The sequence below is a fragment of the Enterobacter cloacae complex sp. P18RS genome (assembly GCF_014982105.1).
Classification (GTDB): domain Bacteria; phylum Pseudomonadota; class Gammaproteobacteria; order Enterobacterales; family Enterobacteriaceae; genus Enterobacter; species Enterobacter hormaechei_C.
Window position 1 is genome coordinate 1 of the sequence record NZ_JADCKV010000010.1, and the last position, 57,671, is coordinate 57,671.

The 57,671-nt window shown below is 56.3% G+C and carries 54 protein-coding genes (1 of these 54 running past the window's edge); 41 read left to right on the forward strand and 13 right to left on the reverse strand.

Annotation, left to right across the window (positions count from 1 at the left end; genetic code table 11):
- Positions 1–181: 181 nt before the first annotated feature.
- Positions 182–685 carry a non-heme ferritin-like protein gene (locus tag INF61_RS07060; protein ID WP_017384424.1) on the reverse strand — a complete coding sequence of 168 codons (504 nt, stop codon included), beginning with the start codon at positions 683–685 and terminating at the stop codon, positions 182–184.
- A 503-nt stretch (positions 686–1,188) separates the two neighbouring features.
- Here INF61_RS07060 and INF61_RS07065 point away from each other — a divergent pair.
- From INF61_RS07065 to otsA, 6 genes are all read left to right on the forward strand, one after another.
- Positions 1,189–1,746: a DJ-1/PfpI family protein gene (locus tag INF61_RS07065; RefSeq protein WP_045907564.1), complete on the forward strand. Its 558-nt coding sequence runs from the start codon at positions 1,189–1,191 to the stop codon at positions 1,744–1,746.
- A gap of 316 nt (positions 1,747–2,062) precedes the next feature.
- Positions 2,063–3,052, forward strand: a complete 990-nt coding sequence (gene araF / locus INF61_RS07070; RefSeq protein WP_017384422.1) for an arabinose ABC transporter substrate-binding protein AraF — start codon at positions 2,063–2,065, stop codon at positions 3,050–3,052.
- Between the two features lie 71 nt (positions 3,053–3,123).
- Positions 3,124–4,638: an L-arabinose ABC transporter ATP-binding protein AraG gene (gene araG, locus INF61_RS07075; RefSeq protein WP_003859688.1), complete on the forward strand. Its 1,515-nt coding sequence runs from the start codon at positions 3,124–3,126 to the stop codon at positions 4,636–4,638.
- A 14-nt stretch (positions 4,639–4,652) separates the two neighbouring features.
- Positions 4,653–5,633, forward strand: a complete 981-nt coding sequence (araH, locus tag INF61_RS07080; protein ID WP_003859689.1) for an arabinose ABC transporter permease AraH — start codon at positions 4,653–4,655, stop codon at positions 5,631–5,633.
- A 153-nt stretch (positions 5,634–5,786) separates the two neighbouring features.
- Positions 5,787–6,590 (forward strand): trehalose-phosphatase, encoded by an 804-nt coding sequence (otsB, locus tag INF61_RS07085; RefSeq protein ID WP_048974175.1) that lies wholly within the window; start codon positions 5,787–5,789, stop codon positions 6,588–6,590.
- Positions 6,565–7,989, forward strand: a complete 1,425-nt coding sequence (otsA, locus tag INF61_RS07090; RefSeq protein ID WP_015570257.1) for an alpha,alpha-trehalose-phosphate synthase — start codon at positions 6,565–6,567, stop codon at positions 7,987–7,989. Before otsB ends, otsA begins: the two co-directional genes overlap by 26 nt.
- Before the next feature lie 15 nt (positions 7,990–8,004).
- Here the strand turns inward: otsA and uspC are convergent, their stop codons facing one another.
- A complete protein-coding gene (gene uspC, locus INF61_RS07095) occupies positions 8,005–8,433 on the reverse strand; it encodes a universal stress protein UspC (RefSeq protein WP_017384418.1) in 429 nt (142 codons plus the stop codon).
- A 796-nt stretch (positions 8,434–9,229) separates the two neighbouring features.
- On the opposite strand from uspC, the gene flhD reads away from it, so the two are divergent.
- The 6 genes from flhD to cheW all read left to right on the forward strand — a co-directional run bounded on the left by flhD (position 9,230) and on the right by cheW (position 14,635).
- A complete protein-coding gene (flhD, locus tag INF61_RS07100; RefSeq protein ID WP_003859693.1) occupies positions 9,230–9,580 on the forward strand; it encodes a flagellar transcriptional regulator FlhD in 351 nt (116 codons plus the stop codon).
- Positions 9,581–9,582: 2 nt separating this feature from the next.
- Entirely contained in the window at positions 9,583–10,161 is a 579-nt protein-coding gene (gene flhC / locus INF61_RS07105; RefSeq protein WP_003859695.1) for a flagellar transcriptional regulator FlhC, read from the forward strand.
- A gap of 123 nt (positions 10,162–10,284) precedes the next feature.
- Complete coding sequence (gene motA / locus INF61_RS07110; RefSeq protein ID WP_003859696.1) at positions 10,285–11,172, forward strand: flagellar motor stator protein MotA; 888 nt, start codon at positions 10,285–10,287, stop codon at positions 11,170–11,172.
- The gene (motB, locus tag INF61_RS07115) at positions 11,169–12,098 is read left to right on the forward strand and encodes a flagellar motor protein MotB (RefSeq protein WP_003859697.1); all 930 of its coding nucleotides are present in this window, start codon (positions 11,169–11,171) and stop codon (positions 12,096–12,098) included. Before motA ends, motB begins: the two co-directional genes overlap by 4 nt.
- A 4-nt stretch (positions 12,099–12,102) precedes the next feature.
- Complete coding sequence (gene cheA / locus INF61_RS07120; RefSeq protein ID WP_017384416.1) at positions 12,103–14,112, forward strand: chemotaxis protein CheA; 2,010 nt, start codon at positions 12,103–12,105, stop codon at positions 14,110–14,112.
- 19 nt (positions 14,113–14,131) lie between these two features.
- Positions 14,132–14,635 (forward strand): chemotaxis protein CheW, encoded by a 504-nt coding sequence (cheW, locus tag INF61_RS07125; protein ID WP_003859699.1) that lies wholly within the window; start codon positions 14,132–14,134, stop codon positions 14,633–14,635.
- Between the two features lie 96 nt (positions 14,636–14,731).
- Here cheW and INF61_RS07130 read toward each other — a convergent pair whose 3' ends face one another.
- Entirely contained in the window at positions 14,732–15,991 is a 1,260-nt protein-coding gene (locus INF61_RS07130) for a dicarboxylate/amino acid:cation symporter (protein WP_017384415.1), read from the reverse strand.
- A gap of 427 nt (positions 15,992–16,418) precedes the next feature.
- On the opposite strand from INF61_RS07130, the gene INF61_RS07135 reads away from it, so the two are divergent.
- From INF61_RS07135 to INF61_RS07210, 16 genes are all read left to right on the forward strand, one after another.
- Complete coding sequence (locus tag INF61_RS07135) at positions 16,419–16,991, forward strand: spore coat protein U domain-containing protein (protein ID WP_193547643.1); 573 nt, start codon at positions 16,419–16,421, stop codon at positions 16,989–16,991.
- Positions 16,992–16,998: 7 nt separating this feature from the next.
- The gene (locus tag INF61_RS07140) at positions 16,999–17,547 is read left to right on the forward strand and encodes a spore coat U domain-containing protein (protein WP_032669620.1); all 549 of its coding nucleotides are present in this window, start codon (positions 16,999–17,001) and stop codon (positions 17,545–17,547) included.
- A gap of 16 nt (positions 17,548–17,563) precedes the next feature.
- Positions 17,564–18,325 carry a molecular chaperone gene (locus INF61_RS07145; RefSeq protein ID WP_032671661.1) on the forward strand — a complete coding sequence of 254 codons (762 nt, stop codon included), beginning with the start codon at positions 17,564–17,566 and terminating at the stop codon, positions 18,323–18,325.
- Complete coding sequence (locus INF61_RS07150; RefSeq protein WP_193547644.1) at positions 18,301–20,685, forward strand: fimbria/pilus outer membrane usher protein; 2,385 nt, start codon at positions 18,301–18,303, stop codon at positions 20,683–20,685. Before INF61_RS07145 ends, INF61_RS07150 begins: the two co-directional genes overlap by 25 nt.
- Positions 20,682–21,644 (forward strand): spore coat U domain-containing protein, encoded by a 963-nt coding sequence (locus INF61_RS07155; RefSeq protein WP_017384412.1) that lies wholly within the window; start codon positions 20,682–20,684, stop codon positions 21,642–21,644. Before INF61_RS07150 ends, INF61_RS07155 begins: the two co-directional genes overlap by 4 nt.
- Before the next feature lie 85 nt (positions 21,645–21,729).
- Positions 21,730–23,397, forward strand: a complete 1,668-nt coding sequence (gene tar, locus INF61_RS07160; protein ID WP_069595858.1) for a methyl-accepting chemotaxis protein II — start codon at positions 21,730–21,732, stop codon at positions 23,395–23,397.
- Between the two features lie 44 nt (positions 23,398–23,441).
- The gene (tap, locus tag INF61_RS07165; RefSeq protein ID WP_193547645.1) at positions 23,442–25,043 is read left to right on the forward strand and encodes a methyl-accepting chemotaxis protein IV; all 1,602 of its coding nucleotides are present in this window, start codon (positions 23,442–23,444) and stop codon (positions 25,041–25,043) included.
- A 19-nt stretch (positions 25,044–25,062) separates the two neighbouring features.
- A complete protein-coding gene (gene cheR, locus INF61_RS07170; protein ID WP_017384409.1) occupies positions 25,063–25,929 on the forward strand; it encodes a protein-glutamate O-methyltransferase CheR in 867 nt (288 codons plus the stop codon).
- Positions 25,926–26,975, forward strand: coding sequence for a chemotaxis response regulator protein-glutamate methylesterase (locus INF61_RS07175; protein ID WP_193547646.1), 1,050 nt, complete (start codon positions 25,926–25,928; stop codon positions 26,973–26,975). The genes cheR and INF61_RS07175 overlap by 4 nt, the downstream gene beginning before the upstream one ends.
- Before the next feature lie 17 nt (positions 26,976–26,992).
- Positions 26,993–27,382: a chemotaxis response regulator CheY gene (cheY, locus tag INF61_RS07180; protein ID WP_000763862.1), complete on the forward strand. Its 390-nt coding sequence runs from the start codon at positions 26,993–26,995 to the stop codon at positions 27,380–27,382.
- 10 nt (positions 27,383–27,392) lie between these two features.
- Positions 27,393–28,037: a protein phosphatase CheZ gene (gene cheZ, locus INF61_RS07185; protein ID WP_003859718.1), complete on the forward strand. Its 645-nt coding sequence runs from the start codon at positions 27,393–27,395 to the stop codon at positions 28,035–28,037.
- 150 nt (positions 28,038–28,187) lie between these two features.
- Complete coding sequence (flhB, locus tag INF61_RS07190; protein WP_193547647.1) at positions 28,188–29,336, forward strand: flagellar biosynthesis protein FlhB; 1,149 nt, start codon at positions 28,188–28,190, stop codon at positions 29,334–29,336.
- A complete protein-coding gene (flhA, locus tag INF61_RS07195) occupies positions 29,329–31,407 on the forward strand; it encodes a flagellar biosynthesis protein FlhA (protein WP_193547648.1) in 2,079 nt (692 codons plus the stop codon). Before flhB ends, flhA begins: the two co-directional genes overlap by 8 nt.
- The gene (locus tag INF61_RS07200) at positions 31,407–31,799 is read left to right on the forward strand and encodes a flagellar protein FlhE (protein WP_023303901.1); all 393 of its coding nucleotides are present in this window, start codon (positions 31,407–31,409) and stop codon (positions 31,797–31,799) included. Before flhA ends, INF61_RS07200 begins: the two co-directional genes overlap by 1 nt.
- Before the next feature lie 260 nt (positions 31,800–32,059).
- The gene (locus INF61_RS07205; protein ID WP_193547649.1) at positions 32,060–33,643 is read left to right on the forward strand and encodes an MFS transporter; all 1,584 of its coding nucleotides are present in this window, start codon (positions 32,060–32,062) and stop codon (positions 33,641–33,643) included.
- 4 nt (positions 33,644–33,647) lie between these two features.
- On the forward strand, positions 33,648–34,787 hold the full coding sequence (locus INF61_RS07210; protein WP_032672077.1) for a glycoside hydrolase family 105 protein: 1,140 nt from the start codon (positions 33,648–33,650) through the stop codon (positions 34,785–34,787).
- 34 nt (positions 34,788–34,821) lie between these two features.
- Here INF61_RS07210 and argS read toward each other — a convergent pair whose 3' ends face one another.
- Positions 34,822–36,555: an arginine--tRNA ligase gene (gene argS / locus INF61_RS07215; protein ID WP_017693239.1), complete on the reverse strand. Its 1,734-nt coding sequence runs from the start codon at positions 36,553–36,555 to the stop codon at positions 34,822–34,824.
- 238 nt (positions 36,556–36,793) lie between these two features.
- On the opposite strand from argS, the gene INF61_RS07220 reads away from it, so the two are divergent.
- Positions 36,794–37,354, forward strand: coding sequence for a VOC family protein (locus INF61_RS07220; RefSeq protein WP_015570274.1), 561 nt, complete (start codon positions 36,794–36,796; stop codon positions 37,352–37,354).
- A 78-nt stretch (positions 37,355–37,432) separates the two neighbouring features.
- Entirely contained in the window at positions 37,433–38,176 is a 744-nt protein-coding gene (gene cutC / locus INF61_RS07225; protein ID WP_193547650.1) for a copper homeostasis protein CutC, read from the forward strand.
- Positions 38,177–38,350: 174 nt separating this feature from the next.
- Here cutC and cmoB read toward each other — a convergent pair whose 3' ends face one another.
- From cmoB to INF61_RS07250, 5 genes are read right to left on the reverse strand one after another with little or no spacing between them, the layout of a single operon-like run.
- Positions 38,351–39,322 carry a tRNA 5-methoxyuridine(34)/uridine 5-oxyacetic acid(34) synthase CmoB gene (gene cmoB / locus INF61_RS07230; protein ID WP_015570275.1) on the reverse strand — a complete coding sequence of 324 codons (972 nt, stop codon included), beginning with the start codon at positions 39,320–39,322 and terminating at the stop codon, positions 38,351–38,353.
- Positions 39,319–40,062: a carboxy-S-adenosyl-L-methionine synthase CmoA gene (gene cmoA, locus INF61_RS07235; RefSeq protein ID WP_003859735.1), complete on the reverse strand. Its 744-nt coding sequence runs from the start codon at positions 40,060–40,062 to the stop codon at positions 39,319–39,321. The genes cmoB and cmoA overlap by 4 nt, the downstream gene beginning before the upstream one ends.
- Positions 40,063–40,102: 40 nt before the next feature.
- On the reverse strand, positions 40,103–40,498 hold the full coding sequence (locus INF61_RS07240) for an MAPEG family protein (RefSeq protein ID WP_003859737.1): 396 nt from the start codon (positions 40,496–40,498) through the stop codon (positions 40,103–40,105).
- Positions 40,499–40,549: 51 nt separating this feature from the next.
- On the reverse strand, positions 40,550–41,368 hold the full coding sequence (locus INF61_RS07245; RefSeq protein ID WP_023303897.1) for a DUF72 domain-containing protein: 819 nt from the start codon (positions 41,366–41,368) through the stop codon (positions 40,550–40,552).
- On the reverse strand, positions 41,365–41,931 hold the full coding sequence (locus INF61_RS07250; protein WP_015570278.1) for a hydrolase: 567 nt from the start codon (positions 41,929–41,931) through the stop codon (positions 41,365–41,367). The genes INF61_RS07245 and INF61_RS07250 overlap by 4 nt, the downstream gene beginning before the upstream one ends.
- Positions 41,932–42,193: 262 nt before the next feature.
- Between INF61_RS07250 and aspS the strand changes: the two genes are divergently transcribed.
- The 6 genes from aspS (at position 42,194) to ruvB (ending at position 47,449) form a co-directional block, all read left to right on the forward strand.
- Positions 42,194–43,966, forward strand: a complete 1,773-nt coding sequence (gene aspS, locus INF61_RS07255; RefSeq protein ID WP_017384352.1) for an aspartate--tRNA ligase — start codon at positions 42,194–42,196, stop codon at positions 43,964–43,966.
- A 1-nt stretch (position 43,967) separates the two neighbouring features.
- A complete protein-coding gene (nudB, locus tag INF61_RS07260; RefSeq protein ID WP_006811037.1) occupies positions 43,968–44,411 on the forward strand; it encodes a dihydroneopterin triphosphate diphosphatase in 444 nt (147 codons plus the stop codon).
- 27 nt (positions 44,412–44,438) lie between these two features.
- The gene (locus tag INF61_RS07265; RefSeq protein WP_003859747.1) at positions 44,439–45,179 is read left to right on the forward strand and encodes a YebC/PmpR family DNA-binding transcriptional regulator; all 741 of its coding nucleotides are present in this window, start codon (positions 44,439–44,441) and stop codon (positions 45,177–45,179) included.
- A 34-nt stretch (positions 45,180–45,213) separates the two neighbouring features.
- Positions 45,214–45,735: a crossover junction endodeoxyribonuclease RuvC gene (gene ruvC, locus INF61_RS07270; protein WP_003859749.1), complete on the forward strand. Its 522-nt coding sequence runs from the start codon at positions 45,214–45,216 to the stop codon at positions 45,733–45,735.
- Between the two features lie 80 nt (positions 45,736–45,815).
- Positions 45,816–46,430: a Holliday junction branch migration protein RuvA gene (ruvA, locus tag INF61_RS07275; protein ID WP_003859751.1), complete on the forward strand. Its 615-nt coding sequence runs from the start codon at positions 45,816–45,818 to the stop codon at positions 46,428–46,430.
- A gap of 8 nt (positions 46,431–46,438) precedes the next feature.
- The gene (gene ruvB / locus INF61_RS07280) at positions 46,439–47,449 is read left to right on the forward strand and encodes a Holliday junction branch migration DNA helicase RuvB (protein ID WP_193547651.1); all 1,011 of its coding nucleotides are present in this window, start codon (positions 46,439–46,441) and stop codon (positions 47,447–47,449) included.
- Positions 47,450–47,501: 52 nt separating this feature from the next.
- Here ruvB and znuB read toward each other — a convergent pair whose 3' ends face one another.
- Together znuB and znuC are read right to left on the reverse strand one after the other, a co-directional pair.
- Complete coding sequence (gene znuB / locus INF61_RS07285) at positions 47,502–48,287, reverse strand: zinc ABC transporter permease subunit ZnuB (protein ID WP_193547652.1); 786 nt, start codon at positions 48,285–48,287, stop codon at positions 47,502–47,504.
- Positions 48,284–49,039 (reverse strand): zinc ABC transporter ATP-binding protein ZnuC, encoded by a 756-nt coding sequence (gene znuC, locus INF61_RS07290; protein ID WP_017384350.1) that lies wholly within the window; start codon positions 49,037–49,039, stop codon positions 48,284–48,286. The genes znuB and znuC overlap by 4 nt, the downstream gene beginning before the upstream one ends.
- Before the next feature lie 77 nt (positions 49,040–49,116).
- On the opposite strand from znuC, the gene znuA reads away from it, so the two are divergent.
- The 3 genes from znuA to lpxM all read left to right on the forward strand — a co-directional run bounded on the left by znuA (position 49,117) and on the right by lpxM (position 52,485).
- Entirely contained in the window at positions 49,117–50,061 is a 945-nt protein-coding gene (znuA, locus tag INF61_RS07295; protein WP_026080689.1) for a zinc ABC transporter substrate-binding protein ZnuA, read from the forward strand.
- Between the two features lie 15 nt (positions 50,062–50,076).
- On the forward strand, positions 50,077–51,396 hold the full coding sequence (mepM, locus tag INF61_RS07300; protein WP_003859762.1) for a murein DD-endopeptidase MepM: 1,320 nt from the start codon (positions 50,077–50,079) through the stop codon (positions 51,394–51,396).
- 117 nt (positions 51,397–51,513) lie between these two features.
- Positions 51,514–52,485 (forward strand): lauroyl-Kdo(2)-lipid IV(A) myristoyltransferase, encoded by a 972-nt coding sequence (lpxM, locus tag INF61_RS07305; protein ID WP_015570283.1) that lies wholly within the window; start codon positions 51,514–51,516, stop codon positions 52,483–52,485.
- A 43-nt stretch (positions 52,486–52,528) separates the two neighbouring features.
- On the opposite strand, the gene pyk is transcribed toward lpxM, so the two are convergent.
- Positions 52,529–53,971, reverse strand: coding sequence for a pyruvate kinase (gene pyk, locus INF61_RS07310; protein WP_003859767.1), 1,443 nt, complete (start codon positions 53,969–53,971; stop codon positions 52,529–52,531).
- A 114-nt stretch (positions 53,972–54,085) separates the two neighbouring features.
- Entirely contained in the window at positions 54,086–54,955 is an 870-nt protein-coding gene (locus INF61_RS07315) for a MurR/RpiR family transcriptional regulator (RefSeq protein ID WP_003859769.1), read from the reverse strand.
- Positions 54,956–55,311: 356 nt separating this feature from the next.
- Between INF61_RS07315 and zwf the strand changes: the two genes are divergently transcribed.
- Positions 55,312–56,787: a glucose-6-phosphate dehydrogenase gene (gene zwf / locus INF61_RS07320; RefSeq protein ID WP_003859771.1), complete on the forward strand. Its 1,476-nt coding sequence runs from the start codon at positions 55,312–55,314 to the stop codon at positions 56,785–56,787.
- 233 nt (positions 56,788–57,020) lie between these two features.
- On the forward strand, positions 57,021–57,671 hold the start of the coding sequence (gene edd, locus INF61_RS07325; RefSeq protein WP_017384346.1) for a phosphogluconate dehydratase. It continues 1,161 nt past the right edge of the window; 651 of the gene's 1,812 nt are visible here — the first part of the coding sequence; its start codon is at positions 57,021–57,023; its stop codon lies off the right edge, out of view.

Consider the following 57,671-nt stretch of genomic DNA (forward strand, 5'->3'; position numbering starts at 1 on the left):
ACCCTGGCACGTTCACCGGTTATGCCGTGACAGAGTAGCAAGGAACATAAAGTGAACGGAATGACCACCAGAGCCGTATGTTCCCCCTCACCCCAGCCCTCTCCCTCAAGGGAGAGGGGGCCGTCTGTGCAGGCATTATTTTGTGGGGAACTCTCAGCCCTGACGGGAGCGGGTGAAGGACTTAGTGGTGTTGCACGGTAGCAATGTCGAGAAGATGGCGGTCCGTCTGCTCCAGACAAATCCCCGCGCGTTTCGCGTTGCGGATTTCATCTGCGAGCGTCTTCAGCAGCATGCCATCCTGCTGCTGCTCTCTGTCCATATCACGTAAAAACTTGAGGGTAATGATGTCCCGTTGCGCTTTGGCTTCATCAGCCAGTTTGCTCAGCTTCGCACAGCGTTGCTCATACTCTTCGAGCGTTTTCTGAAACAGTTCTTCCAGAGAAGTGTAATTATCTTCAATCGTTTCAAGCTCTTTGACGGTAGGGTTTGCCCCGACAGCTTTCAAAAAATTAAAGACGCGCATCATGTGCGTGACGTTACTTTGCGCCTGAGTACGAAAGAAGGTGGCAGTGCCGTTGAGGCTTTTTCTGGAACACCATGCGCTCAAATGCAGATGCAGATTTGAAGCATAAAACTCCAGGTTCATCTGGGCATTCAGTTTTTGCATCATCGTTTGGGTAGTCATTCTCATATCCTTATTGACTGTGGGACTTGATGTCCGCTACTTAACCTGACCCGGCAGGTATTGACGATTGAATGGCAGAAATAGATTTCTGCAAGGTAAAAAACTCGAAAATTCACTTCCTGTGTTCGATTTAAATAAGCATACGCTTCTCTTTGGCTTAAGAAAACTCTTAATCGGACTGTGTTTACCATACATTACAAATTTAAATATAGCCCAGAACAGAAAGAGGGGTGAGAGATTGGATTTAATATAACTTGTTGATTTTAATGGGTGTAAAATTAATATTGCTCATTTTTATCGTTTCAGGAAACGTTCTTTGGCGGGAAATTCTGTAAAAGTGTTAAATCAGAAATAATATCTGCAAATATATCCTGTCGTATCAAATTTGAGCTAAATAAATTTTCACTCAATATACGGTTCTGTGATCGCGTCGCAAGATTGTGATCTGATAAAGAGTGAAAATGAAACGCTGTTTTACATCGTTTCATTCGTTGAGGTTTATGATGGCTAACGTTGCGGTGCTGCTGGCACCCGGTTTTGAAGAAGCAGAAGCGATTATCACGATTGATATTCTGCGGCGTTTACAGATTGAGGTGGAGACGCTGGCCTGTGCGGAGTCCCGTGCGGTAGTGAGTTACCACAATATCCCCATGGTGACTGACAGTACGTTAACGGAGCGCATTAATACGCTGTATGACGCAGTCGTGTTGCCCGGTGGGCCGCAGGGGAGCGTCAATCTTGCGGCTAGCAAGCAGGTGCTCCGCTTTGTTTCCGCGCATGACGAGCAGGGCAAACTCATCTGCCCAATCTGCTCTGCGGCCGCGCGGGTGCTGGGCGGTAACGGGCTACTGAAGGGGCGTCGCTACGTCTGTTCCGGCGATCTCTGGCAGAGCGTTGATGAGGGTGTATATGTGGATGCGCCGGTCGTGGTGGATAATAACCTCATCAGCGGCAAGGGGCTGGGGCACGCTTTTGACTTTGCGCTGGCGCTCTCTGCTCGTCTGTTGGGTGACGACGCCCCCGTGCGCGATCATGCTGAACACATCTATTACCGCTGGTAATTTTTCTGCCGGGCGCTAAGGCGTCCGGGTTACAGGGATTTCTTAGCTGACCTTATGGATAATCCTGCTTAACTCCCTTCCATTTGTAGGACAATTACGTCCTTTTTTATGTCATTTTTCGCTGAATTTATGTACGCAATTACTGTAATTCTGCGGTGTGATGTCGCTCTCTTATGGATGATTAATTTCCCGCTAAAACTATCTCCAGCAATAACGCTTATGACGAGGTAAGCGCTAATGCCTTGTTTTAAGTCCGATTAAATAAGTCGTTCGCCATTATTCCCTACAGATAAGAATGCTAAAGCTGGAGTTTACCATGCACAAATTTACTAAAGCGCTGGCGGCCATCGGCCTGGCTGCCGTTATGTCACAATCCGCTATCGCTGAAAATTTAAAGCTCGGTTTTCTGGTTAAACAGCCGGAAGAGCCGTGGTTCCAGACCGAATGGAAATTTGCTGATAAAGCCGGAAAAGATTTGGGATTTGAGGTAATTAAAATCGCCGTACCTGACGGTGAGAAAACGCTGAACGCCATTGATAGCCTGGCGGCCAGCGGCGCGAAAGGTTTCGTTATCTGTACGCCGGATCCAAAACTGGGGTCAGCGATTGCCGCGAAAGCGCGCGGTTACGACATGAAAGTGATTGCGGTGGACGATCAGTTCGTGAACGCCAAAGGTAAACCGATGGATACCGTTCCGCTGGTAATGATGGCGGCCACTAAAATCGGTGAGCGTCAGGGCCAGGAGCTCTACAAAGAGATGCAAAAACGCGGCTGGGATGTCAAAGAGACCGCCGTGATGGCCATTACCGCTGACGAGCTGGACACCGCCCGTCGTCGTACCACCGGGTCCATGGACGCCCTGAAAGCGGCTGGCTTCCCGGAAAAACAGATCTACAAAGTTCCGACCAAATCCAACGATATTCCGGGCGCCTTTGATGCGGCGAACTCCATGCTCGTCCAGCATCCGGAAGTGAAGCACTGGCTGGTGGTGGGGATGAACGACAACACCGTACTGGGCGGCGTGCGTGCAACGGAAGGCCAGGGCTTTAAAGCACCGGACGTGATCGGGATCGGCATCAACGGCGTTGACGCCGTGAGCGAACTGTCTAAAGCGCAGGCGACCGGCTTCTATGGCTCTCTGCTGCCAAGCCCGGATGTCCACGGTTATAAATCCAGCGAAATGCTCTACAACTGGGTGACTAAAGGGGTTGAGCCGCCGAAATTCACCGAAGTGACCGATGTGGTGCTGATCACCCGCGATAACTTCAAAGAGGAGCTGGCGAAAAAAGGACTGGGCGGTAAGTAATACGCTGTGATTGCGCCCCTCACTCACCGTGAGGGGCCAGACGTACACACTACAGGAATCACGGAGTCGTTATGCAACAGTCTGATCCGTATCTCTCTTTCCGCGGCATCGGTAAAACGTTCCCCGGTGTAAACGCGCTGACCGATATCAGCTTCGACTGCTATGCCGGCCAGGTTCACGCCCTGATGGGGGAGAATGGCGCGGGAAAATCCACGCTGCTAAAAATTCTCAGCGGCAACTACACGCCCACCACCGGCACGCTGGCTATTCGCGGCGAAGAGGTGGCCTTTGCCGACACCACGGCAGCGTTAAATGCGGGCGTCGCTATCATCTATCAGGAGCTGCATCTCATTCCTGAAATGACCGTGGCGGAGAACATCTATCTGGGCCAGCTTCCGCATAAAAGCGGCGTGGTCAACCGCTCGCTGCTCAACTATGAAGCGGGCTTGCAGCTCAAGCACCTTGGGCTGGATGTCGATCCGCAAACGCCCCTTAAGTATCTCTCCATCGGCCAGTGGCAGATGGTGGAAATTGCCAAAGCGCTGGCACGTAACGCCAAAATTATCGCTTTTGACGAGCCAACCAGCTCGCTCTCGGCGCGTGAAATAGAAAATCTCTTTCGCGTGATCCGCGAGCTGCGCAAAGAGGGCCGCATCATTCTGTACGTTTCTCACCGAATGGAAGAGATTTTTGCCTTAAGCGATGCCATCACCGTGTTTAAAGATGGCCGCTACGTGCGCACCTTCACCGATATGCAGCAGGTCAACCATGACCAACTGGTGCAGGCGATGGTCGGACGCGATCTGGGGGATATTTACCACTGGAAACCGCGCGAGTATGGCCCTGAGCGTCTGCGTCTGGATAACGTCAAAGCCCCGGGCGTGCGCACGCCCATTTCACTCTCGGTGCGCAGCGGCGAAATCGTCGGGCTGTTTGGCCTTGTGGGGGCAGGGCGCAGCGAGCTGATGAAAGGGCTGTTTGGCGGCACCCGAATAACCCAGGGCCAGGTTTTCGTCGACGGGAAAAAGGTCGATATTCAGAAGCCTGCGCAGGCGATAAACGCGGGGATTATGCTCTGCCCGGAGGATCGAAAGGCCGAGGGCATCATTCCGGTGCACTCGGTGCGCGACAACATCAACATCTCTGCCCGGCGCAAGTTCATCCGCGCGGGATGTCTGATTAACGACGGCTGGGAGGCGAGCAACGCGGATCACCATATCCGTTCGCTGAACATCAAAACCCCCGGGGCTGAACAGCTGATCATGAACCTGTCCGGCGGCAATCAGCAAAAAGCCATTCTGGGGCGCTGGCTGTCGGAAGATATGAAGGTCATTTTGCTGGATGAGCCAACGCGCGGTATCGACGTGGGGGCGAAACACGAAATCTATAACGTCATCTATGAACTGGCAAAACGCGGTGTGGCGGTCCTGTTCGCCTCCAGCGATCTGCCTGAGGTGCTGGGCGTTGCCGACCGCATTGTTGTGATGCGTGAAGGTGAAATTGCCGGTGAATTGCTGCATGAACAGGCGAATGAACAACAGGCGTTGAGTCTCGCCATGCCTAAAGTTAGCCAGGCTGTCGCCTGAGTAAGGAGTCAATGATGTCCTCTGTTACTACATCCGGAGCGCCGAAGTCGGCTTTCAGTTTTGGCCGCATCTGGGACCAGTACGGCATGCTGGTGGTCTTTGCTGCCCTGTTCGTCGCCTGCGCGATTTTTGTGCCGAATTTCGCCACGTTCATCAATATGAAGGGGCTGGGGCTGGCTATCTCCATGTCCGGCATGGTGGCCTGCGGAATGCTGTTCTGCCTGGCCTCCGGCGATTTTGACCTGTCGGTTGCCTCGGTGATTGCCTGTGCTGGCGTCACCACTGCCGTGGTGATCAACATGACCGAAAGCCTGTGGATCGGCGTGCTGGCCGGGCTGCTGCTCGGCGTGCTGAGCGGCCTGGTGAACGGGTTTGTCATTGCGCGCCTGAAGATTAACGCCCTGATTACGACGCTGGCGACCATGCAAATCGTGCGCGGTCTGGCCTATATCATCTCCGACGGGAAAGCCGTGGGGATTGAAGACGAGCGTTTCTTCACGCTGGGCTATGCCAACTGGCTGGGGCTGCCTGCGCCAATCTGGCTGACGGTAGGCTGTTTGATCCTGTTCGGTTTCCTGCTTAACCGCACCACGTTTGGCCGTAACACGCTGGCGATTGGCGGCAATGAAGAGGCGGCGCGTCTGGCGGGTGTTCCGGTCGTACGGACCAAGATCATTATCTTCGTGCTTTCCGGGCTGGTATCGGCGGCGGCGGGGATTATTCTGGCGTCGCGTATGACCAGCGGCCAGCCAATGACCTCCATTGGTTATGAGCTGATCGTCATCTCAGCCTGCGTTTTAGGGGGCGTTTCCCTCAAGGGCGGCATCGGAAAAATCTCATATGTGGTGGCGGGGATCCTGATTCTGGGGACCGTGGAGAACGCCATGAACCTGCTTAATATTTCTCCGTTCTCTCAGTACGTCGTACGCGGCCTGATCCTGCTGGCAGCGGTGATCTTCGACCGTTACAAGCAAAAAGCGAAGCGTACCGTCTGATTTATTTTTAGCCATCAATATGCTCAACTATTAACCATAGTTGACCCCCTGACCGGCCCGCCAGTTTTGCTGACGGGCCGGTTGCCAAATGGCGAGCACCGTCACACTGTCTATACTTACATGGCTGTTTTGTTCACTGTAAGGAGGATTAGGGTGGCTGACTTGTTAACCGCACCGCCTGTACTGCCCGGAAAATTTGCTTTCTTTTTTGACCTCGACGGGACGCTCGCCGGGATTGAACCGCATCCGGATGACGTTGTTGTACCGGACACGGTGTTAGAGAATTTGCAGCAGCTCTCCCGACAGAACGAGGGGGCACTGGCATTGATTTCAGGGCGCTCAATGGCCGAGCTGGATGTGCTCGCCAGTCCTTATCACTTTCCGCTGGCCGGAGTGCACGGAGCGGAGCGCCGCGATATCCATGATCAACTGCATATAGTTTCACTCCCCGACACGCTGATTCAGGCGCTGCATGCGCAACTCTCTTCGGCTCTGGAAATGCTTCCCGGTACGGAACTGGAAGCCAAAGGCATGGCCTTTGCGCTGCACTACCGTCAGGCGCCCCATCATGAGGCGGCGATCTTTGCGATAGCAAGAAGCGTGGCGGAAGCCCATCCGGAGCTGGCGTTACAGCCGGGTAAATGTGTGGTCGAGATTAAACCGGCAGGAATTAACAAAGGCGCTGCCATTGCAGCGTTTATGGCGGAAGCGCCGTTTAAAGGGCGTACGCCAGTCTTTTTTGGGGATGACCTGACCGACGAGGCCGGGTTCAGGGTGGTAAACCAGGCCCAGGGCATGTCTGTCAAGGTGGGATCTGGTGAAACCATTGCCGGATGGCGGCTGGAAAATGTCGCCAGCGTCTGGCAGTGGATATCTGACGTCGCTAACCAGCAACAACAACAAATAGCGCAAAACAACGGGAGAAATCATTATGGGTCGCTTAGTCGTCGTCTCTAATCGCATCGCACCGCCGGATGATAAAAAAGCCAGTGCCGGTGGCCTGGCGGTCGGGGTATTAGGTGCCCTCAAAGCCGCGGGTGGTCTCTGGTTTGGCTGGAGCGGGGAAATCAGTAATGATGAGAAACCGCTAAAAAAGGTGTCACGGGGCAATATCACGTGGGCCTCCTTCGCCCTTAGTGAGAAGGACTACGATGAATATTATTCCGAGTTCTCAAACGCCGTGCTGTGGCCAGCGTTCCACTATCGTCTGGATTTGGTGAAATTCCAGCGTGAATCCTATGAAGGCTACATGCGCGTTAACGCGCTGCTGGCAGATAAACTGCTGCCGCTAATCGAAGAAGACGATATTTTATGGATCCACGATTACCATCTGCTGCCCTTCGCCAGGGAGCTGCGTAAACGGGGTGTGAAGAACCGGATCGGCTTCTTCCTGCATATTCCGTTCCCGACCCCGGAGATCTTTACGGCGCTGCCGCAGCATGATGAAATTCTTGAAGCATTGTCTGATTACGACCTGCTCGGTTTCCAGACGGAAAATGACAGGCTGGCGTTCCTCGACAGCGTGTCGGGTAAAACCCGGCTGGTCACTCACGGCGGCAAATCTCACACCGCGTGGGGACGAAATTTCCATACCGAAGTCTACCCGATTGGTATTGAGCCAGACGAAATCGCCGAGCAGGCCTCTGGTCCGCTGCCGCCGAAGCTTGCCCAGCTCAAGGACGAACTCAAGCACGTTAAGAATATCTTTTCGGTTGAACGACTGGATTATTCCAAAGGGTTGCCGGAGCGATTCCTCGCTTATGAAACCCTGCTGGATAAATTCCCGCAGCATCACGGCAAGATCCGCTATACCCAGATAGCGCCGACCTCGCGCGGTGAGGTTCAGGCTTACCAGGATATTCGTCACCAGCTGGAGACCGAAGCAGGGCGCATCAACGGGCGCTATGGTCAGCTCGGCTGGACTCCACTTTTCTATCTGAATCAGCACTTTGAGCGCAAAATCCTGATGAAAGTGTTCCGCTATGCGGACGTCGGGCTGGTCACCCCGCTGCGCGACGGGATGAATCTGGTGGCAAAAGAGTATGTAGCAGCACAAGATCCTGCTGACCCGGGCGTGCTGGTGCTGTCCCAATTTGCCGGTGCGGCAAACGAGTTAACCTCGGCGCTGATTGTGAACCCTTACGATCGCGATGATGTGGCAAATGCCCTGAACCGCGCGTTAACCATGCCGCTTGCGGAACGTATTTCACGTCATTCAGAAATGATGGAGACCATCGTCAAGAATGATATCAACCGCTGGCAGGCGCGTTTTATTGACGATTTGCGCGCGATCCAGCCGCAAACTCAGGAAGGTGATCTGCAAAAAAAGATCGCGACCTTCCCTAAACTCGCCTGATTTTCTCCGGGGGCATTAATTGCCCCCGAGAGGCACCAGCAGGACATCCACCTGGCTTGACGAAACGATGGATTTTGCCGAGCATGCCGCCCGGGAAAAAAAGCTCTGGTTATGATTTCCACAAATGACCAGGTCAACATTCTGTTTCTGACAAATGTCGAGAATATGTCCACTTAACTCGCCGGTGGCAATCACCGTCTGGTGGACAGGATATTTTGCCCGCTCAACCAGCTCGCGCAGAAATTGCTGCGTTTCCTCCTGAAGAACCTCACGAATATCTTCCAGCATTGGCGCTGCCAGTTGATTATACATTTCGGGTTCAGCAGCCAGGGTAATCAGACTTATGCGGGCATTATTCGGGCGGGCAATGGAAACGGCACGGGCGACGAGTTGATGACTTTCGGGGGAAACCGCAACAGAAACAAGAAGATGGGAGTAACTCATCACACACTCCTTTTATGTCAGAATGACACGTTTCTCAAGCTTTACCGCGAATCTGCCGCTTCTGCAAGAGGCACATGCGACAATAGTGTGAAGCTTATCATAATTATTCATTAATTATTCTTATAAGAAGAATAACGAAATGGGGACGCTAAATGAAAGTAATTAACAACTTAACGTAAATCACACATTTAGCCTTCCGTGCTGTTAAATCGCGTTAACCGATCGTCAACGCAAGCGTGATGGTTACCCATGGAAACTTGTTTCTCGAAAAGAAAACTTAAGCTGCTGTTTTTACTTAATTAACTCCGCCTCTTCTCTGGCGTTCGCGCCCGTTGTGACGCGAAAGGGCAGTGCTTCTTCGACGTAGCAATTTTCATACCCGATCCCCTCATCCCTCTGCATGAGTATTCGTTCCATAAGAATATAAACAAGCTTCACTTGCTCAATAAATAGTCAAATTACAAGTCACGCTGATGGATTTATGGGTTACATTCGCGTAAATTATGTGACGTAGATCACATTTTTTTTAAATTCCAGGGGGGGCTGCATTGTATGTGTCAAAACTGACGAGTAGAGTTTGCGTCGAATTAGGAAAAATCTTAGTTATTTGTAAGAAAAGATAAAATGTGTAACCGACATTTTGGCCATGTTAACCGGTCACGCGCTTTACGACGTACAAACCTAAATTCAACTATGCATTTGGCCTTTTCTTTTTATACCGGGTGATTTCCCGGCGACATCACGGGGTGCGGTCTTTCCGCATAAAAATAATAGTTGGTTATTCGGGATGGGAAAAATGCATACATCCGAGTTGCTAAAACATATTTATGACATCAATTTGTCGTATTTATTGCTCGCGCAGCGTTTGATTAGTCAGGACAAACCGTCAGCGATGTTTCGTCTGGGTGTTAACGAAGAGATGGCAACCATGCTGGGTGGATTAACCCTCCCGCAAATGGTCAAGCTGGCTGAAACCAATCAACTTGTCTGCCAGTTCCGTTTTGATAACCCGCAGACCATTACGCGTCTGACTCAGGAATCCCGCGTGGACGATCTGCAACAGATCCACACTGGTATTCTTCTCTCCACCCGCCTGCTCAACGAAATCAGCCAGCCTGATGACGTAGCCCGGAAGAAAAGGGCTTAACAATGAGCGAAAAAAGCATTGTTCAGGAAGCCCGTGATATCCAGCTGGCGATGGAACTCATCACGCTCGGTGCGCGTTTACAAATGCTGGAAAGCGAGACGCAGCTGAGCCGTGGTCGTCTGATCAAGCTGTACAAAGAATTGCGTGGTAGCCCGCCGCCAAAAGGCATGCTGCCGTTTTCGACTGACTGGTTCATGACCTGGGAGCAGAACATTCATGCTTCCATGTTCTGTAACGCCTGGCAGTACCTGCTTAAAACGGGCTTATGCAGCGGCGTTGATGCCGTGATCAAAGCCTACAAACTTTACCTTGAGCAATGCCCGCAGCAGGAAGAGGGACCCCTGCTGGCGCTGACCCGCGCCTGGACGCTGGTGCGTTTTGTTGAAAGCGGAATGCTTGAATTGTCCCGCTGCAACTGCTGTGACGGCAATTTCATTACCCACGCGCACCAGCCTGCGGGCAGCTTCGCCTGTAGTTTGTGCCAGCCTCCATCCCGAGCCGTAAAAAGACGTAAACTTTCCCGGGATGCTGCCGATATTATTCCACAACTGCTGGATGAACAGATCGAACACGCTGTTTAACCCGAACCTGTGGGCAAGATTCCAGCAGCGGTAAGCGATTACCGCTGCTTTTTTTTACCCTGCGTTCAGGTCATGCGCTCGAAATGAACGTCCTGCCATAGTCACTAGCGGAAGGATGATGTCGTGCTTATCTTATTAGGTTACCTGGTAGTTCTCGGTACAGTTTTCGGCGGTTACATGATGACCGGCGGGCACCTTGGAGCACTCTATCAACCGGCTGAACTTGTCATCATCGGCGGTGCAGGGGTAGGGGCTTTTATCGTTGGTAACAACGGCAAATCGATCAAGGGCACGCTGAAGGCGATTCCGCTGCTGTTTCGTCGCTCGAAATACACCAAAAGCATGTATATGGATCTGCTGGCGCTGCTCTATCGCCTGATGGCGAAGTCACGTCAGCAGGGGATGTTCTCGCTGGAGCGGGACATCGAAAACCCGAAAGAGAGCGAAATTTTCGCCAGCTACCCGCGTATTCTGGCCGACGCGATGATGCTCGATTTTATCGTCGATTACCTGCGACTGATCATCAGCGGCAACATGAACACCTTCGAAATTGAAGCCCTGATGGACGAAGAGATCGAAACCCACGAGAGCGAGTCCGAAGTACCGGCCAACAGCCTGGCGCTGGTGGGCGACTCGCTTCCGGCGTTCGGCATCGTGGCGGCGGTCATGGGCGTCGTTCATGCCCTGGCCTCGGCGGATCGCCCGGCGGCTGAACTGGGGGCGCTGATTGCCCACGCGATGGTGGGGACGTTCCTCGGTATTTTACTGGCCTACGGCTTTATCTCCCCGCTGGCGAGCGTGCTGCGCCAGAAGAGCGCCGAAACCACCAAAATGATGCAGTGCGTGAAAATTACGCTGCTCTCAAACCTCAACGGCTATGCGCCACCGATTGCCGTCGAATTTGGTCGTAAGACGCTTTACTCCAGCGAACGTCCGTCGTTTATCGAACTGGAAGAGCACGTGCGCGCGGTGAAAAACCCTAACCAACAGACGACAACTGAGGACGCATGAAAAACCAGTCCCATCCGATCGTCATCGTAAAAAAGCGCAAGCATAAGGGGCACGGGCACGGTTCTCACGGCTCCTGGAAGATCGCGTACGCCGACTTTATGACCGCCATGATGGCCTTCTTTCTGGTGATGTGGCTAATCTCCATCTCCAGCCCGAAAGAGCTTATTCAGATTGCGGAATATTTCAGAACGCCGCTGGCGACGGCGGTTACCGGCGGGCCGCGCATTTCGAACAGCGACAGCCCGATCCCCGGCGGCGGTGACGATTATACCCAGCAGCAGGGCGAAGTGAAAAAACAGCCTAACATCGACGAGCTGAAAAAAAGGATGGAGCAGGCGCGTCTGAAAAAACTGCGCGGTGACCTGGATCAGCTGATTGAAGCGGACCCTAAGCTGCGCGCGCTGCGTCCGCATCTGAAAATTGACCTGGTACAGGAAGGGCTGCGTATTCAGATCATCGACAGCCAGAACCGGCCGATGTTTAAAACCGGCAGCGCCGACGTGGAGCCCTACATGCGCGATATTCTGCGTGCGATTGCACCGGTGCTGAACGGTATTCCAAACCGCATTAGCCTGTCCGGACACACGGATGATTTCCCGTACGCCACGGGAGAGAAAGGATACAGCAACTGGGAGCTTTCTGCCGATCGCGCCAACGCCTCGCGTCGCGAGCTGGTGGCGGGTGGGCTTGATGATGGCAAGGTCCTGCGCGTGGTCGGCATGGCTGCAACCATGCGCCTTACCGACCGCGGACCGGATGACGCCATCAACCGTCGTATCAGTCTTTTAGTGCTGAACCAGCAGGCGGAGCAGGCCATCCTGCATGAAAACGCCGAAAGTCAGAATGAGTCACTGGACGATTTAAAACAGCCTGGGGCCGTCCCTTCGGCTGCCGTTCCAACATCGCCACCAGCCAATCCGAGGTGATAGCGTGAGCATGGATATTACCGATTTTTACCAGACATTTTTTGATGAAGCCGACGAATTGTTGGCCGATATGGAGCAACATTTGCTGGATCTGGTGCCCGAGGCACCGGACTCAGAACAGCTCAATGCCATCTTCCGTGCGGCGCATTCCATTAAAGGCGGTGCCGGAACGTTTGGATTTACCATTTTGCAGGAAACCACCCATTTAATGGAAAACCTGCTGGATGAAGCACGACGCGGTGAGATGCAGCTCAATACCGACATTATCAACCTGTTTTTGGAAACGAAAGATATTATGCAGGAACAGCTCGACGCCTATAAAAGTTCGGCAGAGCCTGATGCCGCCAGCTTTGAATACATCTGCAACGCGCTGCGTCAGTTAGCGCTGGAAGCCAAAGGTGAGGCGTCTGCGCCCGCTGTCCCTGCGGCAAAACTGAGCGTTGTTGACGCCGTGGCCGAACCCGATACGGCGCCTGACGCGCCCGCAGGAAAACTGCGCGTGGTGCTGTCACGTCTGAAGGAGAACGAGGTCAACCTGCTGGAAGAGGAGCTGGGGAACCTGGCGACGCTCAGCAACGTGGTGAAGGGCAAAGACAGCCTGGCCGCGACGCTCGACGGCGGGATCGGCCAGGATGACATCGTGGCGGTGCTCTGCTTCGTGATTGAAGCGGATCAGATTGCGTTTGAAACCGAGGCGGCGGCCGTTGAAGCGCCTGCTCCGGCAGAGAATACCCCTGCGGTAGTTGCCGCTGCCCCGGCCCTGAAAGCCGTGCCAAAAGAGACGGCCGCTCCGGCCCGCGGTGAAAAACCAGCGGCGCGTTCCAGCGAGTCCACGAGCATTCGCGTGGCGGTGGAGAAAGTGGATCAGCTGATCAACCTGGTGGGTGAACTGGTCATCACCCAGTCGATGCTGGCCCAGCGCTCCAACGAGCTGGACCCGGTGACCCATGGCGATCTCATCACCAGCATGGGCCAGTTACAACGTAACGCCCGCGATTTACAGGAATCGGTGATGTCCATCCGCATGATGCCGATGGAATATGTCTTCAGCCGCTTCCCGCGCCTGGTGCGCGACCTGGCCGGCAAGCTCAACAAACAGATCGAACTCACGCTGATGGGCAGCTCCACCGAGCTGGACAAGAGCCTGATTGAACGCATTATCGATCCGTTAACGCACCTGGTGCGTAACAGCCTCGACCACGGCATCGAGCTGCCGGAAAACCGCGTAGCAGCTGGAAAATCGCCCGTGGGCAACCTGATCCTGTCAGCGGAACATCAGGGCGGCAACATCTGCATCGAAGTGACCGATGACGGCGCGGGCCTGAACCGCGAGCGCATTCTGGCAAAGGCGATTTCGCAGGGAATGGCAGTCAACGAAAATATGACCGACGAAGAAGTGGGCATGTTGATTTTTGCCCCGGGCTTCTCAACCGCAGAGCAGGTCACCGACGTTTCCGGCCGCGGCGTGGGCATGGACGTGGTGAAACGTAACATTCAGGAGATGGGCGGTCACGTTGAGATCCAGTCTAAGCAGGGCGCGGGCACCACGATTCGCATCCTGCTGCCGCTGACGCTGGCCATTCTTGACGGCATGTCCGTTAAAGTGGCGGACGAAGTCTTTATTCTGCCGCTGAACGCGGTGATGGAGTCCCTCCAGCCGCGTGAAGAAGATCTGCATCCGCTGGCGGGCGGCGAGCGCGTGCTCGAAGTGCGCGGCGAGTACCTGCCGCTGGTGGAACTGTGGAAAGTGTTTGAAGTGGACGGGGCAAAAACCGAGGCCACGCAGGGTATCGTTGTGATCCTGCAAAGCGCCGGACGCCGCTACGCGCTGCTGGTCGATCAGCTGATTGGTCAGCATCAGGTGGTGGTTAAGAACCTGGAAAGTAACTACCGCAAAGTGCCGGGGATCTCTGCTGCCACCATCCTGGGTGATGGTAGCGTCGCGCTGATCGTCGATGTATCGGCACTTCAGGGATTAAATCGTGAACAACGTGTGGCGAACACAGCCGCCTGATTAAGTAAAAGGTAATAACATGACCGGTATGAGTAACGTAACGAAACTGGCGGGCGAGCCATCTGGACAGGAATTCCTGGTTTTCACTTTAGGGGATGAAGAGTACGGTATCGACATCCTGAAAGTGCAGGAAATTCGCGGTTACGACCAGGTAACGCGCATTGCGAACACGCCAGCGTTTATCAAGGGTGTGACCAACCTGCGCGGTGTGATTGTGCCTATCGTGGACCTGCGCGTGAAGTTTAGCCAGGGCGATGTGGAGTACAACGATAACACGGTGGTGATCGTCCTGAATCTGGGGCAGCGCGTGGTGGGGATCGTGGTGGATGGCGTGTCTGATGTGCTGTCGCTGACCGCCGATCAAATCCGTCCTGCGCCGGAGTTTGCGGTCACGCTGTCGACGGAATACCTGACGGGGCTGGGTGCGCTCGGCGAGCGTATGCTGATTCTGGTGAATATTGAGAAGCTGCTGAACAGCGAAGAGATGGCGCTGCTGGATATTGCGGCGAATCACGTGGCATAAAATAAAGCCGGGTGGCGGCTTCGCCTTACCCGGCCTACAAATGGCTCGAACACGTAGGCCGGGTAAGCGTCAGCGCCACCCGGCTCTTTTGTAACCTTACGCCTCCTGCTCCACCAGCGCTGATTCCGCTTCCCGCGCCCCTTCATTCTGCGACAGCATCGCCGTCGCAATCCCGTTCCCCAGCACGTTAATGGCCGATCGTCCCATATCCAGGAAATGGTCAATCCCCATCAGCAGCAAGATCCCGGCCACCGGAATGTTAAAGCTCGGAATAGTTGCCGCCAGCACCACCAGCGACGAGCGCGGTACGCCCGCAATCCCTTTCGAGGCCAGCATCAACGTTAACATTAGCACCGTCACCTCGGTGAAACTCAGGTGAATGTTATATGCCTGGGCGATAAACATCGAGGCGAACGAGCAGTACACCATGGAGCCGACCAGGTTAAACGAGTAGCCGATCGGCAGGACGAAAGAGGCGATATTACGTGAACAGCCGAAGCGCGCTAACTGCTCCAGCGTTTTCGGGTATGCCGCTTCTGAGCTGCTGGTGGTAAACGCGACCAGCACCGGATCTTTCAGCATCGCCACCAGACGGAAAATCTCTTTTTTCAGTACCATGTAACCTACCGCCAGCAATACCAGACAGGTCAGAAGGATCGCCACATAGTAACCGCCAATGAACGAGGCATAGTTCAGCAAAATGCCCAGACCCTGAGTGGCAATCACGGACGAAATCGCGGCAAAAATGGCCAGTGGCGCAACGTACATCACGTAGCCCGTCACTTTCAGCATAATGTGGGAGACCACATCCAGCGCCGCCACCAGCGGGGCGTTGAATTTTTGACCTAATGACGCGCCGCCGATGCCGAAGAACATCGAGAAGACCACAATTTGCAGGATCTCATTGTTCGCCATCGCGCCGGCAATGCTGGTTGGAATAGTGTGTGACAGGAAGGCTTTCAGCGACATCCCGCTAACGGCCAGGCCGGTATCAACCGTCTCTGTCGGAATGCTCAGGTTCAGACCGCTGCCGGGTTGTTCAAGGGTAACAATAAACAGCCCCACCAGAATGGAAAGTACGGATGAGCTGATAAACCACACCATCGCTTTACCCCCGACGCGCCCAATCGTCGACGTTTCACCCAGCTTCATAATGCCCACCGTCAGGGTGCTGAACACCAGCGGGGCAATCACCATCTTAATCAGCCGCAGGAAAATATCGGTCAGCAGGGTGATGTTCTCCGACCAGGCCTGTATCGCGTCGGGCGAAGCATACTCATGGATTGCCGCACCTGAAAGAATGCCCGCCAGCATGAAAATCACGATGAAGAGCGTGAGTTTGTTTGCACTTGCCACAAAAAGATCCTCTATGCGCTAAAAGAGTTTCCTGCGTCAATGCATACAAAATTTTTATTTAAGCGCAGGAAAATATTCGGGGCATAAATTGAAGTAAAGCTGCGTGAGTTACAACTTGTTTTTAATTTTTATGAAATTCGTTGTTTTTATGATGACGATATATTGTGACGCGGATCACGTTACAGGCGATATATCCTCAAATTAAGCAAATATAATGCCCGTTTTATTTTGCTAACTCTTTGTAATGTTTGTTAATAGCCTGTTAATTGGAGGGCGGGTGTCTCACCTTCGCTGAAAGTGGTTGAAGCGTGAACCATAAACTAAATTCTCAGTAACCGCGCCGGGGAATGTTTAAGCGGGGCTAACATACTGAACAGTATGAATAAAATAGGGTAAGCGGACCATTATTTCTTCTGGAGGGTGGTAAATGAAAAGAACACTTCTTTTTATCTGCGCGGGTACACTGCTGACGGCGGCGACTGTCGGTCAGGCGCTGGCAGTCACCAGTAGCGGTACTATCGGGGCGACGCTGACGCTGACGAACGGTTGTTTGATCAACGGCTCGCCAACGCAAAACGGCATTAACTTCGGGACACTCGATTTCGGGACCCATCCTGCGACATTCTCCACCCTGACAACCCAGTTAACCGGGGCCAGCGGCGGAAAAACCTTTACCATTCAATGTACCACTGCCAGTTACACGGTGGCGATCACCGGCAACACCAACGCGACCGCACCCGGAACCGTTGTCGGCACCCCCGGCACACCCGCCCGCTATCTGGTGAACACTGCCAATGCGGCACAGGGCGTGGCATACAGCCTCTATAGCGACAGCGGGTACAACAACGTGATCGCTAACAACGCCGCGTTGCCCGTTGCCTCCACGGCGGGCGGGGTGGACAGCTATACCCTCTACGGACGCATAACGGGCGGTGGCAATAGCGTAACGGTTGTACCGGGAACCTATACCGACACGATTAACGTCAGCGTCACCTACTGATTCAGCCATGAAGGCATTGTGTTTATGTCTGCGCGAAAGCGCAGAGGGCGTCGTGCACCCTTTTTTGGCCCTGATCGTCGGGTTGATGATGAACTGCGACGCCAGAGCGGTGACCTCCCAGTCCTTCAGGGTGAGCGCGACGGTAGTACCAGGGTGCTCGGTGAGTACCGGCACGGGCGGGCGCTTTGGGACGCTGGATTTTGGAACCCGTAACGGCGTGGACAACACGCCGGTCAGCACCAGCTTTGTCGCCGACGGTGCGTTGTCCATCGCCTGCACGCCGGGCGTGGCGCTGAGCATGAGCATTGACGGCGGCCAGAATTACAGCTCGGTGCGACGGATGACGCGTTCAGGTGGGACCGAAGTTGTTGGTTACCGGCTTTACAGCAGCAGCTCTCTGGCGGCGAACAGCGAAATTGGGGTTAACCAGGCCATACCGATTACCTATACCAACAGCAATAACATCGCGCTGCCTCTTTTTGGCGTCGCGCTCCTGACGGGGTTTAGCCTGCCGGGAACATATTCAGATCAACTCACCGTGACCTTGTCATGGTAGGAAAGGGAGAACATCGATGAAGCCATTTTTCAGGCGATCAGGCCTGGTGGGTCTGTTGGGGGCAACGGCTCTGGCAGCGAGCCAGGCGCAGGCAGCGGCAACCATTCTTTTGTGGCCCATCGATCCGTGGCTTTCGGCAGAGGCCAGAGCAACTGAATTGTGGATCCAGAATCAGGGCAACAGCGCCACGACAATGCAGGTGCGTATTGTGCGCTGGAAGCAGGAGGGAGGATATGAGCGTTACACCGCCCAGCAGGATGTGGTCGCCAGCCCGCCGATCGTGACCATCGCCAAAGGCAGTAAACAGCTTATTCGCCTGATCAAGCAGGGGACAATCCCGTCGGGGGTTGAGCAGGCCTACCGCATTATTGTGGATGAAATTCCCCAGCCGGATGCCAAAGCGGAACCGTCCATGGGCCTCAAACTGCAAATGCGCTATTCCATTCCCTTATTTGTTTATGGGCAGGGGATCCCCACCCTCAACGAAGGGGCGCACCACGCGCTGGCGAATACTCAACAGCTGAGCTGGCGGGTCGTTCAGGAAGGGGGGAAACCCGCGCTTCAGGTCCGTAATCAGGGGGATGTGCACGTCCGGCTCAGCCAGGTTACGGTTGAGCAGGGCGGGCAAAAACGCACGGTTGCCGAGGGGCTGTTGGGTTATGTGCTGCCAGGCAGCACCCGAAGCTGGCCGCTTCCGGCAGGGATTTATCAGCCGAACCGGATGAGCGCGCAAATTAATGCCAGGGATACGCAATGGCAATCGACGCCCGTCAACTGAAACCGGCGATGATGATCCTGCTTTGCGTCAGTACCAGCGCCTTTGCCGAAACCGGCGACGACAGTTTACCGCCGCCGCCGGATGCACGGACGATGAACGGCGAAGCAGTATTTCAGCTCGTCCTGGTGCTGAACCACTATGACACGGGTCTGGTGGTGCCGGTGACGCAGCGTGAGGGCGCCTGGTTTATTTCGGGCGCGGATTTGCTCCGCGCCGGGCTGCCGCCCGCGCATGTGCCAGCCGGAGAGGTGAATCTCTCGACGCTTACGTCGGTACGCGCAGAGTACGACAGTACGGCCCAGCGCCTGTTGCTGACGGTCCCCCGGGACTGGGTCGCGGCACGGATCACGCCGTTCAGCGAACAGAGCACGCAAAGCAAACCGCACTATGGCCGCGGCGCGCTGCTCAATTACGACGTTTATACCAACCATTCCGAACACACGGGCGGCCAGGCGTCGGTATGGCACGAGTTCCGCTATTTCAATGAGGATTATTCATTTTCATCGACGGGTTACGCCCGGCAGAATTTCACCGGTAACAGCGGGCAGCAGGAAGGGTACGTGCGTTATGACTCTACCTTACTGATCACCAACGAAGAGGATGCCACCACCTGGTCCGCCGGGGACGTCATCAGCGATGCGCTGAGCTGGAGCACCAGCGTGCGCATGGGCGGGATCAGCTACGGGCGCGACTTCTCCCTGCGTCCGGATCTGGTGACCTGGCCGCTGCCGGCGTTTTCCGGCGAGGCGGCTGTCCCGACCTCGGTCGATCTCTTTATTAATGGCTACCGTTCCGGCTCCACCCGCCTTCAGCCGGGGCCGTTTACCCTCACCAATCTGCCGTATATCAACGGTGCTGGCGATGCAGTACTGGTTACCACTGATGCGCTGGGTCGTCAGGTGAGTACCACGCTGCCGTTTTATGTCAGCAGCGATCTGCTTAAGCAGGGGTTAAGCGACGGCGCCGTGACGCTGGGCAGCCTGCGGCGTAACTACGGTATTGAGAATTTTGACTATGGCCCGGCGGCGGGCAGCGGATCGTACCGCTACGGGGTGACCGACTGGCTGACGCTGGAGGGGCATGCGGAAGGGGCGGAGTCGCTGGCGCTTGGCGGCGCGGGCACGGTACTGAAGCTCGGGCGTTTTGGCGTGGTAAATACCTCGTGGACCCAAAGCCGCATGCGCGGCGATAGCGGCGGCCAGATAAACTGGGGCTATCAATACAACACCAGCGAGTTTAGCGTAGCGACCCAGCATACCCGACGTGATCGTGGTTTTGGCAATCTCGCCCTGTACGATCAGCCCACCGTTTATGATGAAAATGATAACCCCGTTGCCAGCCTGAGCCGCAATACCGACCAGTATTCCTTAACCTTTAACCTCGGCGGATACGGCAATATCGGCGCGGCGTGGATCGGCGTTGAGAGTTTTGACAGCCAGAAAACTGAGCTGCTCAACCTCTCCTGGAGCCGTAATCTGTGGGGCTCAAGCAGTATTTATCTGGCTGCCAGCCGTGACCATCAGCGAGGCGACTGGACGGTTGCGCTGTCGTTGCAGGTTCCCCTCGGCGAACGTGACAGCGCCGCCGTCACCTTTGAAAACACCCCTGACGCAGGCAGCACTCAACGCATTAACTACAACCACTCGATGCCTTCAGACGGCGGATTTAGCTGGAACATGGCCTGGGCCAACCAGTCGCGGTCGAGTAACTATCAGCAGGCCACGCTCGGCTGGCGGAATAACAACGTGGAGCTACAGGGCGGCGGCTACGGTGAGAAGGGCATGATGACCTGGTGGGGCGAGGCGATGGGCTCTGTCGTGCTGATGGACGGTGAGCTGTTTGCGGCGAACAAAATCAACGATGCGTTTGTGGTGATCAGCACCGACGGTCATCCGGATGTTCCCGTCAGCTACGAAAACCAGCCGGTCGGAAAAACCAATAACAAAGGCTATCTGCTGGTGAGCGGCGTTTCCGCCTATTACCCGGCAAGTTACCGCATTGATACCCTGAACTTACCCGCGGATACCCGGCTGAAAGAGACCGAGCGTCGGGTGGCGATTCGTCGGCATAACGGTTATCTGGTGGATTTTCCGATGGAGCAGGAGCGGGTTGCCAGCGTGATCCTGCACGATGCGCAGGGCAATGCGATCCCGGTAGGAAGCCAGGTCAGACGCGCGTCGCGCAGCAGCGCGGTTGTCGGCTACGACGGCCTCGCCTGGCTGGAAAACCTCAACGACGTGAATCCGCTCGAGGTCATCACCCCGGAGGGTAAACGCTGTACGGCAACGCTGACCGTTGGCGCAAACCCTGCACATAAGCTGCAAACATACGGTCCGCTGACCTGTCGGGAGGCGCCGTGAGACGCCTGTTAATCGCGCTCCTGCTGCTGTGCTCCGGCGGCAGCTGGGCGGCCTGTACCGTCAGTACGGTGAATGCCTCGTTTGGCAGCGTCACCTCGTTCGCACTCAGCGGCACCGGGGAAGTGGAAACGACGGGCACGCTGGTGGTGACCTGCGATACCGTTCTCAACCTGTTAACCAACGACTCGGTGACGCTGAATTACACCTCGGCATCCGTCTTCGCGAATAGCCGGGCGACCATGAAGCGTACGGACAACGCGGCTATTACCGATGTCATCCCTGCGCGGCTGTGCGGGGCGTCCGGCTGCGGCGGAAACAGTGAAATACAAATCAGCAAAGCCTATACCTGGAGCGGAAACACGCTGCTCGGGCTGCTGGGTTCAAGGCGCTACAACATTCCCCTTTATTTCCGGACCGTAATGGGGCAGAACGTCACCGCCGGGCCGTATCAGGTGTTGTTAACGTTCAGCATTAACTACAACGTGTGCGCCGTTGGCGCGGTCGGAGCGTGCCTGACCCCGCAAACCGGCACGGCAACCACCTCGATCCTCCTCAACATGACCGTCACCAACGATTGCAGCACCATGACCACGCCGGACGTGAATTTTAACAGCGCGCCGCTGGTGCAAAATTTTCCCACCGTTTCACAGTCGGTTGCCGTCACCTGCACCAAAGGCAGCACCTACACCATAGGCATTAATAATGGGGCAAATGCCCTGAACAACGTGCGTCGTATGGTCAGCGGCAGCAACTTCATGAGTTACGACATCTACAAAGAGGCGACCAGCAACCGCTGGGGTAGCAGCGGCAGCGAGCGCTGGGCCAGCGCCAGCTCATCGCAGGTCAGTACGGACGGGCTTTTACGTACCTACAACTACACCGCCAAAGTTCTGACCAGCCAGGCCACGCCGCCTGCCGGAACCTACACCGACACGCTGATTGTCGACGTCGCATTCTGACTCCCGCGCTTTTCCCTTTCGCAAATGTAAAGTTCCTGTGGCCTGTGCCGATAACACCGTTAATAAATCTATGAGAAGGTGTTGTATGTTGAACCGTATCCGCGTTGTCACAATGCTTATGATGGTGCTGGTCATTTTCGCACTTCTTCAGCTTACTTCTGGCGGCCTCTTTTTCTCGTCGTTAAAACAGAACCAGGACAGCTTCGCGGCCTCGAACGATTTGCGAATGCAGCAAAGCGAACTGACCACGACCTGGGATCTGATGTTGCAGACGCGTATCAACCTGAGCCGCTCGTCTGCCCGCATGATGATGGACCCAAATAACCAGCAGAGCAGCGCAAAAACGGAACTGCTGAAGAATGCGCGCGCCACGCTGGCAGACGCGGCGAAACATTACGACGCCTTCAAAAAAATCGCCCCTCAGCCGGCAATGGCGCAGGCGAGCGCGAACATAGATGAAAAATATCAGGCCTACTTCGCCGGCCTCACGGAGCTGGTGCAGTTCCTGGAGAAGGGTAATATGGACGCCTATTTCGCGCAGCCGACCCAGGGAATGCAGAACGCCCTCGGCGCGGCGCTCGGCGAGTACGCTAAAGCCAGCGGCGAGCTTTATCACTCCGCGTTCACGCAAAGCCAGAACGACTACCGTTTCGCTAAATGGCAGATGGCGGTTCTCGCCCTCGCGCTGGTCATCGTACTGGTGGCCGTGTGGTACGGCATTCGTCATATCCTTCTTAACCCGCTTGGCCGCGTCATTGCCCATATCCGTGATATTGGCCGGGGCGATCTCACGAAAACGCTGACCGTTTCTGGCCGCAATGAGATCACCGAGCTGGCAACCAGCGTCGACCATATGCAGCGTTCGCTGATTGATACCGTCGCCAACGTGCGCGAGGGGGCGGATGCCATCTATACCGGCACGAGTGAAATCGCGATGGGCAACAACGATCTCTCGTCCCGTACCGAACAGCAGGCATCCGCTCTGGAAGAGACGGCGGCCAGCATGGAGCAGCTCACCGCGACCGTGAAGCAGAATGCCGATAACGCCCGCCAGGCGTCGCAGCTTGCAGAAAGCGCGTCCGACACCGCCCAGCGCGGCGGTCGGGTGGTCGACGGCGTGGTGAAAACCATGCATGACATTGCCGACAGCTCGAAGAAAATCGCCGATATCATCAGCGTAATCGACGGTATCGCCTTCCAGACCAATATCCTGGCGCTGAACGCGGCCGTTGAAGCGGCGCGTGCGGGCGAGCAGGGGCGCGGGTTTGCCGTGGTCGCCGGCGAAGTGCGTAACCTCGCCAGCCGCAGCGCCAATGCGGCAAAAGAGATCAAAGCCCTGATTGAAGACTCTGGTTCACGCGTGGATACCGGCTCGGTGCTGGTGGAAAGTGCGGGTGAAACCATGAATGACATCGTGAATGCCGTGACGCGCGTGACGGACATCATGGGTGAAATCGCCTCTGCATCGGATGAGCAGAGTCGTGGTATTGACCAGGTCGCCCTGGCGGTATCGGAAATGGATCGTGTGACGCAGCAAAACGCCGCCCTGGTGCAGGAGTCCGCTGCCGCGGCCGCTGCGCTGGAGGACCAGGCGAGCCGCCTGAAAATGGCCGTCTCGGCGTTCCGTCTTACTTCAAAAACGACAAATACGGTCAGCTCGCGGTCGGCGTACAGCGAAGCAACCCCGGCGCCCGTGACAACACGTACGCGCGCAGCGGTGACCGGACAAGATGAAAACTGGGAAACATTTTGACTGACAATTAAACCGCGGCTGCTTGCCGCTTGATGGGAGCGTGGATGTTTAATCGTATTCGTATCTCGACCACACTGTTTTTGATTCTGATCCTGTGTGGGGTTTTGCAGGTTGGCAGTAACGGGTTGTCTTTCTGGGCGTTTCGCGATGGCTATCAGAATTTGCAGGAAGTTGAGACGAGTAATCAGCAGCGCTCCGCACTGGCACAAACGCGTGCCGTGCTGTTGCAGGCAAGCACTGCGCTGAACAAAGCAGGGACGTTAACCGCGCTGAGCTATCCGCCGGAGGATATTAAGGCGCTGATGGTCGTGGCCCGCAGCAGCCTGAAGCAGGCCGACGCGCAGTTTAAGGCCTTTACGGCGCAGGAGGCGGTCAGTGAGAAAGAGAAAGCGCTGAAAGTCGCCATGAAAAAGACCTTTGATGTGTGGTACGGCGATCTCGACCATCAGGCGACGTGGCTGGAGAACAACCAGCTTTCTGACTTCCTGACCGCGCCGGTGCAGGCGTCTCAGGCGGCGTTCGACGGCAGCTTTAACGCCTGGCAGCAGGATATTAACCAGTTTGTGGCGCGTGCCGGTGCGGACAGCCGTACCAGCTACCGCATGTCAGGGGCGATTTTCCTGACCATGGTGATCCTGGCCGCCCTGCTGACCGGCGGCTCGCTGTGGTGGTCGCGCAAAATGATCGTCCAGCCGCTGGCCATCGTCAGCAGCCACTTCGACAGTATGGCGAAGGGCGATCTGGCGCGTCCGGTGGCCGTGTATGGCAGGAATGAGATATCAGCGATTTTCGCCAGCCTGAAGGCGATGCAGGGGTCGTTGCGGGAAACGGTAAGCAACGTTCGCCAGGGCAGTTACGCCATGCATACCGGGATCTCCGAGATTGCGGCAGGCAATAACGATCTCTCATCCCGCACCGAACAGCAGGCGGCATCGCTGGCGCAGACGGCGGCCAGCATGGAGCAGCTGACCGCGACGGTAAGCCAGAACGCCGATAACGCGCGTCAGGCGTCCGACTTGTCAAAACAGGCGGCGATGACGGCGAAACGTGGGGGCGATCAGGCCTCTCACGTCGCCAGCACGATGCAGGAGATTGCCGACAGCTCGCAGAAAATTGGCGACATTATCAGCGTCATCGACGGTATCGCGTTCCAGACCAATATTCTGGCGCTGAACGCGGCCGTTGAAGCGGCGCGTGCCGGGGAGCAGGGGCGCGGGTTCGCGGTGGTTGCCGGTGAAGTCCGAAACCTCGCCAGCCGCAGCGCCAATGCGGCGAAAGAGATCAAAGGGCTGATAGAAGAGTCGGTCTCCCGCGTTCAGCAGGGCTCCGCGCTGGTGGATACCGCCGCGCAGACCATGCACGAGATTGTCACCTCCGTGACGCGGGTTAACGACATTATGGGCGAGATTGCCTCGGCGTCTGATGAACAACGCCGTGGTATTGAGCTGGTGGCGCAGGCCGTTACACAGATGGATCAGGTTACGCAGCAGAACGCCTCACTGGTGGAAGAGGCGGCGGCGGCTACCGATCAGCTGGCAAACCAGGCGGATCACCTTACCGGGTTGGTCGCCGTATTTAATGTGAAAGAGCACGTTGAAGCAGTAACAGAAGTCGGACGGTCACAGGCCGTGCCCGTTGTATCCTGAATGTGATTAAGAAGGCGCTATGACATCACCCATGCCCTCAGGGCAAACGTCATTATTGTTGCAGATGACACAGCGCCTCGCGCTGTCCGACGCGCATTTTCGTCGGATATGTCAGTTAATCTACCAGCGTGCGGGGATCGTGCTTGCGGACCATAAGCGAGACATGGTCTACAACCGGCTGGTGCGGCGCTTGCGTACGCTGGGGCTGGATGATTTTGGCCGCTATCTGAGCATGCTCGAAGCGAACCAGAACAGCGCCGAATGGCAGGCATTTATCAACTCATTAACCACCAACCTGACCGCGTTTTTCCGCGAGGCGCATCACTTCCCGGTGCTGGCGGAACACGCCCGTCGCCGTAGCGGAGAGTATCGCGTCTGGAGCGCGGCGGCCTCTACCGGGGAAGAACCGTACTCGCTGGCCATCACCCTGGCGGACACCCTGGGCATGGCGCCGGGCCGCTGGAAAGTGTACGCCAGCGACATCGATACCGAAGTGCTGGAAAAAGCCCGTAACGGCGTTTATCGCCAGGATGAGCTTAAAACGCTGTCTCCTCAGCAGCTACAGCGTTACTTCATGCGCGGTACCGGCCCGCATGAAGGACTGGTGCGCGTACGCCAGGAGCTGGCGAACTGCGTGGAATTTGCTCCCGTTAATTTACTGGATAAGCAGTACAACGTGCCGGGGCCATTCGACGCCATTTTTTGCCGTAACGTGATGATCTATTTTGATAAAACGACGCAACAGGACATCCTGCGTCGCTTTGTTCCGTTGCTCAAGCCTGACGGTTTACTGTTTGCCGGGCACTCGGAAAACTTCAGCAACCTCGTGCGTGAGTTTAGCCTGCGTGGGCAAACGGTATATGCGCTGAGTAAGGAAAAAGCATGAGTAAAATCAGGGTATTGTCTGTCGATGATTCGGCGCTGATGCGTCAGATCATGACCGAAATCATCAATAGCCACAGCGATATGGAGATGGTGGCGACAGCACCCGATCCGCTGGTCGCGCGGGATTTAATCAAAAAATATAACCCCGACGTGCTGACGCTGGATGTTGAAATGCCGCGCATGGATGGCATCGATTTCCTGGAAAAATTAATGCGCCTGCGCCCGATGCCGGTGGTGATGGTGTCATCTCTGACCGGTAAAGGTTCAGAAATCACCCTGCGCGCGCTGGAGCTGGGGGCGGTGGATTTTGTCACCAAGCCGCAGCTCGGCATTCGCGAGGGGATGCTGGCGTACAGCGAGATGATCGCCGAGAAAATCCGTACCGCGTCGCGCGCAAAACTCGCGGCCCACAAGCCGATGGCAGCTCCGGCAACCCTGAAGGCAGGGCCGTTACTCAGCTCGGAAAAGTTGCTGGTCATTGGGGCGTCAACCGGAGGAACAGAGGCAATTCGCCATGTACTCCAGCCATTGCCGCTCTCAAGCCCGGGTATCCTGATTACGCAACATATGCCGCCAGGGTTTACCCGTTCGTTCGCGGAGCGCCTGAATAAGCTGTGTCAGATCAGCGTGAAAGAGGCGGAAGATGGCGAGCGCGTGCTGCCGAGTCACGCCTATATCGCCCCGGGTGACAAGCACATGGAGCTGGCGCGCAGCGGGGCGAACTATCAAATCAAAATTCATGACGGGCCGCCGGTTAACCGGCACCGTCCGTCGGTGGATGTGCTGTTTCATTCGGTGGCGAAACATGCGGGGCGCAACGCCGTTGGGGTGATCCTGACGGGGATGGGCAACGACGGCGCCGCCGGAATGCTTGCGATGCACCAGGCTGGTGCCTGGACGATTGCGCAGAATGAAGCAAGTTGTGTGGTGTTCGGCATGCCGCGCGAGGCCATCAATATGGGTGGCGTAAGCGAAGTGGTCGATCTTAGCCAGGTAAGCCAGCAGATGCTGGCGAAAATCAGTGCCGGACAGGCAATACGTATTTGACTCAGGAGTATTATTTTATGGCGGATAAAGAGCTTAAGTTTTTGGTTGTGGATGACTTTTCCACCATGCGTCGCATTGTGCGCAACCTGCTGAAAGAGCTGGGCTTCAACAATGTTGAAGAAGCAGAAGACGGGGTGGATGCGCTGAACAAACTCCAGGCTGGCGGGTTTGGTTTTGTGATTTCCGACTGGAACATGCCGAACATGGACGGTCTCGAACTGCTGAAAACCATCCGCGCGGATGCGGGCATGGCCTCTCTGCCGGTGCTGATGGTGACCGCAGAAGCGAAGAAAGAGAACATTATTGCCGCTGCACAGGCGGGCGCAAGCGGCTACGTGGTGAAGCCATTCACCGCGGCGACTCTGGAAGAGAAGCTCGGGAAGATCTTCGAGAAACTCGGCATGTGAGGTGATGGATATGTTGCAACCTGCTATGAAACCCGTTGAAGAACATTCGCCGAGCGACATTATTGCCCGCATTGGTAGCCTGACCCGCATGCTGCGCGACAGCCTGCGCGAGCTGGGGCTGGACCAGGCTATCGCCGAAGCGGCGGAAGCCATCCCTGACGCGCGCGACCGTCTGGACTACGTCGTGCAGATGACCGCGCAGGCGGCGGAGCGTGCGCTGAACAGCGTTGAAGCCTCGCAGCCGCACCAGGATGCGATGGAGAAGGGGGCGAAAGCGCTGAGCAAACGCTGGGATGAGTGGTTTGAGAACCCTATTGAGCTGGCGGATGCCCGCGAACTGGTAACGGATACCCGTCAGTACCTGGGTGACGTGCCGGGGCACACCAGCTTCACCAATGCCCAGCTGCTGGACATCATGATGGCACAGGATTTCCAGGACCTCACCGGCCAGGTGATCAAGCGCATGATGGATGTGATTCAGGAGATTGAACGTCAGCTGCTGATGGTGCTGCTGGAGAACATACCGGAACCGGCTGCCCGTCCGAAACGCGAGAACGAAAGCCTGCTCAATGGTCCACAGCTTGACACCAGCAAAGCGGGCGTGGTGGCAAGCCAGGATCAGGTGGACGATCTGCTGGACAGTCTTGGTTTCTGATTGCGCGTTCTGCCTCAGGTCGTTAACGCGGCCTGAGGCAGCTCAGAATAAAAACAGCGAAAAGAGCCCGAATAAACGGGCTTTTCCCGCCATTGGATTTTCTCTGCGCTGGCATGATACCCGTGAATTAATGGGCTGCGAGCAGGCACAGTGGCAGAAGAGAACGACGACAAAACAGAAGCCCCCACACCCCACCGACTTGAAAAAGCCCGTGAGGATGGGCAGATCCCCCGATCCCGAGAGCTGACATCCCTGCTGATCCTGGTGGTGGGCGTCTGCATAATCTGGTGGGGCGGGGAGATGCTTGCCCGCAGACTGGCGGGAATGCTCTCGGCTGGCTTACGTTTTGATCACAGCATGGTCAATGACCCCAATCTGATCCTCATTCAGATCATCAACCTTGTGAAAAGCGCGATGCTCGCCTTGCTGCCGCTGATCGCGGGCGTGGTCATCGTGGCCCTGGTTTCGCCGGTCATGCTCGGTGGCCTGGTGTTCAGCGGAAAATCGCTGCAACCGAAATTCTCTAAGCTCAATCCGTTCCCCGGCATTGCGAAAATGTTTTCCGCGCAAACCGGGGCTGAGCTTCTTAAAGCGATCCTGAAATCGCTTCTTATGGGCAGTACCGCCGGTTTTTTTTTGTGGCACCACTGGCCGGAGATGATGCGCCTGATCAGCGAGTCCCCGATGACGGCGATGAAGAATGCCCTGAACCTGGTCGGGTTATGCTCGCTGCTGGTGGTACTCAGCATTATTCCGATGGTGGCGTTCGACGTTATCTTCCAGATCTTTTCCCATATCAAAAAGCTGCGAATGTCGCGTCAGGACATCCGCGATGAATATAAGCAGATGGAAGGCGACCCGCACGTTAAGGGCCGTATCCGCCAGATGCAGCGCGCCGCCGCGCGTCGGCGCATGATGGAAGATGTGCCGAAAGCCGACGTCATCGTCACCAACCCGACTCACTACTCCGTGGCGCTTCAGTACGACGAAAACAAAATGAGCGCGCCGAAAGTGGTGGCGAAAGGGGCCGGGCTGATTGCGCTGCGCATTCGTGAAATCGCCACGGAAAACCGTGTGCCGATCCTGGAAGCACCGCCGCTGGCTCGCGCGCTGTATCGCCACGCGGAAATTGGACAACAGATCCCGGGCCAGCTCTACGCCGCTGTCGCAGAGGTGCTGGCCTGGGTGTGGCAACTGAAACGCTGGCGTTTAGCGGGCGGTCAACGACCTGTAAAACCTGAGAACCTGCCGGTGCCTGAAGCACTGGATTTTTTGAACGAGAAGGACACTGATGGCTAATCTGGTGGCAATGTTGCGCCTGCCCGGCAACCTGAAATCGACGCAATGGCAGATCCTTGCCGGACCGATTCTGATCCTGCTAATTCTGTCGATGATGGTGCTGCCGTTACCGGCATTTATCCTCGACCTGCTTTTCACCTTCAACATTGCGTTGTCCATCATGGTGTTGCTGGTGGCGATGTTCACCCAGCGCACGCTGGAGTTCGCCGCGTTTCCAACGATCCTGCTGTTCACCACGCTGCTGCGCCTGGCGCTGAACGTTGCCTCCACGCGTATCATCCTGATGGAAGGGCACACCGGCGCGGCGGCGGCGGGCAAGGTGGTCGAAGCCTTCGGTCACTTCCTGGTGGGCGGCAACTTCGCCATCGGTATCGTGGTGTTCGTCATTCTGGTGATTATTAACTTCATGGTTATCACTAAAGGGGCGGGGCGTATCGCAGAAGTGGGCGCGCGCTTCGTGCTCGACGGGATGCCGGGCAAGCAGATGGCCATCGACGCGGACCTGAATGCCGGGCTGATCGCGGAAGATGAAGCGAAAAAACGCCGTGCTGAAGTGACCAAGGAGGCAGATTTCTACGGCTCCATGGACGGTGCGAGTAAGTTTGTGCGCGGTGACGCCATCGCGGGCATTCTGATCATGGTGATTAACGTCGTCGGCGGCCTGCTTGTCGGCGTGCTGCAACACGGCATGGACATGGGCCACGCAGCGGAAAGCTATACGCTGCTGACCATTGGTGATGGTCTGGTGGCGCAGATCCCGGCGCTGGTGATCTCCACCGCGGCGGGCGTGATTGTGACTCGCGTCAGTACCGATCAGGACGTGGGCGAGCAGATGGTGGGGCAGCTCTTCAGCAACCCGCGCGTTATGCTGCTCTCCGCGGCGGTGCTGGGCCTGCTCGGTATGGTGCCGGGCATGCCAAACCTGGTATTCCTGCTGTTCACCGCTGCGCTGCTGGGGCTTGCCTGGTGGATGCGTGGCCGGGAAACGCAGCCTAAGGCAGAGCCTGCGCCGGTCAAAATGCCTGAGAACACCCAGGCGGTGGAAGCCACCTGGAACGACGTACAGCTCGAAGATTCGCTGGGGATGGAAGTGGGGTACCGCCTGATCCCGATGGTGGATTTCCAGCAGGATGGTGAGCTGCTTGGCCGTATCCGCAGCATTCGTAAAAAATTCGCCCAGGATATGGGCTTCCTGCCGCCGGTGGTCCACATCCGGGACAATATGGATCTCCCGCCCGCGCGCTACCGCATCCTGATGAAAGGGGTGGAAATCGGCAGCGGTGATGCGTACCCCGGCCGCTGGCTGGCGATTAACCCGGGCACCGCCGCAGGCACGCTGCCGGGTGAGCAGACGACCGACCCGGCCTTTGGTCTGGCGGCAATCTGGATTGAGAGCGCCCTGAAAGAGCAGGCCCAGATTCAGGGTTACACGGTCGTTGAGGCCAGTACCGTGGTGGCAACGCACCTCAACCACCTGATTGGCCAGTTCTCCGCGGAACTGTTTGGACGTCAGGAGGCGCAGCAGCTGCTCGACCGCGTAACGCAGGAGATGCCGAAGCTGACCGAAGATTTGGTGCCGGGCGTACTGACCTTAACCACCCTGCACAAAGTGCTGCAAAATCTGCTCGATGAGAAGGTGCCCATTCGCGATATGCGTACCATCCTTGAGACGCTGGCCGAACATGCGCCGCTGCAAAGCGATCCGCACGAACTGACGGCGGTGGTGCGCGTGGCGCTTGGACGCGCCATTACCCAGCAATGGTTCCCGGGAACCGGCGAAGTGCAGGTCATTGGCCTGGACACGCCGCTGGAACGTCTGCTGCTTCAGGCGTTGCAGGGCGGTGGCGGGCTGGAGCCGGGTCTGGCGGACAGATTACTGGCGCAAACCCAGGAGGCGCTGGCGCGTCAGGAGATGCTGGGCGCGCCGCCGGTGCTGCTGGTGAATCACGCGCTGCGTCCGTTGCTGTCGCGCTTCCTGCGCCGGAGCCTGAACCAGCTGGTAGTGCTGTCGAATATGGAGCTGTCCGATAACCGCAATATTCGCATGACGGCGACCATAGGAGGGAAATAATGCGTAAGTGGCTGTGGATCTTACTTTTCCCGTTGGCGGCGCAGGCCGCAGGCGAGGGGGCATGGCAGGCCAGCAGTATCGGCTTGACGCTCAACCATCGGGGTGAGTCGATCTCCTCCCGTCCGCTGTCCGCCTCTGAGCCCGTGTCCGGGCAGATGACGCTGGTGGCCTGGAATTACACCCTGACGGGACCCACACCGGCCGGGTTGCGGGTGCGGCTGTGCTCGCTGACCCGCTGCGCGGAAATCGAGGGTCAACGTGGCACTACCCAGGCCTTCAACGGGGTGTCTGCTCAGGAGCCTTTACGCTTTATCTGGGAAGTGCCAGGCGGTGGACGTCTGATCCCGGCGCTGAAGGTTCAGCGCAACGAGGTGCTCGTCAACTACCGCTAACTGCCCGCCTTTTCGCCAGTCTCCAGGCATTTCTGAAGGCTGGCTCGCAAAAATGACCTTCCCTTTTGATACAAAAGAAACGCTGTTTTATAAATCAGTGACACGCGTATTGACACTCTTTGCGTTTTTGCCATTCACCACTTTGTGATGGCAGAAACAGAAAGGTATCAACAGGTCGATACTTTTACTGTAGCCGTGTAAAAACTCCCGGACGAGGTTGCTTACAGGGAGTCTCCCAAAACTGATTAGGGTTGACGGCAATGAAAACACGTAAAATTGGACTCGCAAATTATTTTGCTTACGGGTCAGGGGACTTCCTCGGGGCGGGGACTACCGCCCTGACGGCCGCCTGGCTTTTGTATTTTTATACCACCTTCTGTGGACTCACACCGATTGAAGCAACCTTTATCTTCGCTGCCGCAAGGGTGCTGGATGCGGTTGTCAGCCCGTTAATGGGCTTTTTAACCGATAACTTTGGCACCACCTGGCTGGGCAAGCGTTTTGGCCGTCGTAAGTTCTTCATCCTGCTCGGTATTCCCTGCGTTTTCAGCTACTCGCTGATGTGGGTAGGGGACATGAGTTTCTGGTACTACCTGCTGACCTATCTGATCTTTGATATCGTCTACACCATGATCCTGGTGCCGTACGAAACGCTGGTGCCGGAGATGACGGACGATTTCAAACAGAAAACCAAATTCTCCGGGGCGCGAATCTCTATGGCGCAGATGTCCGCCATTCTGGCCTCCTTCCTGCCGGGGATCCTGCTCACGCATTTCGGCAAAGACAACGCGATCTCCTTCTTCTATGCAAGCCTGGTCTTCTCCGTACTCTGCGCGCTGATGCTTACTTTCGTCTGGTTCTTCACCTGGGAGCGTCCGCGGGAAGAGTGGTCTGAAGCGGCTCTGCGTGCCGAGGAAGAGAAGAAAAAGCTGACCCTGGGCCAGAGCCTGAACCGTCTTTTTGTCGAATTAAGTTCGACGCTGCGCATCAAGATTTTCCGCCAGCATCTGGGGATGTACCTTGGCGGCTACATCGCCCAGGACGTCTTTAATGCGGTGTTCACCTATTACGTGGTATTTGTGCTGATGCAGGAGGCGTCAATGGCGTCCAACCTGCTGGGCACGATGGCCATCTTCCAGTTCCTCGCCGTGATCGGCATGATCCCGCTGTGCATTCGCTTCGGACCTGCGCCGTCTTACCGCATGGTGGTCGTGCTGTTTGGTCTGGCCTCGCTCTCTTACGCGGTGCTTTATTACGCGGGCCTGAGCGACGTTTACGCTCTGCTGCTGCTGATCTCTGCGGTTGCCGGTCTTGGCCGCGGGGGTATCAACTACGTACCGTGGAATACCTACACCTACATTGCTGACGTGGACGAAGTGATCACCGGTCAGCGTCGCGAAGGGATCTTCGCGGGCATCATGACGCTGACCCGTAAAGCGTCTCAGGCCGGTGCGGTGATGCTGGTGGGGATCGTGATGCAGATGTCGGGCTTTGTCAGCGGGCAAAAAGTGCAGCCTGCGGAAGTGAGCCACACCATTCTGATGATCCTGAGCGTTGGCACTATTCTGGTGCTGTTCTGCGGCTTCCTTGTCTCCCTGCGCTTCAAACTCAATTTGCAGACTCACAGCACCCTGCGTGAAGAGACCGCGAAAATGCGCGAGTCCGGCCATGCGATGCCAGAGGCGGTGACCCCGCAGGCCCGCGCTACCGTGGAGATGCTGGCGGGAATGCCGTATGAATCCCTGTGGGGCAACAACAACATCGGTTATCTGAATCGCAATAAGCCGGCGGCCCCTTCGCTGAAGGAACGCGCGGTACTGAATTCGACATACAACAGAGGTTAAGATGATGAAAGTTTGGCCTGTCAAACATAGCCCGTTACTGCGTCAGCCTGAGCGCTTTATCGCCAGGGATGAGCTGAAATCGCTGATTCAAAAGGTGACGCATAACCTGGTCAATATCCACGACAAAACGGGTGAGTTTTTGCTGCGGCTGGACGACGGGCGCGTGATCGACACCAAAGGCTGGGCCGGATGGGAATGGACCCACGGCGTCGGTTTATACGGTATCTGGCAGTATTACTGCCAGACCGGTGACGAAGGCATGCGCGAGATTATCGACAGCTGGTTTGCTGACCGTTTCGCTGAAGGCGCAACCACCAAAAACGTGAATACCATGTCGCCGTTCCTGACGCTGGCGTATCGCTACGAAGAGACCAAAAACCCTGCCTGGCTGCCGTGGCTGGAAAGCTGGGCGGAATGGGCGATGAATGAGATGCCGCGCACCGAACATGGCGGCATGCAGCACATCACCCTGGCGGAAGAGAACCATCAGCAGATGTGGGATGACACGCTGATGATGACGGTGCTGCCGCTGGCGAAAATCGGCAAGCTGCTGAACAAGCCGGAGTACGTCGAGGAGGCGATCTATCAGTTCCTGCTCCACGTACAGAATCTGATGGATCGGGAGACCGGGCTGTGGTTCCACGGCTGGAATTACGACGGTAATCACAACTTTGCCCGGGCCCGCTGGGCGCGCGGCAACAGCTGGCTGACCATCGTGATCCCGGATTTCCTCGAGCTGGTGGATCTGCCGGAAAACAACGCCGTTCGTCGCTATCTGGTGCAGGTACTGAACGCGCAGATCGCCGCACTGGCAAAATGTCAGGACGAGAGTGGATTGTGGCATACGCTGCTGGACGATCCTGATTCTTATCTGGAGGCGTCGGCCACGGCAGGGTTTGCTTACGGCATTCTGAAAGCCGTGCGCAAGCGTTATGTCGGCGCAGAGTACGCAGAGGTGGCGGAGAAAGCGATTCGCGGCATCGTGCAAAACATCTCGCCGGAAGGGGAGCTGCTGCAAACGTCCTTCGGGACGGGGATGGGAAGCGATCTGGCGTTTTACCGCCAGATACCGCTGACCTCGATGCCGTATGGCCAGGCAATGGCGGTTCTGTGTCTGACGGAATATTTGCGGAAATATTTCTGATAATAAAAAACCCGGCGCTCGCCGGGTTTCTTTTTTACATACGTTCTACGGTTTCGATACCCAGGGTATCCAGACCGAGCTTCAGTGTCTTCGCCGTCAGCTGCGCCAGCTTCAGGCGGCTGTGACGCACCGCTTCGCTCTCGGCAGAGAGGATAGGGCAGTGTTCGTAGAAGCCAGAGAACAGACCGGCCAGATCGTACAGGTATGCACACATAACGTGCGGCGTACCGTCACGCGCGACCACGGAGAGCGTCTCTTCGAACTGAAGCAGGCGGGCAGCCAGCTGTGCTTCACGGTCTTCGGTAAGGGTCACCGTAGCATTCGCCAGCACGCTTTCGTCGATATTGGCTTTACGGAAGACGGAGAGTACGCGGGTATAAGCGTACTGCATATATGGCGCCGTGTTGCCTTCAAACGCCAGCATGTTGTCCCAGTCGAAGATATAGTCGGTGGTACGGTTCTTGGAGAGATCCGCGTATTTCACCGCGCCGATCCCAACCGCGTTAGCCAGTTTCTCCAGCTCGTCTGCTGGCATATCCGGGTTCTTCTCGGCCACCAGGCGACGCGCGCGTTCCAGCGCTTCATCCAGCAGATCGGAAAGCTTCACGGTGCCGCCCGCACGGGTTTTGAACGGCTTACCGTCTTTACCCAGCATCATGCCGAACATGTGATGTTCCAGCGGCACGGAATCCGGCACATAACCCGCTTTACGCACGATAGTCCACGCCTGCATCAGGTGCTGGTGCTGACGGGAGTCGATGTAATACAGCACGCGATCCGCATGCAGGGTTTCGTAACGGTATTTCGCACAGGCGATGTCGGTGGTGGTGTAGAGATAGCCGCCATCCTTTTTCTGGACGATCACACCCATCGGTTCGCCTTCCTTGTTTTTATACTCATCAAGGAACACCACCGTTGCGCCTTCGCTTTCCACCGCCAGATTTTTAGCTTTCAGGTCCGCCACAATGCCTGGCAGCATCGGGTTATACAGGCTTTCACCCATCACGTCGTCACGGGTCAGGGTCACGTTCAGACGGTTATAGGTGAGCTGATTCTGGGACATGGTAATATCCACCAGCCTGCGCCACATCTCGAGGAAGTACGGGTCGCCGCCTTGAAGTTTCACCACGTAGCTGCGCGCGCGCTCGGCGAAGGCTTCATCTTCGTCATAGTGCTTTTTGGCTTCACGGTAGAAACCTTCCAGGTCTGCCAGCGCCATTTCGCCTGCGTTTTCCTGCTGCTGCTTTTCCAGATACGCGATCAGCATGCCGAACTGCGTGCCCCAGTCGCCTACGTGGTTAGCGCGGATCACCTTGTGACCAAGGAACTCCAGGGTACGCACCGCCGCGTCACCGATGATGGTGGAGCGCAGGTGACCGACGTGCATCTCTTTCGCCACGTTTGGCGCGGAGTAGTCAACCACCACGGTCTGCGCTTCTGGCTGAGCCACGCCCAGACGGTCAGACTTCAGCGCCGCGTCAACGTGGCTTGCGAGGAATGCAGGCTCAAGGAAAATGTTGATAAAGCCTGGACCGGCGATTTCGGTTTTGCTGGCGATGCCGGTGAGATCCAGATGCGTCAGTACCTGCTCAGCGAGCTGTCGCGGCGGCATGCCCAGTTTTTTAGCCACTGCCATCACGCCATTAGCCTGATAGTCGCCAAACTGTACTTTCGCTGACTGACGAACCTGTGGTTCGCAATCCGCAGGCGCACCTGCGGCAATCAGTGCCTGACTGACTTTTTCTGAGAGAAGAGCCTGAATATTCACCTGGATACCTTACGTTTTTGATGCGGGTAAAAAACACCCACGCCAGTTTAAGAATTTAGGGCGGGAGTATACTGCAAATGCCTTCGGGCGTCAGCCCTGCGGGGGGCGAAGATCGCTCAGAATCCAGGCGAAGACGGTATGCATAATCATGCAGTCGAAAAAACCGTGATTCTGCGGTTGGTCGACAGAGGGCAACAGAGTAAATTAGCGGCTTTGCGACACGAAACGAGACTGACCTATGGCGAACTGGCATACCATTGACGAACTGCATGATATTTCCGCAGATTTACCGCGCTTCACTCAGGCGTTCACAGAACTTGCCACCCGTCTCGGGCTGGATATCGCGCCGCTTGAGGCCGATCACATCTCTTTGCGCTGCCACCAGAATGCCACCGCCGAACGCTGGCGGCGTGGCTTTGAGCAGTGCGGAGAACTGCTGTCGGAGAATATCATTAACGGTCGCCCGATCTGCCTGTTCAAACTTCACGCGCCGGTAACGGTGGCGCACTGGCAATTCACCGTTGTGGAACTGCCCTGGCCAGGAGAGAAGCGTTATCCGCACGAAGGCTGGGAGCATATCGAAATTGTTCTGCCTGGGGAGCCCGAGACGCTGAACGCCCGTGCGCTGGCGCTGCTTTCCGACGAGGGGTTAAGCCAGCCGGGTATTTTCGTCAAAACCAGCTCGCCAAAAGGGGAGCGCGAACGCTTACCGAACCCTACGCTTGCCGTAACGGACGGCAACGTGACGGTGAAATTCCATCCCTGGACTATCGAGCAGATCGTCGCCAGCGAAGCGTAAGCATTGTGAGCGTCGATCCAGACATCAATCGGGCAACGTGCCACGATGGTACGTTGAGTGAAATTTAAGGAGGATGACATGGCGCTGCTGGAAATTTGTTGTTACAGCGTGGAGTGTGCCGTCACTGCGCAACGGCAGGGGGCCGATCGCATCGAGCTTTGCGCGGCACCGAAAGAAGGAGGATTAACCCCGTCCTTTGGCGTGCTGAAATCAGCCCGTCAGGCCATCACTATTCCGGTGCACCCGATTATTCGCCCGCGCGGCGGTGATTTTTGTTATACGGCGGGTGAGTTCAGTGCCATGCTTGAGGATATCGCCCTCGTCCGTGATTCCGGTTTTCCGGGGCTGGTGATCGGTGTGCTGGACGAAGACGGCAACATCGATCTTCCGCGTATGCGTCAGGTCATGCGCGCCGCCCGGGGGATGGCGGTCACTTTTCATCGTGCGTTCGATATGTGTAAGGATCCGATACAAGCCTTTGATATGCTGGCAGAACTGGGCGTGGCGCGCGTTCTGACGTCGGGCCAGCAGTCCTCGGCTGAAAAAGGACTGAAATTAATTACGGAACTAAAAGCACATTCCGGTGTTCCAATAATCATGGCGGGCGCAGGAGTACGCGCCAGCAATCTGGAACTGTTTTTAAACGCAGGGGTGGAAGAGCTGCACAGCTCGGCGGGTAAATGGATACCTTCACCCATGCGTTATCGCAATACAGGGTTGTCAATGTCGACGGATGCTGAAGCGGATGAGTACTCACGCTACGGTGTGGATGGAGAGTCGGTTGCGGTAATGAAATCGTTGATTGAACGTCATCACGTGTAGCAACGTACCGATTTTTACCGCGCATCATGTCGCCCAATATGATGCTTGCTTGTACCAGGCCCCTGCAAATTACACAGGGGCCTTTTTTTCTTTTTTGCCCGGTGGCGCTGCGCTTACCGGGCCTACGAAATCACGCGTAGGCCGGGTAAGGCGCAGCCGCCACCCGGCTAAAGGCTACGGCTTGGTCGCAATCAATACCGCACGCATCGGGGCCGGATAGCCTTCTATGGTTTTACTGTGATCGTCCGGGTCGAGGAATTGCTCCAGCGATTCGGTGATCATCCAGTCGGTGCGGCGCTGTTCCTCAACCGACGTCACGCACACATCGGCGATGCGTACATCGACAAATCCACATTTCTCCAGCCAGTTCTTCAGCGCCAGCGCGGAAGGGATGAAGTAAACGTTGCGCATCTGCGCATAGCGATCGCCCGGCACCAGAACGGCATGTTCATCGCCTTCGATGACCAGCGTTTCCAGCACCAGTTCGCCGCCGCTGACCAGCTGATCTTTCAACTGCCAGAGATGCTCCAGCGGGGAACGACGGTGGTACAGCACGCCCATCGAGAAAACGGTATCAAACGCTTTCAGGGCAGGGAGTTGCTCGATACCCAGCGGCAGCAGGTGCGCACGCTGGTCGTTACCCAGCAGCTTACGCACCGCTTCAAACTGGCACAGGAACAGCTGCATCGGATCGATACCGACGGCCAGATGCGCGCCTGCGCCGATCATGCGCCACATGTGATAGCCGCTACCGCAGCCCACGTCCAGAATGGTGCGCCCGGTCAGGTCGGATAAATGCGGCAGAACGCGATCCCACTTCCAGTCAGAGCGCCACTCGGTGTTGATATTTACACCGTACAGCGAGAACGGCCCTTTGCGCCACGGCATCAGGTTACGCATCAGCGTTTCGATGCGGTTGATCTGCCCGGCCGGGAGCGGCTCTTCGCTCTCCGCCGTCACGCTGTGCAGCAAATCCAGACGATGAGGCGTCAGTTCAGGCAGAAACTCCACGGCGTTGGACCACTGCTTCAACAGACCATGCTGCTGATCGCGCTGCCAGGTGGCAATTTGAGCAGGCAGGGTTTCCAGCCAGTGGGAAAGGTGGTTTTTGGCAATCAGCTGATAGAAATTACCGAACTCGATCATGCTGCGTCTCCGGCTTTAAGCGCCACCAGAGAACCAAAGTTAAAGCACTGGAACCACAGTTCGCTGTGTTCAAATCCGGCTTTGCGCAGGCGCGCTTTGTGGGTTTCTACGGAATCCGTCAGCATGACGTTTTCAAGCATGCTGCGCTTCTGGCTGATCTCCAGCTCGCTGTAGCCATTTGCACGCTTGAAATCATGGTGCATGTTGAACAGCAGTTCGCCCACGCTGGCGTCTTCAAAGCTGAATTTCTCAGACAACACCAGCGCGCCGCCCGGGTTCAGGCCCTGATAAATTTTATCCAGCAACCGCTGACGATCGTCCGGCACCAGGAACTGAAGGGTAAAGTTCAGTACCACCATCGAGGCGTTCTGGATGTCGATATCGCGGATATCGCCTTCTACCACCTCCACAGGCGTAGGGGCTTTATACGCGTCAATGTGGCGACGGCAGCGTTCGACCATGGCCGGTGAGTTATCGACAGCCACAATCTTGCAGCCTTCGTGATGAACGTTACGACGAATGGACAGCGTTGCCGCTCCCAGCGAACAGCCCAGGTCATAGACCTGAGTGCCGGGTTGAACAAAACGCTCCGCCAGCATGCCGATCATGGAGATAATATTGGAATAACCGGGAACAGAGCGCTGGATCATATCCGGGAAGACTTCGGCTACCCGTTCATCAAAGGTCCAGTCGCCCAGGCTGGCGATAGGCGCGGAAAAAAGCGTGTCGCGATCTGACATAACGTAAAAATCCGGGAAAAATAAAGGGGCATATTGTGCGCTAATGGAAGGAGAAAACCAACTCCCACGGCATATACCAAAGGTTAGCCAGCACCATCAGCAAAAGCGAGCACCAGGTCGCGCTCATGCCAGAACGACGCCAGCGGATCAGGCGGTGGTGAAAACCATAATAATGCATCAAACGCCCTGCTATCAGCAGCAGCCCACAGACGTGCACCATCCAGGTTTCTGCGCCATCCATCTCCATTAACAGCAGTAAAATTAACGCGACGGGAATGTACTCGACCGCGTTGCCGTGGATGCGGATTGCGCTTTGTAGCTCAGAAAAGCCCCCGTCACCGTACGAGACGCGGTACTGCATTCTCAGGCGCACAACATCAAATGAAAACTTAATCAGCAGTAATGCACCTAACACCGCATACAGCGCGCTGACCATACTAACTCCCTGTTTTTGGCAGATGGCACGTCTCTATGATAGGGGGTGATTTCAGAAAAGAGAAGATTGTTGTGGGATGGACGGCGCGGGGCCAACCGACGGAACCGCCTGCTGCAAGGCCTGCCAGAGAGCATCGACCAGTTCAGGCGCCTGTGCGATATCCGGCGTATGTAAAAAAAGGTACGGCGTGGTGGTGTGCTCCCATTTCGCCAGCGTTTGCAGCCAGACGGCGAACATCTCCTCATTTTGCTGCATGTTATCGCTGCCGATAAACCGGACCATCGGGTTCTGTGCCGTTACGATCGCGTGGACGGGCACTTTCGGTTTTTTGCGCTGGGCATCAACAACGGCTTCGCTGTGCGGGATTGCGCTATGTACGGGGCGGCTGTCGAGGATCACGCGGTTGACCGATCGTTCATGCAGGCCGCGATTGAGCGCTTTCTCCGCGTCGCCCTTGGCAAAGAATTCCGGATGCCTTACTTCTACGCCGTAGGTGAAGCCATGCGGCAGGGCGTCGAGAAACTGCCAGAGGGCAGGCAGGTCGCGCGGGCCAAACGTGGCGGGAAGCTGGAGCCAGTACTGGCCAATACGGTTGGCCAGAGGCGACATCCGGGTGAAAAACTCGTGGGTTAAATCATCGCAGTTGCGCAGCGCGGCGTTGTGGGAGATGGTCGCCGGGAATTTAAAGCAAAAGCGGAAGTCGTCGCTGGTTTGCTCGCGCCAGCGTTCGACGATCTCCGCGCGGGGCAGAGCGTACAGCGTGGTATTGCCCTCAACGCAGTTAAAGTGTCGGGCATACTCTTCAAGGCTGGTAATACCCAGGCGCACCCATTTCGGGTGCGACCACTGGGGCAGGCCCACGTACATCATAGCGCGCTGAGGATCTCATCCGTGCTGCGCACGCGACCGATACGCGGGAAGATATGGGTCATGCTGCCCTGGTGCTGATCCGCAGAGGCTGCGCTGCACGCATCTTCCGCGATCACCAGGTTAAAGCCCAGCTCCCAGGCGTTACGGGCGGTGGATTCCACACCGATGTTGGTGGAGATCCCGCACAGAATAATCGTGTCGATCCCGCGACGGCGCAGCTGGAGCTCCAGGTCGGTGCCGTAGAATGCGCCCCACTGGCGTTTGGTGACTTCTATATCGCTGTCGCGTTTACCGAGCGAGACAGGATATGTCCACCAGTTGTCCGGCAGCGCCTGCGCCGGGGCCTTGGCATCAACCGGCTGTTTTAACGCTTCGGCGAAATCAGCGGACCAGCCGACGCGCACCATAACAACAGGCGAGCCGCTGGCGCGGCATTTTTCTGCCAGGCGCGCAGCGCGGCTGACCACATCGTCAGCGGTGTGCGGACCACCGGCAAAAGGCAGAATGCCTTCCTGTAAATCAATGACCACAAGGGCTGTTTTGGTGGCATCAAGTGTAAACATCGTCACTCCCGTCAAATGATTGCTTTCCTACACCTTACGACGTGATGGCCTGTTATCGGTCGGATAATTTTGTTAATTTTTGTGAGAATAGGCAATAAGAGTTCAGCAAACGCGCGTCAGGCCGTGCTTCGCTCTTATCGTGCGGCAGAATTTCCAGTATAATAGCCGCCTTTTTTCATCCAGTTGTGACATACAGAAAGCTGCGACATCGTAGCCTGCGAGACAGGCGACAATCAGCCTGCGGCTAATTAAGGGATATCTCATGCGTACAGAATATTGCGGGCAGCTGCGTCAGTCCCACGTCGGGCAGCAGGTCACCCTGTGTGGTTGGGTCAATCGTCGTCGCGATCTTGGTAGCCTTATCTTTATTGATATGCGTGACCGCGAAGGTATCGTTCAGGTGTTCTTCGATCCGGATCGCGCTGATGCGTTGAAGCTGGCTTCTGAGCTGCGCAATGAGTTCTGCATTCAGGTGACGGGCACCGTGCGTGCGCGTGACGAGAAAAACGTCAACGCCGACATGGCGACCGGCGCTATCGAAGTGCTGGCGTCCGATCTGACGATCATCAACCGCGCGGAAGCGTTGCCGCTGGACTCCAACCACGTCAACACCGAAGAAGCGCGTCTGAAATACCGCTACCTGGATCTGCGTCGTCCGGAAATGGCTCAGCGCCTGAAAACCCGTGCGAAAATCACCAGCCTGGTGCGCCGTTTTATGGATGACCACGGTTTCCTTGATATCGAAACCCCGATGCTGACCAAAGCCACGCCGGAAGGCGCGCGCGACTACCTGGTGCCATCCCGCGTCCATAAAGGCAAATTCTACGCGCTGCCGCAGTCACCACAGCTTTTCAAACAGCTGCTGATGATGTCCGGCTTCGATCGCTACTATCAGATCGTGAAATGCTTCCGCGACGAAGACCTGCGCGCTGACCGTCAGCCAGAATTTACCCAGATCGATGTGGAAACCTCCTTCATGACCGCTGAGCAGGTGCGTGAGGTGATGGAAGCCCTGGTGCGTAGCCTGTGGAACGACGTGAAAGGCGTTGAGCTGGGCGATTTCCCTGTCATGACCTTCGCGGAAGCCGAGCGTCGCTACGGTTCTGACAAACCAGACCTGCGTAACCCGATGGAGCTGGTGGACGTGGCAGACCTGGTGAAAGCCGTTGAGTTCGCGGTCTTTGCTGGCCCGGCTAACGATCCGAAAGGCCGCGTGGCTGCCCTGCGCGTTCCGGGCGGTGCTGCCCTGAGCCGTAAGCAGATTGACGACTACGGCAACTTCATCAAGATCTACGGCGCGAAAGGTCTGGCCTATATTAAAGTAACCGAGCGTGCAAAAGGTCTGGAAGGCATCACCAGCCCGGTGGCGAAGTTCCTGAATGCGGACATCGTGGAAGCGATCCTTGAGCGCACCGGCGCGCAGGACGGCGACATGATCTTCTTCGGCGCAGACAACAAGAAAGTGGTTGCGGATGCGATGGGCGCGCTGCGTCTGAAGCTTGGCAAAGACCTGAACCTGACCGACGAAAGCAAATGGGCGCCGCTGTGGGTGATCGACTTCCCGATGTTTGAAGATGACGGTGAAGGCGGCCTGACCGCGATGCACCACCCGTTCACCTCGCCAAAAGAGATGACGGCGGCAGAGCTGAAAGCGGCGCCGGAAGACGCGGTGGCAAACGCCTACGATATGGTCATCAACGGCTACGAAGTGGGCGGCGGTTCCGTGCGTATTCACAGCGGTGAAATGCAGCAGACCGTGTTCGGCATTCTGGGCATTAACGAGCAGGAGCAGCGCGAGAAGTTTGGCTTCCTGCTGGACGCCCTGAAGTACGGTACCCCTCCGCACGCTGGTCTGGCCTTCGGTCTTGACCGTCTGACCATGCTGCTGACCGGCACCGACAACATCCGTGATGTGATCGCCTTCCCGAAAACCACCGCAGCGGCGTGTCTGATGACTGAAGCGCCAAGCTTTGCCAACCCGGCCGCGCTGGCTGAGCTGGGCATTGAGGTGGTGAAGAAGGAAGAGAAAAACTGATATGGCATATAAGCGTCCCGTTTCGGTTCTGGTGGTCATTTATGCAGAAGACACGAAGCGGGTGCTGATGTTGCAGCGGCGCGACGATCCGGATTTCTGGCAGTCGGTTACCGGCAGCCTGGAAGAGGGGGAGACCGCGCCGCAGGCCGCCGCGCGTGAAGTAAAGGAAGAGGTCGCCATTGATGTTGCTCGCGAGCAACTGACCCTGAAGGACTGTCAGCGCACGGTGGAGTTTGAAATTTTTAGCCATTTACGTCATCGCTATGCACCGGGCATTGAGCGCAATACGGAATCGTGGTTCTGCCTTGCGCTTCCCCATGAGCGGGAGATCGTGTTCACGGAACACCTGACCTACCGCTGGGTGAATGCGGCGGATGCCGCCGCACTGACCAAGTCGTGGAGCAACCGGCAGGCGATTGAAGAATTTGTAATTAACGCTGCCTGAGAAGGCGCGATTTTTGGAGAACTTTTTATGGCAGGTCATAGTAAGTGGGCCAACACCAAACACCGCAAAGCGGCACAGGATGCCAAACGCGGTAAAATCTTTACCAAAATCATTCGTGAGCTGGTGACAGCGGCGCGTCTGGGCGGCGGCGATCCGGCCTCTAACCCACGTCTGCGCGCAGCGGTGGATAAAGCCCTGTCCAACAACATGACGCGTGACACCCTGAACCGTGCCATCGCACGTGGCGTGGGCGGTGATGAAGACGCGAACATGGAAACCATCATTTATGAAGGTTACGGTCCTGGCGGTACGGCGGTGATGGTTGAGTGTCTGTCCGACAACCGTAACCGTACCGTTGCGGAAGTGCGCCACGCGTTCACCAAAACCGGCGGCAACCTGGGCACTGACGGTTCCGTAGCGTACCTGTTCAGCAAAAAAGGCGTCATCTCCTTCGAGAAAGGCGACGAAGATGCGATCATGGAAGCGGCGCTGGAAGCCGGTGCGGAAGACGTGGTGACCTATGACGACGGTGCTATTGATGTTTACACCGCATGGGAAGAGATGGGTGCCGTGCGCGATGCGCTGGAAGCGGCTGGCCTGAAGGCGGATAACGCTGAAGTCTCCATGATCCCGTCTACCAAAGCGGACATGGATGCGGAAACCGCACCGAAACTGCTGCGTCTGATCGACATGCTCGAAGACTGCGACGACGTGCAGGAAGTGTATCACAACGGTGAAATCTCTGATGAGGTTGCAGCGACTCTCTGATGAGAGCCTGTAAACCGTTTACGGGAGACGCGTGATGTCGATTATTCTCGGGATTGACCCCGGCTCACGCGTCACCGGCTATGGCGTTATCCGTCAGGTGGGACGCCAGCTAACCTACCTCGGCAGCGGCTGTATTCGCACCAAAGTGGACGATCTGCCATCGCGCCTGAAGCTCATCTATGCGGGCGTGTCGGAGATCATCACCCAGTTTCAGCCGGACTATTTCGCCATCGAGCAGGTCTTTATGGCGAAGAACGCTGACTCGGCGTTAAAGCTCGGTCAGGCGCGCGGCGTGGCGATTGTTGCCGCCGTGAACCAGGATCTGCCGGTGTTTGAGTACGCGGCCCGTCAGGTTAAGCAGACGGTGGTGGGCATTGGTAGCGCGGAGAAAAGCCAGGTGCAGCACATGGTGCGTACCCTGCTGAAGCTCCCTGCGAACCCGCAGGCTGACGCCGCCGATGCGCTGGCCATTGCGATTACCCACTGTCACGTCAGCCAGAATGCGATGCAAATGAGCGAGTCGCGGCTCAATCTGGCGCGAGGCAGGTTACGATAATGACAAATCAGGCTGGATGTTTATCCAGCCTTTTTTTATTATGTCGGCAGATAATTTCTTCCAGAACGCAGGAGCGTCACGTGATAGGCAGACTCAGAGGCATCATCATTGAAAAACAACCCCCGTTAGTGCTGCTGGAAGTGGGTGGCGTGGGCTATGAAGTCCATATGCCGATGACCTGCTTCTACGAGCTGCCGGAGGCGGGCAAAGAGGCGGTTGTCTTTACCCAGTTTGTGGTGCGTGAAGACGCTCAGCTGCTGTACGGCTTCAATAACAAACAGGAACGCACCCTGTTCCGCGAATTGATTAAAACCAACGGCGTCGGGCCGAAGCTGGCCCTGGCGATTCTGTCCGGTATGTCAGCGCCACAGTTTGTGAACGCCGTTGAGCGTGAAGATCCAGCTGCGTTAATTAAACTTCCGGGCATCGGGAAGAAAACCGCCGAGCGCCTGATTGTCGAGATGAAGGACCGCTTCAAAGGTCTGCATGGCGATCTGTTCACGCCGGCAGCCGATCTGGTGCTGACTTCCCCGGGCGCGCCTGCATCGGATGATGATGCCGAGCAGGAAGCGGTTGCCGCGCTGGTGGCGCTGGGCTATAAACCTCAGGAGGCCAGCCGGATGGTGAGCAAAATTGCTAAACCGGATGCCAGCAGTGAAACTCTGATTCGTGAAGCGCTGCGCGCTGCATTGTGAGGTAAAGGATGATTGAAGCAGACCGCCTGGTATCGGCAGGCACTATTCAGCCAGATGACGTGGTGGATCGCGCGATCCGTCCCAAACTGCTGGATGAGTACATCGGCCAGCCGCAGGTTCGTTCTCAGATGGAGATTTTCATCCAGGCGGCAAAGCTGCGCGGCGATGCGCTCGATCACCTGCTGATTTTTGGTCCGCCGGGGTTAGGTAAAACCACCCTGGCGAATATCGTCGCCAATGAAATGGGCGTTAACCTGCGTACCACCTCCGGCCCGGTACTGGAGAAAGCAGGGGACCTGGCGGCGATGCTGACCAACCTCGAACCGCATGACGTGCTGTTTATCGATGAGATCCACCGCCTGTCGCCGGTGGTGGAGGAAGTGCTCTATCCGGCAATGGAGGATTACCAGCTGGATATCATGATCGGTGAAGGCCCGGCCGCGCGCTCGATCAAAATCGATCTGCCACCGTTTACCCTGATTGGCGCCACGACGCGCGCCGGCTCGCTGACCTCACCGCTACGCGACCGTTTTGGTATCGTGCAGCGTCTTGAGTTTTATCAGGTGCCCGACCTTCAGCATATTGTAGGGCGCAGCGCGCGCTACATGGGGCTGGATATGAGCGAAGAGGGGGCGTTTGAAGTGGCGAAGCGCTCCCGCGGTACGCCGCGTATTGCCAACCGCCTGCTGCGCCGGGTGCGTGACTTTGCCGAGGTGAAGCACGACGGCACCATATCGGCCAAGATCGCCGCCCAGGCGCTGGATATGCTGAATGTCGATGCCGAAGGCTTTGACTATATGGACCGTAAGCTGCTGCTGGCGGTGCTGGATAAGTTCTTTGGCGGGCCGGTAGGGCTGGATAACCTGGCGGCGGCAATTGGCGAAGAGCGTGAGACTATCGAGGACGTGCTGGAGCCGTATCTGATCCAGCAGGGCTTCTTGCAGCGTACCCCGCGTGGTCGTATGGCAACGGTGCGGGCGTGGAATCATTTCGGCATTACGCCGCCCGCGCTGCCGTAAGCAGCGATAAATTGTAGCCCCGGTAAGCGAAGCGCCACCGGGGACATGCTGACTACTGCGCGGTCTTTTTCATCATACTGAAAATAAACAACACCGCCGCGCACAGTACCACCGACGGCCCCGCTGGCGTGTCATAAAACGCCGAGAAGGTTAACCCGCCCGTCACCGCAATCATTCCGATAATCACCGCGATACCGGCCATTTGCTCCGGCGTACGCGCAAAACGGCGCGCAGTGGCGGCAGGAATTATCAGCAGCGACGTGATGATCAGCGCGCCAACAAATTTCATCGCCACGCCGATGGTTAACGCCGTCACCAGCATCAACAGCAGCTTCACGTGCTGAAGCTTCACGCCATCGACAAAGGCCAGATCCGGACTGACGGTCATAGCCAGTAAATTCCGCCACTGCCACAGCAGGATCCCGAGCACCACCGCCACGCCAATGGCAATGGAAATGAGATCTTCGGGCGTGACGGCCAGCAGATCGCCAAACAGGTAGGCCATCAGATCTACGCGGATGTTTGACATCAGGCTCACTACCACCAGACCCAGCGACAGGGCGCTGTGCGCCATAATGCCGAGCAGGGTATCAATTGCCAGGTGAGGGCGTTTTTCCAGCCAGACCAGACCGGCAGCCAGCAGCAGCGTGACGACAATCACCGCATAAAACGGGTTCACGTCCAGTAACAAACCAAACGCCACACCCAGCAATGAAGCATGGGCCAGCGTATCGCCGAAATAGGACATTCTGCGCCAGACGACAAACGAGCCGAGTGGACCCGCGGCGCAGGCAAGCATAATCCCGGCCAGCCAGCCGGGCAGTAACAGTTCAATCATGAGTGTCCATTTCCCCGACGCAGGACGATTCGTCCCTGTAAATCATGGCGGTGATTGTGATTATGACGATAGATGCCCAGCTGCTCGGCGCCACGATGGCCAAACATAGAGATAAATTCCGGATGCATTGACACCACTTCTGGCGTGCCGGAACAACAAATGTGATGGTTCAGGCACAGCACTTCGTCGGTTTTGGCCATCACCAGGTGCAGATCATGGGACACCATCAGCACCGCGCAGTTTAGCTCCCGACGGAGCTGGTCAATCAGATCGTACAGCGCAACCTGACCGTTGACGTCAACACCCTGCGTCGGCTCGTCCAGGACCAGCAGCTGAGGGCTGCTGAGCAGGGCGCGGGCAAGTAATACGCGCTGGGTTTCACCGCCCGACAGCTTTTGCAAGGGCGCCTCAACAAGATGTCCCGCCTGAACGCGTTTCAGCGCCGGGAGGATATCCGCTTTACGCGTACCGGGACGGAGGCGCAGGAAGCGGCTCACCGTCAGGGGCAGGGTGGCATCGAGGTGTAATTTTTGCGGCACATAGCCGATACGCAACTTGTCTTGGCGGACGATAACACCTGCGTCAGGGGCTACCAGGCCTAATACGACGCGTACCAGCGTCGACTTGCCTGCACCGTTAGGGCCGAGCAGCGTGAGTATTTTGCCGGGCTTCAGATTCAGCGACACGTCAGAAAGGACGCGGCGCTGGCCGAATGAGACCGAAACATTTTCAAGAGAAACTAAAGTCGTCATGTCAATTTAAGCTTGCAGAAGTCATCGAATGTTATAATATCACATTCCACGCATTCATTACGATGATTAGTCGCATTATGTTACAGAAAAATACGCTTCTTTTCGCAGCTTTATCCGCTGCTCTTTGGGGTACAACAGCACAAGATGTTAACGCCGCCGTTGTCGCTTCGCTTAAACCGCTTGGATTTATCGCCTCTGCCATCGCGGATGGGGTCACTGAGACCCAGGTTCTGCTGCCTGATGGTGCTTCCGAGCATGATTATTCCCTGCGTCCATCTGATGTAAAACGCTTACAGAACGCGGACTTAGTCGTCTGGATTGGTCCTGAGATGGAAGCGTTCATGCAGAAGTCAGCCAGTCAGCTTGCCGCTGAGAAACAGGTGACGATTGCCGGGCTGTCCGGCGTGAAACCGTTACTCATGAAAGGAGCTGAGGACGAGGGTGACGAACACGACCACGACCATGCTCACGGTGAAAAAGGTGACGACCATCACCATCACGGCGAATACAACATGCATCTCTGGCTCTCCCCAGAGATAGCGCGGCTTACAGCGGTTGCAATCCACGACAAATTAGTGGAACTTATGCCGCAAAGTCGAATCAAACTCGACGCCAACCTGAAGGATTTTGAGGCTCAATTAGCTGCAACCGACAAACAGGTGGGTAACGAGCTCGCACCGCTTAAAGGAAAAGGGTACTTCGTTTTTCATGATGCCTACGGGTATTACGAGAAACATTACGGTCTGACCCCGCTGGGGCATTTTACCGTCAACCCTGAAATTCAGCCTGGTGCGCAGCGTTTACATGAAATCAGAACACAGTTGGTTGAGCAAAAAGCGACATGCGTTTTTGCTGAGCCACAGTTCAGGCCAGCGGTCGTAGAAGCCGTGGCCAGGGGAACATCCGTGCGCATGGGAACCCTTGACCCGCTAGGTACGAACATCCAGTTGAGCAAAGCGAGCTATTCGCAGTTCCTCAGCCAACTGGCGAATCAGTATGCGAGCTGCCTGAAAGGAGATTAACGAGGAAGTGAATACGTGCAACAGATAGCCCGCTCTGTCGCCCTGGCATTTAACAATCTGCCTCGACCCCACCGCGTTATGCTGGGGTCGCTTACAGTTCTCACATTAGCGGTCGCCGTCTGGCGGCCCTATGTTTACCACCCGAGTTCCGCCCCAATCATTAAAACCATCGAACTGGAGAAGAGCGAGATCCGCTCTCTGCTGCCTGAGGCCAGCGAGCCTATCGATCAGGCCGCTCAGGAAGATGAAGCGATTCCCCAGGATGAGCTGGATGACAAGATCCAGAATGAAGCCGGCATTCATGAATATGTTGTTTCTACTGGCGATACGCTGAGCAGCGTCCTGAACCAGTACGGTATCGACATGGGCAACATCAGCCAGCTCGCCGCATCCGATAAAGAGCTGCGTAACCTGAAAATTGGTCAGCAGCTTTCCTGGACCCTAACGCCCGACGGCGATCTGCAACGTCTGACCTGGGAGATGTCCCGTCGCGAAACCCGCACCTACGATCGCACTGCAAACGGTTTCAAAATGACCAGCGAATTGCAGCAGGGCGACTGGGTTAACAGCGTCATGAAAGGGACCGTCGGCGGCAGCTTTGTTTCCAGCGCACGCGATGCCGGCCTGACCAGCGCTGAAATCAGCTCGGTGATCAAAGCCATGCAGTGGCAGATGGATTTCCGCAAACTGAAAAAAGGCGATCAGTTCTCTGTCCTGATGTCCCGCGAAATGCTGGACGGTAAGCGCGAGCAGAGCCAGCTGGTGGGCGTTCGTCTGCGTTCAGACGGCAAAGACTACTACGCTATTCGCGCGGAAGACGGTAAGTTCTATGACCGCAGCGGTACGGGTCTGGCAAAAGGCTTCCTGCGTTTCCCAACGGCGAAACAGTTCCGCGTCTCCTCCAACTTTAACCCGCGTCGTCTGAACCCGGTAACTGGCCGCGTAGCGCCGCACCGTGGCGTTGACTTCGCCATGCCGCAGGGCACGCCAGTGCTGGCGGTAGGGGATGGTGAAGTGGTCATGGCGAAACGCAGCGGTGCTGCTGGCTACTACGTTGCTATTCGTCACGGTCGTACGTACACCACCCGCTACATGCACCTGCGTAAACTGCTGGTCAAACCGGGCCAGAAAGTGAAACGTGGCGATCGCATCGCGCTGTCCGGTAACACCGGCCGGTCGACGGGGCCGCACCTGCACTACGAAGTGTGGATCAACCAGCAGGCGGTTAACCCGCTGACGGCGAAACTGCCGCGCACCGAAGGGCTGACCGGCAAAGATCGCAAAGATTACCTGGCGCAGGTGAAAGAGGTGATGCCGCAGCTGCGCTTCGACTAAGCTCTCCTGATTTAAAAAGCCGGCGTCAGTATGCGCCGGCTTTTTCTTTTGTGCGCGGGCGGCAGCCTCGCTACACTATCCGAATATATTTTTGCGTCACCAGACCCTGGAACCCGCATGGAAACCAAAAAAAACAATATTGAGTACATTCCCGAGTTTGAAAAATCTTTTCGCCACCCGCGTAACTGGGGCGCCTGGCTTGGCGTATACGCGTTTGCTGGCATGGCGTTGCTACCTGCTTCCCTCCGCGATCCGGTGCTCGGCAAAGTGGGGCGCCTGGCAGGGCGCTTAGGTAAAAGCGCACGCCGCCGCGCGCAAATAAATCTGTTGTACTGTTTTCCGGATAAAAGCGACGCCGAACGCGAAGCAATCATTGATGACATGTATACCACCGCGCCACAGGCCATGGCGATGATGGCGGAACTGGCGCTGAAAGGGCCGGAGAAGATCGTCGAACGCGTTGACTGGAAAGGGCTGGAGATCATCGACGAGATGCGTCGCAATGATGAAAAGGTGATTTTCCTGGTGCCGCACGGCTGGGGGGTAGACATTCCGGCGATGTTAATGGCGTCGCAGGGCCAGAAAATGGCGGCGATGTTCCATAATCAGGGAAACAAAATCTACGACTTCGTCTGGAATACCGTGCGCCGTCGCTTTGGCGGGCGTTTGCACGCCCGAAACGATGGCATTAAGCCTTTCATTCAGTCGGTACGTCAGGGTTACTGGGGCTACTATCTGCCCGATCAGGACCACGGCCCGGAACACAGCGAGTTTGTCGATTTCTTCGCAACCTATAAAGCCACGCTACCCGCGATTGGTCGCCTGATGAAAGTCTGCCGCGCCCGCGTGATCCCACTGTTCCCGGTTTATGACGGTAAAACGCATCGCCTGAGCATTGAGGTACGTCCGCCGATGGACGATCTGCTGACCGCAGACGATCACACCATCGCACGTCGCATGAATGAAGAGGTGGAGGTGCTGGTGGGGCCGCATAAGGAGCAATATACGTGGATCCTGAAGCTGCTCAAAACGCGTAAACCTGGCGAAACAGAGCCGTACAAGCGTAAAGAGCTTTTCCCGAAGAAATAGGAAACCTTCACCCCTCTCCCCTTAGGGGAGAGGGGATTGGAGCTTACTCTACGGTCAGTACGCGGGTGGTATTGGTTGAGCCGATGGTGCTCATCACGTCACCCTGCGTCACGATAACGATATCACCGGATACCAGATAACCTTTGTCGCGCAGCAGGTTCACGGCATCGTGCGCGGCGGCCACGCCGTCGTTGGTGCTGTCGAAGTATACTGGCGTCACGCCGCGATACAGCGCCGTCAGGTTCAGCGTACGCTCGTGACGGGACATGGCGAAGATCGGCAGACCGGAGCTGATACGGGACGTCATTAGCGCGGTACGGCCAGATTCGGTCATGGTGATGATCGCCGTGACCCCTTTCAGGTGGTTGGCTGCGTACATCGCAGACATCGCAATCGCTTCTTCCACATTGTCGAACTGGATATCCAGGCGGTGCTTGGAGACGTTAATGCTTGGGATCTTCTCTGCACCCAGGCACACGCGCGCCATGGCGGCCACGGTTTCTGCCGGATACTGACCTGCCGCGGTTTCCGCTGACAGCATCACCGCATCGGTACCATCCAGCACGGCGTTCGCCACGTCCATGACTTCCGCACGGGTTGGCATTGGGTTGGTGATCATGGATTCCATCATCTGGGTGGCGGTGATCACCGCGCGGTTCAGCTGACGCGCGCGACGGATCAGCGCTTTCTGGATACCGACCAGTTCAGGGTCGCCAATTTCCACGCCCAGGTCACCACGGGCAACCATCACCACGTCAGACGCCAGGATCACGTCGTCCATCGCGTCCTGATCGCAGACCGCTTCAGCGCGTTCCACTTTCGCAACGATTTTCGCATCGCAGCCTGCATCGCGCGCCAGGCGGCGAGCATAGTTCAGATCTTCGCCGCAGCGCGGGAAGGAGACGGCCAGATAATCCACGCCGATCTGTGCTGCGGTCACGATATCCGCTTTGTCTTTATCGGTCAGCGCTTCGGCAGACAGGCCACCGCCGAGTTTGTTGATGCCTTTGTTGTTGGAGAGCGGGCCGCCGACGGTCACTTCGGTGAATACCTTCATACCCTGAACTTCCAGCACTTTCAGCTGTACGCGTCCGTCGTCCAGCAGCAGGATGTCGCCAGGCACAACGTCAGCAGGCAGACCTTTGTAGTCGATACCCACTTTTTCCTTATCGCCTTCGCCTTTGCTCAGGTTGGCATCCAGCAGGAATTTATCGCCGATGTTGAGGAAGACTTTGCCTTCTTTAAAGGTCGATACGCGGATTTTTGGACCTTGCAGGTCACCGAGGATAGCAACATGGCGGCCCAGTTTAGCTGCGATTTCACGCACTTTGTCGGCACGTAATTTATGGTCTTCTGGCGTACCGTGAGAGAAGTTCATGCGCACCACGTTGGCACCCGCGGCGATAATCTTTTCGAGGTTATTATCGCGGTCGGTGGCCGGGCCTAAGGTGGTGACGATCTTGGTTCTGCGAAGCCTTCTGGACATGTAATACTCCGTTGACTGAAACAACTTTGGTGTTGCGTGAACATAGAATCGGCCTTCATCTATCGCAAGGCAGTAGCGAGGGGACCGAATGCCGTAAATCGTACATCGTAGTTATTAGGGAACATCGCTCTTTATAAGCAATTCTTTATCAAAACGCGATTCTTTCAGGGCTTCCTTGACCCGCTTCAAGTTATCCCGGAATTTTGCGCCCCGGCGTAAGGTAAAACCGGTCGCCAGCACGTCGATGACCGTCAACTGCGCCAGGCGGGAGACCATCGGCATGTACATGTCGGTGTCCTCCGGTACGTCCAGGGTAATAGCGAGCGTCGCTTCCCTGGCCAGCGGCGTACCTGCCGTCGTCAGGGCGATGACCATCGCATCGTTGTCACGCGCGAGCTGCGCCAGCTCCACCTGGCTCTTGGTGCGGCCCGTATGGGAGATGAGTACCACGACATCATCTTCACTACAATTCATACAGCTCATGCGTTGCAGCACAATGTCATCGGAGTAAATCACCGGCACGTTAAAGCGAAAGAACTTATTCATGGCGTCATGCGCCACGGCGGCGGACGAGCCAAGGCCAAAGAAGGCAATCCGTTTGGCCTGCGTGAGAAGATCGACCGCGCGATTCACTGAACTCATGTCCAGAGACTGGCGAACGTGGTCGAGCGTGGCCATAGCCGATTCAAATATTTTTGCGGTGTAAGCATCAACGCTGTCGTCTTCATCTACATTGCGATTAACATACGGGGTGCCGTTTGCCAGACTTTGGGCCAGATGCAGTTTAAAATCAGGAAAACCGCGCGTGTCCAGACTACGACAGAATCGATTGACCGTCGGTTCGCTGACGCCCGATTCCTGTGCCAGAGCGGCGATGCTTGAATGAATCGCCTGAGCGGGCGCGGCGAGAATAACTTCAGCCACTTTGCGCTCGGATTTGCTAAGGTGTTCCAGTTGAAACTGGATTTTTTCCAGCATGTTCATTGTTAACAAGACGCTCATGAGGGCATAAACGATTTCATAAAGAGATGAAATCTTGATTCGATTTAGCCGATATTACCCCCGGGACTCCCGAAAGGGTAATCGTCGACAAGAAATGTTGTTGTTTTTTTTCATTACTTGATCGACGTCGGGTTTTGCTCTAACCCTGTTGCGCAAAGAATCGACGTTTGTTGCGTCATCAGACGGGCGTAATGGCCCGGGCGACGAAAAATCACCGTATCGCACGCGACGTTAAGCGCTAATGGTTTCAGGAAACGCGTAAAAGCAGTACAGTGCATTGTAATAAAATTACAACGATACCTGGCAGAGTACCAGGCGATCTAACTGAGGAGAATGACATGGCGGTAACGCAAACAGCCCAGGCATGTGACCTGGTCATTTTCGGCGCGAAAGGCGATCTTGCACGCCGAAAATTGCTGCCTTCCCTGTATCAGCTCGAAAAAGCGGGCCAGATCCATCCCGACACCCGAATCCTTGGGGTAGGGCGCGCAGACTGGGATAAGGAGGCTTATACCAAAGTCGTGCGCGAGGCGCTCGAAACGTTCATGAAAGAGAAAATCGATGAAAGCCTTTGGGATAAGCTGAGCGGGCGTCTCGATTTCTGCAACCTGGACGTCAACGATGTAGGCGCCTTTACCCGTCTGGGTGAAATGCTTGACCAGGAAAATCGTGTCACTATTAACTATTTCGCGATGCCGCCAAGCACCTTCGGCGCCATCTGCAAAGGTCTGGGCGAGGCGAAGCTGAACGCCAAACCGGCGCGCGTGGTAATGGAGAAACCGCTGGGTACGTCGCTGGCGACCTCGCGTGAAATCAACGACCAGGTGGGCGAGTTCTTTGAGGAGTGTCAGGTTTACCGTATTGACCACTATCTGGGCAAAGAGACGGTATTGAACCTGCTGGCGCTGCGTTTTGCCAACTCCCTGTTTGTGAACAACTGGGACAACCGCACTATCGACCACGTGGAAATTACCGTGGCGGAAGAGGTGGGCATCGAAGGCCGTTGGGGCTACTTCGACCAGGCCGGCCAGATGCGGGACATGATCCAGAACCATCTGCTGCAAATTCTGTGCATGATTGCCATGTCTCCACCGTCAGATCTGACGGCCGACAGCATTCGTGATGCCAAAGTGAAAGTGCTGAAATCACTGCGCCGTATTGACCGCTCCAACGTGCGTGAGAAAACCGTGCGCGGCCAGTACACCGCAGGTTTTGCCCAGGGGAAAAAAGTTCCTGGCTATCTGGAAGAAGAGGGCGCGAACAAGTCCAGCAACACCGAGACGTTTGTGGCGATCCGTGTGGATATCGACGACTGGCGCTGGGCCGGTGTGCCGTTCTACCTGCGTACCGGTAAACGTCTGCCGGCAAAATGCTCCGAAGTGGTGGTCTACTTCAAAAATCCGGAACTGAACCTGTTCAAAGAATCCTGGCAGGAACTGCCGCAGAACAAACTGACCATCCGTCTGCAACCGGACGAGGGTGTGGATATTCAGATCCTGAATAAAGTGCCGGGCCTTGATCACAAACACAACCTGCAAACTACCAAGCTGGACCTGAGCTACTCTGAAACCTTCAACCAGACGCATCTCGCCGATGCTTACGAGCGTTTGTTGCTGGAAACCATGCGTGGTATCCAGGCGCTGTTCGTCCGCCGCGATGAAGTGGAAGAAGCGTGGAAGTGGGTCGACTCCATCACCGAAGCGTGGGCAGCCGATCAGGACGCGCCAAAACCGTATCAGGCGGGAACCTGGGGACCTGTCGCCTCCGTTGCGATGATCACCCGTGATGGCCGCTCCTGGAACGAGTTTGAATAACCACGTTCTCTAGCCCAAAGGTGTTATTTTACCGGTAACATGATCTAACACAGCAAGTGGCATAATTTTTATCTTTTAAGCTCCGCGTGGATTCACCCGCGGAGCTTTTTTTATTACACTCCCTTCAGACATTTTGCCCCTGTGCTCCGGATATCAGGCGTTTCAGCGTTGTTAACAACCGTCAGAAACTGTGTAAACTCCCGAGCCTGGACAGATAAATTAGAGGAGCTTTTATGAATCCGACATTGTTACGCGTAACACAACGCATCGTTGAACGCTCGAAAGAGACCCGTGCTGCCTACCTTGCCCGCATCGAACAGGCGAAGAGTGAAACTGTCCATCGCTCTCAGCTGGCCTGCGGGAATCTGGCCCACGGCTTTGCGGCCTGCCAGCCTGGTGATAAAGACGCGCTGAAAAGCATGTTGCGTAACAATATCGCCATCATTACCTCCTATAACGACATGCTTTCAGCCCACCAGCCGTATGAGGCCTACCCGGCTATCATCCGCAATGCGCTGCACAGCGTGAACGCGGTGGGCCAGGTTGCAGGCGGCGTGCCGGCCATGTGTGATGGCGTAACCCAGGGCCAGGACGGTATGGAGCTGTCCTTGCTGAGCCGCGAAGTGATCGCCATGTCGGCGGCAGTGGGCCTCTCTCACAACATGTTTGATGGCGCGCTCTATCTGGGCGTGTGCGACAAAATCGTCCCGGGGCTGGTGATGGCCGCGCTGTCGTTTGGCCATCTGCCAGCGATTTTTGTGCCGTCAGGCCCGATGGCTAGTGGTCTGCCAAACAAGGAAAAAGTCCGTATCCGCCAGCTGTATGCCGAAGGAAAAGCGGACCGTCAGGCGCTGCTGGAAGCAGAAGCCGCGTCCTATCATGCG

Coding starts and splice junctions, on each gene's coding strand:
- INF61_RS07060 (WP_017384424.1), bottom strand. CDS start 685: ATGACTACCCAAACGATGATGCAAAAACTGAATGCCCAGATGAACCTG.
- INF61_RS07065 (WP_045907564.1), top strand. CDS start 1,189: ATGGCTAACGTTGCGGTGCTGCTGGCACCCGGTTTTGAAGAAGCAGAA.
- araF (WP_017384422.1), top strand. CDS start 2,063: ATGCACAAATTTACTAAAGCGCTGGCGGCCATCGGCCTGGCTGCCGTT.
- araG (WP_003859688.1), top strand. CDS start 3,124: ATGCAACAGTCTGATCCGTATCTCTCTTTCCGCGGCATCGGTAAAACG.
- araH (WP_003859689.1), top strand. CDS start 4,653: ATGTCCTCTGTTACTACATCCGGAGCGCCGAAGTCGGCTTTCAGTTTT.
- otsA (WP_015570257.1), top strand. CDS start 6,565: ATGGGTCGCTTAGTCGTCGTCTCTAATCGCATCGCACCGCCGGATGAT.
- uspC (WP_017384418.1), bottom strand. CDS start 8,433: ATGAGTTACTCCCATCTTCTTGTTTCTGTTGCGGTTTCCCCCGAAAGT.
- flhD (WP_003859693.1), top strand. CDS start 9,230: ATGCATACATCCGAGTTGCTAAAACATATTTATGACATCAATTTGTCG.
- flhC (WP_003859695.1), top strand. CDS start 9,583: ATGAGCGAAAAAAGCATTGTTCAGGAAGCCCGTGATATCCAGCTGGCG.
- motB (WP_003859697.1), top strand. CDS start 11,169: ATGAAAAACCAGTCCCATCCGATCGTCATCGTAAAAAAGCGCAAGCAT.
- cheW (WP_003859699.1), top strand. CDS start 14,132: ATGACCGGTATGAGTAACGTAACGAAACTGGCGGGCGAGCCATCTGGA.
- INF61_RS07135 (WP_193547643.1), top strand. CDS start 16,419: ATGAAAAGAACACTTCTTTTTATCTGCGCGGGTACACTGCTGACGGCG.
- INF61_RS07140 (WP_032669620.1), top strand. CDS start 16,999: ATGAAGGCATTGTGTTTATGTCTGCGCGAAAGCGCAGAGGGCGTCGTG.
- INF61_RS07145 (WP_032671661.1), top strand. CDS start 17,564: ATGAAGCCATTTTTCAGGCGATCAGGCCTGGTGGGTCTGTTGGGGGCA.
- INF61_RS07150 (WP_193547644.1), top strand. CDS start 18,301: ATGGCAATCGACGCCCGTCAACTGAAACCGGCGATGATGATCCTGCTT.
- tar (WP_069595858.1), top strand. CDS start 21,730: ATGTTGAACCGTATCCGCGTTGTCACAATGCTTATGATGGTGCTGGTC.
- tap (WP_193547645.1), top strand. CDS start 23,442: ATGTTTAATCGTATTCGTATCTCGACCACACTGTTTTTGATTCTGATC.
- cheR (WP_017384409.1), top strand. CDS start 25,063: ATGACATCACCCATGCCCTCAGGGCAAACGTCATTATTGTTGCAGATG.
- INF61_RS07175 (WP_193547646.1), top strand. CDS start 25,926: ATGAGTAAAATCAGGGTATTGTCTGTCGATGATTCGGCGCTGATGCGT.
- cheY (WP_000763862.1), top strand. CDS start 26,993: ATGGCGGATAAAGAGCTTAAGTTTTTGGTTGTGGATGACTTTTCCACC.
- cheZ (WP_003859718.1), top strand. CDS start 27,393: ATGTTGCAACCTGCTATGAAACCCGTTGAAGAACATTCGCCGAGCGAC.
- flhA (WP_193547648.1), top strand. CDS start 29,329: ATGGCTAATCTGGTGGCAATGTTGCGCCTGCCCGGCAACCTGAAATCG.
- INF61_RS07200 (WP_023303901.1), top strand. CDS start 31,407: ATGCGTAAGTGGCTGTGGATCTTACTTTTCCCGTTGGCGGCGCAGGCC.
- INF61_RS07205 (WP_193547649.1), top strand. CDS start 32,060: ATGAAAACACGTAAAATTGGACTCGCAAATTATTTTGCTTACGGGTCA.
- INF61_RS07210 (WP_032672077.1), top strand. CDS start 33,648: ATGAAAGTTTGGCCTGTCAAACATAGCCCGTTACTGCGTCAGCCTGAG.
- INF61_RS07220 (WP_015570274.1), top strand. CDS start 36,794: ATGGCGAACTGGCATACCATTGACGAACTGCATGATATTTCCGCAGAT.
- cutC (WP_193547650.1), top strand. CDS start 37,433: ATGGCGCTGCTGGAAATTTGTTGTTACAGCGTGGAGTGTGCCGTCACT.
- cmoB (WP_015570275.1), bottom strand. CDS start 39,322: ATGATCGAGTTCGGTAATTTCTATCAGCTGATTGCCAAAAACCACCTT.
- cmoA (WP_003859735.1), bottom strand. CDS start 40,062: ATGTCAGATCGCGACACGCTTTTTTCCGCGCCTATCGCCAGCCTGGGC.
- INF61_RS07240 (WP_003859737.1), bottom strand. CDS start 40,498: ATGGTCAGCGCGCTGTATGCGGTGTTAGGTGCATTACTGCTGATTAAG.
- INF61_RS07245 (WP_023303897.1), bottom strand. CDS start 41,368: ATGATGTACGTGGGCCTGCCCCAGTGGTCGCACCCGAAATGGGTGCGC.
- INF61_RS07250 (WP_015570278.1), bottom strand. CDS start 41,931: ATGTTTACACTTGATGCCACCAAAACAGCCCTTGTGGTCATTGATTTA.
- aspS (WP_017384352.1), top strand. CDS start 42,194: ATGCGTACAGAATATTGCGGGCAGCTGCGTCAGTCCCACGTCGGGCAG.
- nudB (WP_006811037.1), top strand. CDS start 43,968: ATGGCATATAAGCGTCCCGTTTCGGTTCTGGTGGTCATTTATGCAGAA.
- INF61_RS07265 (WP_003859747.1), top strand. CDS start 44,439: ATGGCAGGTCATAGTAAGTGGGCCAACACCAAACACCGCAAAGCGGCA.
- ruvC (WP_003859749.1), top strand. CDS start 45,214: ATGTCGATTATTCTCGGGATTGACCCCGGCTCACGCGTCACCGGCTAT.
- ruvB (WP_193547651.1), top strand. CDS start 46,439: ATGATTGAAGCAGACCGCCTGGTATCGGCAGGCACTATTCAGCCAGAT.
- znuB (WP_193547652.1), bottom strand. CDS start 48,287: ATGATTGAACTGTTACTGCCCGGCTGGCTGGCCGGGATTATGCTTGCC.
- znuC (WP_017384350.1), bottom strand. CDS start 49,039: ATGACGACTTTAGTTTCTCTTGAAAATGTTTCGGTCTCATTCGGCCAG.
- znuA (WP_026080689.1), top strand. CDS start 49,117: ATGTTACAGAAAAATACGCTTCTTTTCGCAGCTTTATCCGCTGCTCTT.
- lpxM (WP_015570283.1), top strand. CDS start 51,514: ATGGAAACCAAAAAAAACAATATTGAGTACATTCCCGAGTTTGAAAAA.
- pyk (WP_003859767.1), bottom strand. CDS start 53,971: ATGTCCAGAAGGCTTCGCAGAACCAAGATCGTCACCACCTTAGGCCCG.
- INF61_RS07315 (WP_003859769.1), bottom strand. CDS start 54,955: ATGAACATGCTGGAAAAAATCCAGTTTCAACTGGAACACCTTAGCAAA.
- zwf (WP_003859771.1), top strand. CDS start 55,312: ATGGCGGTAACGCAAACAGCCCAGGCATGTGACCTGGTCATTTTCGGC.